This window comes from Micromonospora sp. DT63, assembly GCF_049841615.1.
Classification (GTDB): domain Bacteria; phylum Actinomycetota; class Actinomycetes; order Mycobacteriales; family Micromonosporaceae; genus Micromonospora.
Genome location: NZ_JBNCKQ010000007.1, coordinates 1 through 55,384 on the forward strand (window position 1 = coordinate 1; position 55,384 = coordinate 55,384).

A 55,384-nucleotide genomic window follows, 5' to 3' on the forward strand; every position below is an offset into this window, starting at 1 on the left:
GAACACCACACACACCACCAGCGGGGGTCGGTGACGTGGGGTGTGAGCACCTCGTCCGGCGCTGCACAAAACAAGGGCAAAGTTTGGGGGCCTGCGAGCCGGGGGCTCGCGGCGCGGCGACCTTGCGAGCGGGGCTCGCGGCGCCGGGACCGTGTGTAACGACCCGCGATCCGCGGTCATTCCCGGCGGCCCGCAAGCGGGGCTCGCGGCGTCCGGACCGTGTGTAACGGCCGGCCATCCGGGGTCATTCCCGGGCCCTCACCGGGGCCTAGGGGGCGGGGCCACGGGTTGTTCGGGGGTCTGCAACGACCCGGCCGCGTCGGCCATTCCCAGCCCGGTCGAGCGGGCGGGGGTGGCCGTGGCCCTGCGATCGTCAGGGTATGTAACGACCCCCGGCCCGCCACGATTCCGGCCCACGGGTGCGACCGGTCACCACCCAACGACCGCCCAGAAACGGACATCCCGCCCAGTCGGGCACAGCGACGCGGGCGGTTGGGAAGGGCCAGGGGATGATCCACTCGGGTTACGTGAAACCGGGGTATTCGGACTCGGCTGATACCCCGGTTTCCATGAAGTCGAGTGGATCATGGAGGTCGGATGGCGTCAGCCTTCCAGGCGAGAGCGGACCTTTTCCGCACAGGCCCCCACAACGGTCTGCGCGTCGAGCCCGAGGCTCTCGATGGCTACGAGCGCGGTGAACACCACGTCGGCCAACTCGGCCGCCACGTCCTCGCGGGTGTGGGTGACACCCTTGCGCGGATTCTGCCCGAGCAGACCGATCCAGGCGGCTGACGCCTCCCCCGCCTCCTCGGTGAGCTTCAGGATGCGGCAGGTCAGTTCCGTCTGCCCGGTGCCGTTCGCCGCGTCCAGCCAGCTCCGCGCAGACCGGGCCGCCGCCCAGATCGAGTCGTCCACGGCGACCAGTCAACCCGACCGCCCGGGCCGGTCACACACCCGGGCCACACGGTCGGGGCGCACCCGGGGGCACGGTAAGGGCGCAGCCCGCACGGTCGGGACGCGCGGGCCGCACCGGCTGTCTGACTGGTCGGTCAGTTCAGCCATTGACTCCGGTCGACGGCAGTCCTAGGTTCAGGGCGCTACCGGCCGGTAGGCAACCGTCCCGCCTGGTCGCCCCCGCAGGCGACATCCGTCCGATGGGGAGCATCGATGCTGTCCGTACCCGTTCGCAGGCTCCGCCCCCTGATCGCCGCCACCGCGACACTGACCCTGGCCGTCGGGCTGCTCGGCGCCGCACCCAGCACCGCCGCCGCAGCCAGCACCGCCGCCGCACCCAACACCACCGGCGCCGCGCCCAGCACCGCCGGCCACGACCCCTCCGGCGACCAGCCGCTGCCCGGCTACACCTTCCAGAATCCGCCGCTGGCGCCGCTGGTGGTGGCCGGCAAGCCGACGACGGTACGCCAGGGCGTGCACCGGCACGCCGCGTACATCATCGAGGTTCCCGCCCGGTGGAACGGTGACCTGGTGGTGTGGGCGCACGGCTACCGCGGCCAGGGCACGGTGCTCTCGCCGGAGCCGCCGGCCTTCGAGCTGCGCCAGCGGCTGCTGGCCCAGGGATACGCGTGGGCGTCGTCGTCGTACGACCGCAACGGTTTCGACATCCGCTCCGGCGTGCTGAGCACGAGGGACCTCGCCGACCACTTCGGACGGACGGTGCGCAGACCTCACCGCACCTACCTGGCGGGGGTGTCGATGGGCGGGTACGTGATCGGGCGCTCGTTGGAGCAGTATCCGGGCTACTACGACGGGGCGCTGCCCATGTGCGGCGTGCTCGGTGACCAGACTCTGCTGGACTTCTATCTGGACTACAACCTGGTCGCGCAGACCCTCGCCGGTGTGCCGGCCTACCCGACGCCGGCCGACTACCTGGGCAACGCGGTGCCCCGCATCCAGGTGGCGCTCGGGCTGGCGGGTCTCACGCCGACCGGGCCGGACACCACCAACGATCGGGGCAAGCAGTTGCGGGCCATCACCGTGAACCGTTCGGGCGGGCCACGGCCCGGCGCGGAGGCGGCCTTCGCGGTCTGGAAGGACTTCCTCTTCTCCATCGCGGTGACCGACGGCGGCGACTCCCCCGCCCAGCGGCCCAGCCAGATCTCCACCAACCTGCTGACCCGCTACAGCCCGAACATCCCGGTCGACGTCAACTCGTCGGTGCAGCGGGTGGCTCCGGAGAACGTCGTGCAGCGACTCCTGCCGACGCTGACCGAGGTGCCGAAGATCGCCGGGCGGCCGAGCGCGCCAGTGGTCAGCCTGCACGACCTGGGCGACATGTTCGTGCCGTTCAGCATGGAGCAGGCGTACGCCACCGACGTGGCACGGCACGGTCGTGGCCGGCTGGTGGTGCAGCGGGCCATCCGGGCCGCGCAGCACTGCGAGTTCAGCCCGGCCGAGGCCGGCGCCGCCTGGGACGACCTGGTGTCCTGGGTACGCACCGGCAAGCGCCCGGCCGGCGACACGGTGACCGATCCGGCGGTGGTGGCCCGACCCGACTACGGCTGCCGGTTCAGCGACCGGGCCGCGTACGCCGCAGGGGTCGGCACCCGCCGCCTGTACGCGCCCTGCTGAGGCAGCGCCGTCCGGACAGCGCCGACACGACGACGCCGGCCGGCTCCCGAGATGGGGGCCGGCCGGCGTGTGTGTGCGTGTCGTGTCACCAGAGCTGCTGGACGACGTCCGCCGCCTGCTCCTCCCACTGCGCGTACGCGTACGGGAAGGCGGAGACCTGCACGGTCTGCGCGGCGGCGGTCAGCGGCAGGTCCTGCCAGCCGCCCACGTTCTTCAGCGCGCTGAAGAACGCCGTGGCCGCGTACTCCGGGTCGGTGATCTGGTCGGGCGTGCCCCAACCGGACGACGGGCGCTGCTGGAACAGGCCCTGCGAGTCGTGGTCGTTGTACGCGCCGAGGTGGCCGAGGTTGTAGAGCTTCGACTCCTGCAACGAGGTGGCGACGCCGATGACCGCGCCACGGTCGCCGACGCCTGTCTTCTTGGCCGCGTCCACGATCGCCCGGGCGTTGGCGAGCTGCGCGTCGTCGAGCGGGATGCGCGACTGGGCGCCCTCGATGCCGTGCGGGATCAACTCGTCGCGGCTCGGCTTGCCGGCCGGCGGCTTGCCGGTGGCGGAGCCGGTGGTCAGCCCGGACTCGACCGGCTGGTCCTTCTGCTGCTTGGCCGAGGTGGCGGCCTTGCCGGTGGCGAGGTCGATGGCGGCGACAGCGCCCTGGTGCGGCCCGCTGGTGACCGGGGCGGCGGTCGCGGTCGGCGCGAGGGCCAGACCGCCGAGGGCAGCCACACCCACCACGCTCAGCGCGGTCTTGCGGTACGAGTCCTTAGCGATGGCGGGGAGCCATCGAGTGAAGTCGACCTTCACGATGGTTCCTTTCGATCGTGCGGAGCGCTCCGGGGTGAACGCTCCTCGGGAGGATGACCGCGGAAAGGGGTTTGGGCTCCGGCGGTACGGGGGACACAACCGGGTTGACGTGTCGGTCATTCCGGAAATGCCCGAGGCGTGGGCGCCTGCGGTCCCGGTCACTCCGAGAATCGGATGGCAGACCCTTCGGACGGCGAAAATGGGACGATCCACCCGGCCGGGTCAACCGCGGTGGGCCGTGCCGAACCGGACGAGAACGTGCCAGAGCTGCTTGAGGTGCTGCAGGGTGTCAGCGATCGGGCCCCGGTCCGCCCACCGCTGCGGCTCGGTGACCACCGACACGGCGCCCCGACCGATCAGCTCCGCGTCCACCGGCGTGCCCGGGCGGGCGAACTCCCGGTGCAGGCGTGCGGCGAGCACCGGGATCGCGGGCCCCCGGAACTCGGCGTCAACCCGGTCGACGGCCAGCGCGAAACCGCTGTGCCAGCGCAGCGGAAAACCGTACCGCCGGGCGGTTGATTCCAGCGCCGCCCCGGTCGGGGTGCCGGCGAACGACGGATCCACCACCAGTTCCTCGACATCGTGCGCGAGGTCGAGCGGGCCGTGGATCTGGGCCTCCACGTAGTCGTCGAGCGCGCGCCCGAGGGTGGCCGGCGTGCTCGGCGCCTCCAGCAGCGTCCGGGCCAGGGAGGCGACGTCCATCCCGGCCCGTCCCAGGCACTCGCCGGTGCCGGCGACGCCGGCCAGCAGCCCGGCGAACACCGCCTCGAAGGCGTCCGCCGTGCCCACCACGTCCGGACCGAGGTGGCTGTCGCCGAGGCAGAAGGTCGCCCGGCCCCACACCGCCGGACGCAGCCGCAGGTGACAGGAGCCGAAGCGGGGACAGGCGCCGTCCGCGTGGTCGAGCAGGTTGATCCCGCCGTACGTGGGTCGCTCCGCCGGGGCCACCCCGGGCCGCTGGTACGCGCCGCCGAACATCCGGTGCTCCCACCGGTCCCGATCGCCACCGGGATACGCGGTGAGGCCGCCGTTGGAGATCCCGGTGACGAACTGACTGCGGTACACCCCGTCCTCGGCCAGCGCCGCCGCGACGGCACGCCCGTCGGCGCACAGGCGATCGGGGTGGAAGTTGACGGTCAGCCGACCACGGTGGGCAGCCGCGGCGAGCAGCAGGTCCGGCCGGTGGCCGACATCGGCCGCGACGATGTGCCGCTCGATCGCGGCGAGCGCCGCGGGACGCTCGACCACCGCCGACGACCGCACGTACGCGAGGGCAGCCGCCTGCGCCGGGGTGAGTGCGGCGCGGAGCCGTCGCTCAGACGTCGCCGTCATGTCCGGGGTCCACGGCGCGCTCCGGCGGTGCGCCCAGCTCCTCGAAGACGGTGATCTGCAGGTCCGCCGGGGCGTCCAGGCGCGAGTTCAGCGACTGCCAGGGCGTACGCGTCGGCGGCGCGATCTCGCTCGCCCCGGCGGCGACCAGCCGGGCGGTGGTCGCCCGCGTGTCGTCGACCTCGAAGGCCACCCGGATGCGCGGCGCGACCTGCCGGCCCACCTCGACCTCGTCGATCATGCGCTTCTGCGCCGGGTTGGCGATCTCCAGGGTGGCCCGACCGGCGTCCAGGATCACCACGCGGGCGTCGCCGTCACCGGTGAACGCCGCCTCCTCGGGCAGACCGAGGGCGTCCCGGTAGAACGCCACCGCGGCCTCGTGGTCGGCCGCCTCCACCACGAGGCGCAGCTGACGGACGACGGGAACCTGGTGCTCGGCGGCCATGCGCCGGATCCTAACAACGCCCTAGGCTGAACACCGTCCGGAAGGGAGCGACGATGGTCGAGACGGATGGCGACGACGCGTACGTGGTGCGTCCGGTCGGTCGGGTGGCCTCGCCGCTGACCGACGCGGCGAGCGCGCCCCGGCAGGGCGATGAGGGTGCGCCCACCGCGTGGCTGATCTTCGACCCGCAGGTCGAGCAGGCTCTGGCCGACCTGTCGGCCGGCGCGGAGCTGCTGGTGCTGACCTGGTTGGACCGCGCCCGGCGCGACGTGCTGACCGTGCACCCGCGCGGCGACGAGACCCGTGCGCGCACCGGCGTGTTCAGCACCCGCTCCCCGCACCGGCCCAACCCGATCGGCCTGCACCGGGTGCGGGTGCTGGCGGTGGACGGGTTGCGCGTCGAGGTGGCCGACCTGGAGGCCCTCGACGGCACCCCCGTCCTGGACGTCAAGCCGGTGCTCGGCCCACCCGACGAACGCTGAGCCGCCGTCAGTGACCGCGGGCCAGCCACTCCGGCAGGTGCGGGGCCTCCGCGCCGATCGTGGTGTCGTCGCCGTGCCCGGTGTGCACGACAGTCTCCGCGGGCAGGGTCAGCAACCGGGTGCGGATCGACTCGATGATGGTGTCGAAGTCGCTGTACGAGCGCCCGGTCGCGCCCGGTCCTGAATGAAACAGGGTGTCGCCGGTGAACACCGCCCCCAGCTCCGGGGCGTAGAAGCTGCACGCACCGGGGCTGTGCCCGGGGGTGTGCAGCACCCACAGCGGGGTGCCGGCCACCTCGATGCTCTGCCCGTCCCGCACCTCGCCGTGCGGCGGCAACTGGGGGTGGACCAGGTCCCAGAGCACCCGGTCGGCGTCGTGCAGCAGCACCGGAGCGCCGGTGGCCTCGGCCAGTTCGGGCGCCACCCGTACGTGGTCGTCGTGCCCGTGGGTGGCCAGGATCGCCCGGACCCGGCGACCGCCCACCAGCGCGAGGATCGTTGGCACGTCGTGCGGCGCGTCGATGATGACGCACTCGTCGTCGTCGCCGATCACCCAGACGTTGTTGTCCACCTCGAACGTCTGCCCGTCGAGCGAGAACGTGCCGGAGGTGACCGCGTGGTCAACCCGGACGGCCATCAGAACACCACCACCGAGCGGAGCACGTCGCCGTGGTGCATCCGGTCGAACGCGTTCTCGACCTGGTCCAGAGCGATCTCCTCGGTGACGAAGGCGTCCAGGTCGAGACGGCCCTGCAGGTACAGCTCGGTGAGCATCGGGAAGTCCCGGCTGGGCAGGCAGTCGCCGTACCAGCTGGACTTGAGCGCGCCGCCGCGGCCGAAGACGTCCAGCAGCGGCAGCTCGATGCGCATCTGCGGGGTCGGAACGCCGACCAGCACGACCGTGCCGGCCAGGTCCCGGGCGTAGAAGGCCTGCTTCCAGGTCTCCGGTCGCCCCACCGCGTCGATCACCACGTCGGCCCCGAAGCCGCCGGTGGCGGCGCGGATGGCCTCGACCGGGTCGGTCTCGGAGGCGTTCACGGTGTGCGTCGCGCCGAACTGTCGGGCCCAGTCCAGCTTGCGGCTGTCGGTGTCCACCGCGACGATCGTGGTGGCGCCGGCGAGGGCCGCGCCGGCGACCGCGGCGTCCCCGACGCCGCCGCAGCCGATCACCGCCACCGAGTCGCCGCGGGTCACGTTGCCGGTGTTCATCGCCGCGCCCAGCCCGGCCATCACGCCGCAGCCGAGCAGGCCCACCGCTGCCGGCCGCGCGGCCGGGTCCACCTTCGTGCACTGACCGGCGTGCACCAGCGTCTTCTCGGCGAACGCGCCGATGCCCAGCGCCGGGGTGAGTTCCGTGCCGTCGGTGAGCGTCATCCGCTGCGCGGCGTTGTGGGTGTTGAAGCAGTACCAGGGCCGGCCCCGACGGCAGGCCCGGCAGACGCCGCAGACGGCCCGCCAGTTGAGCACCACGAAGTCGCCCGGGGCGACGTCGGTGACGCCGTCGCCCACCTGCTCGACGACGCCCGCCGCCTCGTGCCCGAGCAGGAACGGGTAGTCGTCGTTGATGCCGCCCTCGCGGTAGTGCAGGTCGGTGTGGCAGACCCCGCAGGACTGGATCCGGACGATCGCCTCACCGGGGCCGGGATCGGGCACCACGATGGTGGTGACCTCGACCGGTGCGCCCTTGCTGCGGGAGATGACTCCCCGGACTTGCTGGCTCACTTCGCCTCCTGCTGGTGGTGTGCGGCGGGGCCGGACACCGGGCGGGCGGATGAACCGGGCTCGGCGGTGGGCCCCTGGCGAACCTACCCCGATCACCACTGTCGGCCCAGTCGGCCGGGCGGTGCGGTTATCAGCTGTCACGCCGGGTACGCGGGCCACAATTCGGACCACGACCACCGGGAGTGATCATGAAACTCGCGCACCTGCCGCTGCGCGTCACCATCGGGGCGTACTTCCTCAACTCGGGTCTGGGCAAGCGGAACCTGGAGGGCGAGGCCGCGCAGGCCATGCACGGCATGGCGGTGGCGGCGATGCCGCAGCTCGGTCAGTTGGAGCCGCCACGGTTCGCCAAGCTGCTGTCGTACTCCGAGATCGCCCTGGGGGCCGCGCTGCTCGCGCCGTTCGTCCCGGCGCCCCTGGTGGGGCTCGGCCTGACCGCGTTCGGCGCGGGCCTCGTGCAGCTGTACCTGAAGACGCCCGGGATGCGCGAGCCGGGCAGCGTACGGCCGACACAGCAGGGCGCGGGGCTGGCCAAGGACGTCTGGTTGGTCGGGGCCGGCCTGACCCTGGTGCTGGAGGGGTTGACCCACGGCCGCCGGCGCGGCTGACCTGGGCGAATCGCGCCGCCGCCACCCGTTATCGTGTGGGCGACCCGGCGGTCGGTCTGAGGAGCTGCGGTGACCCACAGTCGTTCGGTGCGACCGTTCTACCGACCGATGAGGCCCCGCCGCCGCGACGAGCCGCACCGCGCGGCCACCCCGCTGGAGCTCTTCTTCGACCTGTGTTTCGTGGTGGCCGTGGCGCAGGCGGCGACCAGCCTGCACCACGACGTCGCCGAGGGTCACCTCGCCCACGCGCTGACCAGCTACCTGATGGTGTTCTTCGCGATCTGGTGGTCGTGGATGAACTTCACCTGGTTCGCCTCGGCGTACGACACCGACGACGACGTCTACCGGATCACGACGCTGGTGCAGATCACCGGGGCGTTGATCCTGGCGGCCGGGGTGCCCCGGGCCTTCACCGACGGCGACTTCACCGTCATCACCTACGGGTACGTGGTGATGCGGCTGGCCGCTGTCACACAGTGGATCCGGGCAGCCGCCGGCGATCCGGCGCACCGGGCGGCGGCACGCCGCTACGCGATAGGCGTGACAGTCGTGCAGCTCGGCTGGCTGCTGCGGCTGGCGCTGCCCGACGGTTGGGGCATCGGGGCGTTCGTGCTGCTGGCGCTCGCCGATCTGCTGGTGCCGGCGGTGGCCGAGCGTCCGGGGATGACGCCGTGGCACCCGGGGCACATCGGCGAGCGGTACGGACTGTTCACGCTGATCGTGCTCGGCGAGGCGGTGCTGGCGATCTCGGTGGCGATCCAGACCGGGCTCGACGCGGGCGACCACGGTCTCTGGGCGCTCGCGGCGGCGGGCGCGCTCATCGTGTTCGCGCTCTGGTGGCTCTACTTCGACCGTCCGGTGGACGCGCCGGACCGGTTGCCGTACTCGCTCATCTGGGGTTACGGCCACTATCTGATCTTCGGGGCGATCGCCGCGGTCGGAGCGGGGCTGCCCGTGGTGGTGGACCACGAGCGGCACCTCGCGCACGTCTCCGGCACGGCCGCCGCGTACGCGGTGGCCGTGCCGACAGCCGTCTACCTGCTGACCGTCTGGGTGCTGCTCGTGCGCCGCCAGCAGCACGGCGCGGTGGTCGTCGCCTATCCGGTCGTCGCACTGCTGGCGCTGCTCGTGCCGCTGGGCCCGGCCCCGGTGCAGGTGCTCGCGGTGTTGCTCGTCGCCCTCGTGACCCTGACGGTGCTGCTGCGCGAACGCGACAGCGGGGCGCCTGCGACGCGCCGGGCCTGATTCCGATCTGGATCAGAGGTCGGCCACCCGGCCTGCCGGCGCGCGGGACGGCCCGGAAGTCGGCAGAATTGCGGCATGCCTCGCCGCCGATGGTTGCTGGCCGACCAACTCGGGCCACATTTCCTCGACGACCCCGATCAACCGGTCCTCCTGGTGGAGGTCCGGGAGCTGTTTCGCCGTCGGCCGATGCACCGGCAGAAGGCGCACCTGATCCTCTCCGCAGTGCGCCACCGTGCCGCCGAGCTGGGCGACCGGGCGCTGCTGCTGCGTACCGGCACGTTCCGCGAGGCCCTGGCCCAGGTCGCCGAGCCGGTGGAGGTGTGCCATCCGCACTCCCGGGCCGCGCTGGAGTTCGCCCGCTCGGCGCCCGGGTTGACCGTGCTGCCGCCGCGCGGCTTCATCACCAGCCAGGCCGACTTCGCGGCATGGGCGGACCGCACCCGCCGGGGTCCGCTGCGGATGGCTGACTTCTACCGGCAGGCCCGTCGCTGGCACGACGTGCTGACCGGCTCGGCCCGGGGCACCGGCGGGTCCGGTGGCACCCCGGCGCCGCGCCGACCCCGCTCGGAGGCCCCGGCCGTGCCGGCTACGCCGCCGCCTCCACCGCCGATCGTCGAGGACGACATCGACGCGCAGGTCCGCCGCGACCTGGACCGGTGGGCCGCCGACGGGGTGCGGTTCGTCGGCCGCGACGGCCCCCGGCAGCACCCGGCCACGCACGCCGAGGCGCAGGCCCGGCTGGCGCACTTCCTGACGTACCGGCTGCCCGGGTTCGGCCGCTACGCCGACGTGATGAGCGCGGACGATCCGCTGTTCGCGCACTCGGCGCTGTCGTCGTCGTTCAACCTGGGATTGCTGCACCCTGAGCCGGCCGTCCGCGCCGCCGAGCAGGCGTGGCGGTCCGGCGCCGCGCCGCGTACGGCGGTGGAGCCGTTCATCCGCGGGCTGCTCGGCTGGCGGGAGTTCCTCTGGCAGCTGTACTGGTACCACGAGCCACGCTTTCGGGGCGCGAACTGGCTGGCCGCGACTGAGCCGGTGCCGCAGTGGTTCGCCGAGCTGGACGCCGACGCGGTGGAGGCGCGCTGCCTGGCCGACGTGCTCGCCGCCGTCCGGGACCGGGCGTGGACGCACCACAGCCCCCGGCTGCTGGTGCTCGGCAACTACGCGTTGCAGCGGGGTTGGCGTCCCACCGAGGTGGCGGACTGGTTCCAGCGCTGCTTCGTCGACGGCACCGACTGGGTGATGAACGCGACCGTCATCGGCATGAGCCAGTACGCCGACCTGGCCCGGGTGGACACCCGCCCGTACGCGGTGGACGGCACCGACATCGACGAGATCAGCGACTACTGCGCCGGCTGCCGTTACACCCCCGAGCGGGCGCTCGGCGAGCTGGCCTGCCCGTACACCGGGGGTTTCGAGAGCTTTTTGCACCGCAACCGGGAGCGGCTGGTGGCCGACCCGCGGCTCGCCGCGGAGCTGGCCCGCCGAGACGAGCCGGAGCACCGCGAGGCGGTGCTGGCGCAGGAGGAGAAGCGGGGCAGCAGCCCTCCATGATCAGGTGGGGTCCGCGACGGGCGGCGGGATCGGCACCTGCCGGTCGACGCCCCGGTTCAGTCCGACGACCAGCAACCGGTTGTACGACGCCGGCAGGATCCGGGCCAGCAGGTCGGGGAGTTTCGCCGACCAGCCGATCAGCACCCGGCCCCGGCGCCGCTCGACGCCGCGCAGGATCACCTCGGCGGCCCGCTCCGGGGCGATGGTGAGCAGCTTCTCGAACTGGGCCCGGCCGGCGGTGTACTCCTCGATCGACACGCCGCTGCCGACCCGGGCGTTCTCGGTGATCCGGGTGCGGATCCCGCCGGGGTGCACCGACGTGACACCGATGCCGTCGTCGACGAGTTCGTGTCGCAGCGCCTCGGTGAGGCCGCGGACGGCGAACTTGCTCGCCGCGTACGCGGTCTGCCCGGCCGGCGCGATCAGCCCGAACAGGCTGGAGATGTTGACCAGGTGCGCGCCCGGCTCGGCCTTGAGGGCGGGCAGCAGCGCGTGGGTCAGCTGCGCCACGGCCCGGAAGTTGATGTCGATCACCCAGCTGAACTCGTCGAACGTCACCTGGTCGAACCGCCCGCCGAGGCCGACACCGGCGTTGTTGACCAGCAGGCGGACGCGTGGGTGCCGCTGGCCGATCTCGACCGCGACCCGGGCGGTGGCGGCCGCGTCGGCGAGGTCCACCCGGTACGTGTGCACCTGCCGGTCCGGGTGCGCGGCGTGGATGGCGGCGACGACGGCGTCCAACCGCTCGGCGTCGCGGTCCAGCAGCACCAGGTCACTGCCCCGAGCGGCCAGGCCGTGCGCCAACGCGGCGCCGATGCCGCTGGCCGCGCCGGTCACGACGGCAGTCGCGCCGGCGAACTCAAACCTCCGCACGAGCGGTGCTCCTTCCCTGCCGGGTGCGGCGGGTGAACCGCACACCCTCGTCGGTGAGCCGGCCGTGCCGCATCAGCAGCACGTCACGGGCGTAGTTCTGGTACAGCCGCCAGGGCGCCCGCGCGCCCTGCCTGGGCAGCGCGTCGACGCTGCGCAGCACGTAGCCCGAGCGCAGGTCGATGAGCGGCACCCGCCGCGCGTCGGGCGGTGGGAGCGGGGTGACGACCTGCTGGCCGGTGCGGTCCAGGTGGCGCAGCAGCCGGCAGACGTAACCGGCGACCAGGTCGGCCTTGAGGGTCCACGACGCGTTGGTGTAGCCGATGGTCAGCGCGAAGTTCGGCACGCCGGAGAGCATCATGCCCTTGTAGGCCACGGTCCCGGGAAGGTCGACGTCGACGCCGTCCACCCGCAGTGTCAGGCCACCGAGCGCGAGCAGGTTGAGCCCGGTCGCGGTCACCACGATGTCGGCGCTCAGCTCGTCGCCCGAGGCCAGCCGGACCCCGTGCGCGGTGAACGCGTCGATCGTGTCGGTCACCACCGACGCCCGCCCCTGCCGCACCGCGGTGAACAGGTCACCGTCGGGCACCACGCAGAGCCGCTGGTCCCACGGGTCGTAGCGGGGCGAGAAGTGCCTGTCGACGTCGTACCCGACCGGCAGCTGGCGCTTCGCGCCGCGCCGGAGCAGCCGCTTGACCAGGGCTGGCGCGCGCCGGCTGAGCTGGAAGTTGACAGTGGAGAGCAGCACGTTCTTCCACCGCACCACCCGGTACGCGGCGCTCGCCGGCAGCCGGCGCCGCAACGCGCCGGCCAGCCGGTCGCGCGAGGGCAGGGCGATGACGTACGTGGGTGAGCGTTGCAGCATCGTCACGTGCGCGGCCCGCTGCGCCAGGGCCGGCACCAGGGTCACGGCTGTCGCGCCGCTGCCGATCACCACCACCCGCTGGCCGGTGTGATCCAGGTCGTCGGGCCAGTGCTGCGGGTGCACCAGCCGCCCGGCGTACGCGTCCACGCCGGGCAGGGTCGGCGTGTAGCCCTCGTCGTAGCGGTAGTAGCCGGTGCAGGCGAACAGGAACGAGCAGGTCAGCACCACGGTCTCGGCGGTGTCGGTGCGCTCGGCGTGCACCGTCCAGCGGGCGGTTCCGCTGTCCCACTCGGCGCGCGTCACCCGGTGGGAGAAGCGGATGTGGCGCTGCACGTCGTACTCCCGGGCGGTGTCGCGCACGTACTCCCGGATGGCCGCGCCGTCGGCGATGGCCGTCGCGTCGGTCCACGGCCGGAACGAGTAGCCGAGGGTGAACATGTCCGAGTCGGACCGGATACCGGGGTAGCGGAACAGGTCCCAGGTGCCACCGATCGCGTCCCGTGCCTCCAGCACCGCGTACGTCTTGTCGGGGCAGTCGCGGCGCAGATGGCAGGCGGCGCCGATGCCGGACAGGCCGGCGCCGATGATGAGCACGTCGACGTGGTCGGAGGGCATCGCGTTCCTCCCGTCCGGGGCGGTGGACGGACACTAACACCGCCCCGGACGCCGGGCACCTAGCCCGAGACCACCGCCGGGCCGCCGAACTGACCGTGACGGTGGGAGGCGCGCTCGGCGTCGAGCCGGGCGAGCATCCGCGCGAAGTCGTCGGCCGAGAGCACCGGGCCGTTGTTCTTGCGCAGGCTCGCCATCCTGGAACGCCGCTGCACCGCCGACTCGAACGCCCCGTTGGTCGTCAGCACCCAGCAGGCGTCACGCGCGGTGGGCCCGCCGAGGAGCAGCGCGGGACGGGCCTCGAACCCGGTCACCTCCGGCCAGGGCAGGGTCCGCGTGCGGAACACGTGCCGCAGCCGTACGCCCCGGTCGTTGACGTAGATCCCGGCGAGGTACATCCGCAGGACGCCGGTCAGCCACAGTCCGAGGAACAGCAACGCGCCGGTCAGACCGAGGGCCGCCGATGCATCGATCCTGCCGTCGGCGGGTCCACGGCTGGCGGCGACCACCACGGCGACGGCCATCGTCGACCCGACCAGCAGCGTGAGTCCGGTGACCGCCTGCGCCGCGCCCCAGGGGCTGATCCGCCGCCATCTGCGCATGGTCCGCAGGCTAGTCGGTGGACGCTCGCGTGGATTCCATGATCCAGTTCGTCTCCCAGGTGCGTTCGCCGTCGACCGAGAACGCCTGCTCCCAGCGGGCCGTGGTCGCGGTGATCCCCGACCAGATGAACCGGCACCGGACCGGCCGCCCCTCGTGCTGGTCGTCGGCGTAGAAGCGGCCCACCCCGTCGACGAAACGCCCCACCATCGGCGGCTGCTCCAACTCCCCCCGACCGCTGTTCATCCAGTAGATCGACCACTGCCCGCTCGCCGGGTCGAAGATCCTGATCGTCGCGCCGGAGAAACCCTTGGTCGGAAAGGTGATCTCGTCGAAGTTGCCGCCGCCGCCGAAGAAGCTGTGCGCGACCGACACCCCGGGAAATTCCTCCCACTCGTCGCAGCCGGTCAGCCGCTCGCGCAGCCGACGGTTGACCACGTTCCAGGTGCCCACGTAGAAGTCGAAGTCGCCCATCAGCGGCCCACCGGCCCTTCCGCTCGCGTGTCATCCAGATAGCCGGTCAGGTCGGGAGCCTCGGGCACCAGCATGTGCCGGACCCAGGCGGCCCGCTCGTGCTCCAGCACCGCCAGCTCCCACACGCAGCCGACCTCGCGCCGACCCAGCTCGACGAAGTGGGTCGGGTCGACGTCCGGGCAGTCCAGCGCGGGCTGCCCGGCCACCGCGATGTGCACTTGCAGCGCGTTGTCCCACACCCAGGTGTACGCCAGCAGGTAGGCGCCGGTGTCCGCGCCCCGGTGCAGCACCACCCAGCCGGCGGCCGGGGTGCCGTCGCTCACCGCGCGGGCTAGCAGCGCTGGCAGCAGGTCGTACGCGGCCTTGCGCACCTCCGGCTCGATAGGCCGCTCCGGCTGGTCGATGTGGTAGCGCTTGAGCTGCCAGCCGTCCACGGTGACTGGTCCCGGCGTTCGTAGATCCTTGTCGCGAAAAGCCATGCCGGGACGGTAGGACCACTCCCCTGACAGCTAGTGTCAGTGAAGTGCGGGCCAGTCGACTTCTCTCCGTCCTGCTGCTGCTCCAGTCGCACGGCCGGCTGACCGCCGCGCAGCTCGCCGAGCGGCTGTCGGTCTCCCCGCGCACCATCTACCGGGACGTGGAGTCGCTGCACGCCGCCGGCATCCCGCTCTACGGCGAGGCCGGGCACGCCGGCGGCTACCAACTCGTCGGCGGCTGGCGGACCCGGCTGACCGGCCTGACCGCCGAGGAGGCCGACCGCCTCTTCCTGGCCGGGCTGCCCGGCCCCGCCGACGAGCTGGGCTACGGCGACGTGGTGGCCGCCCTGCAACTCAAGCTGCACGCCGCGCTGCCCGCCCCCCTGCGCGACCGGGCCACCCAGCTGCAACAACGCTTCCACCTGGACACACCCGGTTGGTACGCCGACGGCGACGCCTCCCCCGAGCTGGCCCGCACGGCCGAGGCCGTCTGGCGGCAGCAGCGCATCGAGGTGCGCTACCGCGGTTGGCGCGGCGAGGTGACCCGGGTGCTGGAGCCGTACGGCCTGGTGCTCAAGGGCGGCCGGTGGTACGTGGTGGCCACCCGGCCGGGCCGCGCCGAGCCGGCGACCTACCGGGTCAACCAGATCCTCGCGCTGACCCCGCTGGCGCAGGAGTTCGACCGACCTGCCGACTTCGACCTGCCGGCCTGGTGGCGGGAGCACGTGCTCCGGTTCCGGGAACGGCTGCACCGCGACGAGGCCACCGTACGGCTGTCGCCCGCCGGCCGGGAACGGCTGCGGGAGATCGGCAGCGACCCGGTGGTGTCCGCGGTGGACGCCAGCGCCGGGCCACCCGACGCGCACGGCTGGGTGACCGCCGTCCTGCCGATCGAGTCGCTCACCCACGCCCACGGTGACCTGCTGCGCCTCGGCGCCGACGTGGAGGTGCTCACCCCGCTCGCGCTCCGCGACCGCCTGGCCGCCACCGCCGCCGGGCTGGCCGCCCTCTACGCCCCAGCCGGCCCGCCGACCCGATAGCCACCGCCGCTTCCACAGTGGAAGATCGGCGGGACATCGACTGTCGGCAGGGTGTGCCACCCTGGGACGGGCACCAGCGGTCACCGGAGGTGAGGGCCACGCTACGACTACGCGCACTGGTCGCCGTCCCCGGCACCGGGCCGGTGACCCTCGACGTCCCGTCCGGTGAAACGGTCGCCCTGGTCGCGCCGCAGCGGGTCGGCACCGCCGTGGCCCGGGTGCTGGCCGGGCTCGCCGCCCCGGTCACCGGGCGGATCCTGGTCGGTGACCGGGACGTCACGGCCCTCGCGCCGCCGCGCCGGCAGATCGGCTACGTGCCCGCCGGCGGGGCGCTGCTGCCGCAGCTCACCGTGCGCCGCAACATCGAGTACGGCCAGCGCAAACGCGAGCGGGTGCACGAGGTGGCCGACGACTGGACGGCCACCGTGGTGGACCGGCTGGAGCTGGCGCCGACGCTGGATCTGCTGCCCCACCTGCTCTCCGACGCCCAGCGCTTCCGGGTGGCACTGGCCCGCGCGGCGGTCTGCCTGCCCGAGGTGCTCGTGGTCGACCTGCCCGTCGACCCGTCCGGCGGTAGCCGCCTCGCCGACCTGCTGCCCCGACTGGCGCCTCCGGACGCGCCGGGGGTGGCCGTGCTCGTCTGCACCGCCGACCCGGCCACGCTCGCCGAGATCCCCCGCCACCACGAGCTGGTCACCGAGCCCGACGAGGCGCTGCGGTGACGCCGGCCGGCCGCCTCACCCGGCGTACGCTGCTGCGCGCCGCCGCGGCCGGCGCGGCGGCGACCGCGGCCGGGTGTGCCGGCGGCAGCCCCTCGGTGCAGGTGGCAGTGGTGTGGAGCGGCAGCGAGCTGGACCGCTTCCGGGAGGTCGTGGCCACCTATCCGCACCCGGTGCGCGTGGTCAGCGCCGGCAACGACATCGACGCGTTCCTGCGCGCCCGTCACCTCGCGGGCACCTCGCCGGACGTGGCGATCCTGTCGCGCCCCGGCCTGGTGACGGAGTACGCCGCGCGGGGCTGGCTACGCCCGGTGCGACCCTCGACCGAGTACGCGGTGCCCATCGGGCTCAGCGACCTGTTGATGGCCGGCGGGCAGCGCTACGGCGTCTGGGTCAAGGCCGCGCACAAGTCACTGGTCTGGCACCTGCCCTCGATGCTGCCCGAGCAGCCGACCAGCTGGGACGGGCTGGTCTCGCTGACCCGCCGCCTCGGCGCGCTCGCCCGGCGCGGCGCCGGCCCGGCGCCGCTGGCGATCGGCGCGGCGGACGGCTGGGTGCTCACCGACTGGTTCGAGAACGTGCTGGCCGACCTCGCGCCGACCGCCTACGACGCCCTGGCCGGGCCGGACGCCGACTGGCAGGGCCGGCCGGTGCGCGACACCCTGGACCGGCTCGCCGAGCTGTGGAGCATCGACGGCGCCTTCCCCGGCGGCGGCCGACGCGCGCTGCTCACCCAGTACGAGGAGTCGGTGATCCAGGTGGTGCGCTCCCGACGCGCGGTGATGGTCTTCGAGGCCGACTTCACCGCCGAGGTGGTCGGCCGGTTCCGGCGCGGCCCGGAGGAGCCCGTCACGTTCCGGTTTCCGAGCGCCGGCACGGGCGGCGGCGCGCTGATCGTGGGCGGGGACGTGGCGGTCGTGTTCGCCGACGCCCGTGGTGGGGTGGAGCTGGTCGAGTGGCTGACCCGGGCCGACTCGTTCCAGCCCTGGCTGCGCGCCGGCGGCTACCTGTCACCGAACACCACAATCGCGCTCACCGACTACGCCGACCCGGTCCGTCGCCAGCTGGCCCGCGAGATGCGCGGCCCCGACACCCTGCACTTCGACCTCTCCGACCAACTGCCCGGTCCGTTCACCGGCTCCGACGGGGTGGGCATCTGGCGGATAATGCAGGACTTCTTCGCCGACGTCACCGACGGTGTCTCCGCCGGTGAGGCGGTTCGCCGGGCCACCGGGCAGCTCGCGGCGGCGGCCCGCGACGCGGGCGGCGGCCGATGAGCCAGGTCAAGGTGCTCGGCGAGCTGGCGGTGCTCGACGACGTGGGCCCGCCCCGGCGTGGCCGGGCCTACCCGGCGGCCGGGGCGACCTCCGCGCTGCTGCTGCCGGCCGCGCTGCTGCTCGGCGCGCTGGTGCTGTGGCCGGTGCTGCGCACGCTGCACGCCAGCGTCACCACCGACGGTCGCTGGGTCGGCGCGGAGCACTTCCGCGCGGCGCTCGCCGCGCCCGGCACCGGCGCGGTGGTCGGCCGGACGGTGCTGTGGGCGGTGCTGGTGCCGGCGGTGGTGACGGCGCTGGGCTACCTGTTCGCCGTGGCGTCCCGCCGCTGGAAGGAGGGCGGGCTGGTCCGCCTGATCCTGCTGGTGCCGGTGGCGTTGCCGCTTGTCGTCACCGGGGTGACCTTCCGCCTCATGTACGACCCCGACCCGACCCGCGGCCTGGCCACCCTGCTCGCGGCACGGCTGACCGGCCGCGCCGACGACAACGCGCCGCAACTGCTCGGGCCGGGCCTGGTCACGGTGGCGCTGATGTCGGCGTTCGTCTGGGCCTGGGTGGGTCTGGCCGTGCTGGTCTTCCGGGCCGCACTGGACCGGCTGCCACCGAGCCTCGCCGACGCGGTCCGCGCCTACGGCGGCGGTCGACGACACGTCCTGTGGGACGCGCAGTGGCGACCGCTGCTGCTGCGTACCGTCGCGGTGGTCTTCGCGCTGGTGGCGCTCGGCACCAGCCGGACCTTCGACCTGATCCTCGTCATGACGCCCGGGTCGGTCCGCGACGACGCGGCGGTGCTCGCGTTGCGGGTCTGGCAGACCTCGGGCGGCACCACCACCGGGCAGGGCGCCGCGCTCGGCGTCGTCTGGCTCGTGGCGGTGGCCGCCGGGATGCTGGTGGCGGCGTTCTTCGTCCGCCAGGCGTGGCCGCCACCCCGCGTCGAGGCGACACCCGGGCCCGCACCGACGACCCCGCCGCCGCGACGACTGTTCCGGCTGCTCGCCGCGGGCGGCGCGGTGGCCTGGCTGATCCCGCTCGTCGTGCTCGTGGCGACCTCCGCGCACGGGCAGGTGGACGCCGCCGCGCGCGGCTGGTGGTCGGCTCCGCCCGGGACGGGCTCCTACGCGGCGCTGCTCGGTGGCGGCGAGCTGTGGCGGGCGCTGGGCTTCACGCTGCTGTTGGCGACCGTCGTGACCGCCACGGTGCTGGTCGTCGCGCTGCTGGCCGCGTACCCGCTGGCGTGGCTGACCGGGCCGGCCGCGCAGGCGACCGGGCTGCTGCTGATGGCCGCCACCGTCGTCCCGGTGCAGGTGATCGCCGGGCCGGTCAACGAGGTGCTGGGCGTGGTGCTCTCCTCCGGCACCGCCCGCGGGCTGGCTCTGGTGCACGTGGCGCTGGGGGTGCCGTTCGCGGTGCTGGTGCTGCGCAACGCGTTCGCCGACCTGCCGGCCGAGCAGGTGCGGGGCGCCCGGCTGGGCGGTCGGCGCTGGTGGGGCACCCTGCACCGGCTGGCCCGGCACAACCTGCCGGCCGTGATCGCCGTCTCCGTGCTGGAGTTCGTCCAGGTCTGGAACGACCTGGCGGTGGGCCTGCTGTTCAGCGGGCCGGAGGCCACCCCGCTCGGGCTGTTCCTGGCCGGGCAGAGCCGCGGCTTCGTGTCCAACAGCGGCGTCCTGGCCGCCGGGTCGGTGCTGGCCTCGGTGCTTCCGGTGGTGCTGATGGTGCTCGCCCGACGGCAGCTCGTCGCCGGGCTGGTCTCCGGGGGCGTCCGGTGACCGGCCCCACCGGTCCCGGCCGGGCGCCGCGCTGGCCGGTGCTCGTGACGATCGGCACGCTGCTCAGCGGGGTGTTCGGCAACCTGGCCAGCAACCTGCTGTCCGAGTTCGCGGCAAGTGTGCTCGGCCCGGCCAGCATCGTGGTGGCGGTCGTGGGCGGCGTCGGTTTCGTGGTGTTCGAGCTGCGCCGACGACGTGCCGTCCGCCAGACCGGCCCGGAGCCCACCGACGTCGTCACCACACCGCCTACCGACGTGCCCACCCTGCCGTACACGGCCGGGTTCGCGGGCCGGGAGGAGCACGTCCAGGCGGTGCTCGACCTGCTCGCCCGCGAGCACGCGGTGGCGGTGCTGGGCCGGCGGGCGGTGGGCACGTCCGCCTGCGCCGTCCAGGCGGCGAACCTGTGCCGGGAGGACTTCCCGGACGGGCAGTACCATTTCGACCTGCGCCGTGGCGGTCGTCCCCGCTCCGCACGGCAGGTGCTCACCGCGCTGGCGGGCGTCCTGGGCACCGCCCCACCGACGTCGGGCCGCCCGGACGCCCTCGCGGCCGCCGCCGCCGCGCTGCGCCGCAAGCTCGACGGTCGCAAGATCCTGCTGGTGCTGGACAACGTCGACCGTCCCGAGCAGGTCCGCGCGCTGCTGCCGCCGACCGCCCGCACCTGCCGGCTGCTGCTGGCCGGCGGCCCCGCGCTCAGCGGCCTGGGCGGCGTGGTGGAGCACTGGATCGCCGAGCCGGGCCCGGACGAGGCGGTCGAGCTGTTCGCGGCGGCCGGTGGGGCCGCGCCCGCCGCCCGGATCCGCCGCGCCGACCCACGCACCGACCCGGCGGTACGCGAGATCGTCGACCTGTGCGGACGGCAGCCCCGCACCGTGCGGGCGCTCGGCTACCGCACCGCCCAGCACGGCTGGCGGCACTCCGACGTTCTGGACGCGCTGCGCCGGGCGGTGCGCACCCCGCCGCACCAGCGCGTCGCCGTGTCGCCGGCGGCCCAACTCGTCACCGAACGGGACACCGCCTACCGGGCGTTGACCCGCGAGGCGCGTCGGCTGTACCGGCTGATGTCGCTGACCCCCGCCCCGGTGGACCGGCCGACCATCGCCGCGCTGGCCCGCCGCCACCCCGAGCGGGTGACCGGGCTTCTCGACCAGTTGGCCGCCGCCGCGTTCGTGGTCGGCGCGAGCGGCGACCGGTACGAGGTCCGCCCGCTGCTCGCCGCGAACGCCCGGCTGCACCTGCGCGACGCCGAGCCGGCCCGCTCCCGGGTCGCCGCGCAGGCCCGACTGACCCGGCACCTGGCCCGCCGGGCCGAACGACACGCGGCCAACCTGGCCGTGCTCGGCTCCCCGCCGGACCGGGAGTGGTCGCTGCCGCTCGACGACGACCCGTACGGCTGGTTCGACCTGCACCAGGAGCTGCTGCTGGCGGTGGTCCGGGTGCCGGCCGGAGCGGCCGAGACGCTGCCCCGTCGGGTCCGCCGGTGGTGGTTCCGGTTGGCCGTGGCGCTGTGCGGATGGCTCGCGCACGTCGAGCGACTCGACGAGTGGGAGCAGGTCTGCCGCACGGTCCTGGCCACTCCGACCGCCGACGACCGGCCGGAGATCGCCGGGTGGGCGCACAACGAGCTGGGGGTGCTGCGCCGGCGCCGGCACGACCCGCAGGGCGCGGCTGCCGCGCTCACCCTCGCCGTGGCCGAGCGCGGCCGGCGGGGCACCGCCCAGGCACGGATGAACCTGGGCCTGGCCCTGCTCGATCTGGGGCAGCTCGACGACGCGGTGGAGCACCTGGAGCTGTCCCGCCGGCACCGCTCGTCGGCGGACCGCTCCGGGCATGCCCTCACCGACCTGGGCCTGGGCGCGGCGCAACTGGCCCGGGGTGAGTTGGACACCGCGCACCACCACCTGGTCAGGGCGGCGAACACGTTCCGGTCGGTGGGTGACGCGCGCGGCTACGCCGCGGCGCTGACCAACCTGGTGCTGGTGCACGCGACCCTCGGCGAGCACCTGGACGCGGCGCAGGCGTGGCGGGCCGCGCTGCGCGAATACGAGTCCGTCAACGACCCGACCAGCCGCGCCGCGGCGCTGCTCAACGCCGGGGCGACGCTGCTGACCAGCACGCCGGGGCAGGCGCGGGCGGCGTACGAGCTGCTGGCCGAGAGCCGGCGGCTGCGGGCGGAGACCCGGCCGACGGCGGGGCTGGGCCGCACCCTGCTGTACCTGGGCGACGCCGCCGCCGCGCTGGGCGACGGGGCCGAGGCGCGGCGGCTCTGGGCGGACGCGGCGACGGTGGCCGAGGAGGTCGACGACGACCGGGCGCTGGCCGCCGCGGACGGCCGCCTGGAGCAGGACGTCGACGTGACGCAAGCCGGCTCCTGAGCGGCTCGTCCCGCCGCGCCGACGTGATGTCCATCGCTCGCGTTGGTCGGTGGCACGGGTCTGGGAGAGTGTGTGACCGTGGACGCTCTCTCGGTGCGGGGACTCAGCCGCAACTTCGGCAACCTGGTCGTGCTCGACGACGTGAGCTTCACGGTGGCGCCGGGTCGGATCGCGGTGGTGCTGGGCCCCAACGGCAGCGGCAAGACCACCCTGCTGCGGTGTGTGGTGGGCGCCGACCGGCCGGACGCGGGTGAAGTGCGGGTGCACGGGTACCGGGCCGACGAGACCGACCCGCAGGTGCGTGCCCTGGTCGCGGCCGCCCTGGACGACATCGACTTCTTTCCCGACCTGTCGGTTGTCGAGCACCTGGAGCTGGTCGCGTACGCCCACGGGGGCAGCGCCGAGCCGGTCGAGGAGGTGCTCGCCGAGCTGGGCCTGGAACCGGCCCGCGACCAGCTGCCGGTGACCCTGTCCAGTGGGCAGCGCCGCCGGCTGGCGCTGGCGTCGTGCTTCGTGCGCCCCCGCCGGGTGCTGATCCTGGACGAGCCGGAGCAGCGGTTGGACGTGCGCGGCCGGCAGTGGCTGGCCGATCGGCTGCGCCGGGAACGGGACGCCGGCACCGCAGTGCTGCTGGCCTCGCACGACCCGGAGCTGATCGACGCGGTGGTCGACGAGCGGATCGAGATCGGTCGGTGAGCGCCCCGCCGGCCACGCTCGCCCAGACACCCGCCGGGCTGCCCACCGCCCGACAGGTGCGTACGCACCTGCGCCGGGCCCGCCGCCGCCACCACGAGCACTCGCTCGGCGACGTGCTGGGCGACGCGTACGTCATCGTGCTCTTCGTGGGCATGTACGGCTGGTTCGCGGTCAGCGCCAGCCGCGACGTGCTGGTCTCCCCCACCGTGGGCCGGGCCGACGCGGGGGTGCGCTGGTGGCTGGCGGTCGCCGCGCTGCTGGCCGGCGCGGGGCTCGCCTGGCGGGGTCTGCGCGCGCTCGGCCCGTTGCTGGTCACCCCGGCCACCCAGAGCTGGGTGACCAGCGCTCCGGTGGACCGGCGGGCCTGGCTGGCGCCGCGCCTGGGCGTCCTGCTGGCGGGAGCGGCGGCCGGCACGGCGCTGCTCGCGGTGGCCGTGGCCGTGCTGGGCGGTGTCACCCAGCTGGGTGCGGTGGGCTGGGCCGCGGCGGCCGGCGCCGGGTGGGGCGCCGCCGCGCTCGCCCTGAGCGTCGTCGCCCAGAGCAGTCGGGCCGGCCGCCGCTGGCCGACGGTGGTCGGGGCGACGCCGATGGTGACGGCCGCCGTCGTCGCCACTCTCGTGGTGATCGCCGGTCGCCTCGGCGACGAACTGCCCCGGCCGGCGGCGCTGCCGACCGGCGCGCTTGTCGCTGTCGGGGTGCCCCTCGCGGTCCTGGGCACGGTTCTCGCCGTACGCGCGCTGCCCCGGGTGGACCGGGCCACGCTGACGACCGGCGCGCAGTTCGCCAACGCCGCCGCGACGGCCACGATCCTGCTCGACCCGAGCATGCTCACCAGCCTGGTGGAGAGCCGGCGGTGGCGGCGCATCGGCCGGGTCCGCAGCCGCCGTTTCCTGCCCGGCCCGGCCTGGTGGGCGCTGCTGCAGGCCGACGTACGCCGACTGCGGCGCCACCCCAGCGCCCTGCTGATCTGGGCCGGGCTGATCGGCGTCCAGTACGCTGCCGCGCTCGCCCTGCCCGGGCTCGCCGGCGCCACCCAGGTGGTGTTCGCCTACTTCGCCACCGACCGGCTCACCGGGGGCCTGCGCGCGGTCAGTCGGTCACCCGGGCTGCGCCGGGCGCTCGGTGGCAGCGACGCGGCGCTGCGCGGTATCCACGTGGTGGTGCCGGCGGTCGGCGCGGGCCTGTGGTGGCTGCTGACCCTGCCGAGTCTGCCGACCCTCGACGCCGGCCCGGCCTGGCTGGCGCCGACGCTTGCGGTCGGGGTGGTGGCCGCCGCCTGGCGGGCCGGCACCCGCCCGCCGATCAACTACGGCGGCGCGACTGTCAACACGCCGTTCGGGATGGTCCCGGTCGACCTGCTGCGCCAGGGCTCACGCGGGCCGGCGCTGCTGGCCGTGCTCGTGCTCGTGCAGCTCTTCCTGGGCTGAGCGAGCCGGCCGATTCGTCGGCGCCAGCGCGGCGGCGACGGCGGCGACGCCCTCGTCGATCTCCGTCGCCGTCCGGGCCGCGTAGCCGAGCACGAGGCCGGGCCGGTGGGGCCGTTGGCAGTGCCACGACAGGGGCTGCACCTTCACCCCGCGCGCCAGTGTCGCCGCCGCCAGTTCCGTGTCCGCCACGGCGGCGTCGTCCAGGGTGATCGTCAGGTGCAGTCCGGCCGCGGCGCCGTGCACGGTGGCGGTGGGCAGGTGCCGGGCCAGGGCGGTGATCATCGCGTCCCGGCGGCGGGTGTGCCGGCGGCGCAGCAGCCGCAGGTGCCGTTCCAGCGCGCCGGAGGTCATCAGCTCCGCCAGGACCAGCTGCGGCAGCACCGCGTTGCCCAGGTCGGCGTTGCGTTTGGCGGCCACCACCGCGGCGCGCAGTCGCTGCGGCACGAGCAGCCAGCCGACCCGCAGCGCCGGGGCGAGCAGTTTGGACACGCTTCCGGCGTAGCAGACCTGCTCGGGCAGCAGCCCCCGCAGCGCCGGCACCGGGGGCCGGTCGTAGCGGTGCTCGGCGTCGTAGTCGTCCTCGATGATCAGACCGCCGGCCCGTGCCCAGTCCAGGAGTTGGCGACGCCGGTCACCGTCGAGCACCACGCCGGTCGGAAACTGGTGCGCGGGCGTGAGCAACACCGCGGGCAGGCCGCTGGCGACCAGCTCGTCGACCCGCAGCCCGGCGTCGTCCACGCGGACCGGCGGGGTGACGACCTGCCAGTTGTTCAGGTGCTGCCGTACGCCGAGCGAACCGGGCTCCTCGACCGCGATGTGATCGATGCCGGCCGGGCGGAGCGCCTGGGCCAGGAGCCCGACCGCCTGCGACACCCCGGCCACGATGATCACGTCGACGGGGTCGACGGTGATGCCCCGGTTGCGGGCCAGCCAGGCGGCGACGGCCCCGCGCAGCGCGGGCGCCCCGCACGGGTCGCCGTACCCGAGGTCCGCCGCGGCGACACGGCCGAGCACGGCGCGTTCCGACCGCAGCCAGTCCGCGCGGGGAAAGGCGGTCAGGTCGGGTACGCCGGGGGTCAGGTCGATCGTCGCGCGGGCCGCGCGTACCGCGTCGAAGATGTCGCTGCCGGGCGTCGGCGGGAAGAGCGCAGCCGGTTCCGCCGGCGCGGCCGGGGCGGGGGGCGGCGCGGGCGGCGCTCCCGGGGCGCCGACGACCAACGTTCCGGCCCGGCCCCGGCCGGCGAGGTGCCCCTCCTCGGTGAGCCGCTGGTATGCCTCGGTGACCACGCCCCGGGAGACGCCGAGGTCGGCGGCGAGCACCCGGGTGGCGGGGAGCCGGGCGCCGATCGGCACCCGCCCCTCGGCGATCGCCTGGCGCAGCCGGCCGGCGAGCCAGTCGGCACGCCCTCCGGGGGGCGCGTCGGCGACGGTGAGGTGCAGAAAATCCGAGCCGGCCGTTATGGACCTCTCGGAGTCGTTCGGTTTGGCCCTGCTCACCGGTCCATCTTGGCAGGAGAGTGGGTCGCAGACACCCCGCCCGACTCCACCGGAGGACGACCGTGAGCATCCCCTTTCTGATCACCGCCCTGATCGTGGTGATCACCCCCGGCACCGGGGTGTTCTTCACCCTCTCCGCCGGACTGTCCCGGGGCGCCCGGGCGGGCGTGCTGGCCGCGTTCGCCTGCACGCTGGGCGTGGTGCCGCACCTGGTGGCGGCGTTGACCGGGCTGGCGGCACTGTTGCAGGCGAGCGCCACGGCGTTCGAGGCCGTCCGTTACCTGGGCGTCGGCTACCTGCTCTACCTGGGCTGGTCGACGATCCGCGACCGCAGCGCCTTCGCGGCGACGAGCGAGCGCCCACCCCGCTCGGCGGCCCGGGTGATCGTCTCCGGTGTGCTGGTCAACCTGCTCAACCCGAAGCCGACGCTGTTCTTCGTCGCGTTCCTGCCGCAGTTCGTGGACACCACCGCCCCGGGCTCGGCCCGGGCGATGCTCGCCTGCGGCGTGGTGTTCATGCTGCTCACCTTCGTGGTGTTCAGCGGCTACGGCGTCTTCGCCGCCCGCCTGCGGGACCGGGTGCTGAGCCGCCCCCGCGTCACCGACTGGCTGCGCCGGTCCGTCGCCGGCACGTTCGTCGCGCTCGGCGTGACGCTCGCCCTCACCGAACGATAGGGAGTCCCATGCAGTTCGAGCACTCGGCGCAGCTTCGCGCCGCACATCCCGACCTGATCGCCGGTGTGGTGCACGTCGCCGACGGGATCACCGCCGACGCCGACCGGACGGGGAGCACGGCCGACCACCTCGCCGAGGCCCGACGGCGGTTGACCGCTGACGGCAGCGAGAGCGGGTTCCCGGAGATCCAGGCGTGGCGGCGAGCGTACGCGGCCATGGGCTTACGACCTACCAGGTACCGGTGCGCGGCCGAAGCCCTGCTGCGCCGGCTACGTCTGGACGGCGAACTGCCCCGCGTGCACCCGCTGGTCGATCTCTGCAACGCCGTCTCGGCGGCCTACGCCATCCCCGTTGCCGTTCTCGACCTGGACCGGGTCGACGGCGACCTGGTGGTCCGGCCGGCGCACGGCGACGAGACGTACCTGAGTTTCGCCGGCGACACCGAGCACCCCGACCCGGGCGAGGTCACCTTCGTCGACTCGGTCGGGCGGGCGCACGCCCGGCGATGGACGAACCGGCAGAGCGGATGGTCCGCCGTACGGGCGGGCACCTCGTCGGTGCTGATCGTCGCCGAGGCGCTGCACCAGGGCGCCGAGCCGGCCGTGACCCGGCTGGTCGACACCCTGGTGGCGGAGCTGACCGACGGGTGGTCCGTCCCGGCGACAGCCGCGGTGCTCACCGCCGCCGCGCCCCGCTTCTGCGCCCCGGCGGCCACCACCCTCAGCCGTCCAGCCGGCGGACCATGTTCATGATGGACTCCACCTGCGCGCCGCCCTTGATCGGGAAGTTGGTCGCGCCCAGGTAGCCCCACCAGTCCCAGCAGCCGTTCGGGTTGCTCAGGGCCGTGCCCGCCTGCGGGTAGAGCACGACCAGGTTGTTGGTGTCCGCGTACTGGTTGAGGTTGGCCCGGTCGACGAACGCCGTGCCCACCGACCCGTACCCCTGGGCGCAGCCGTGCAGGGCGACAAGCAGCCGGCACGACTGCCCGGCGGCGCAGGCCGACGGGACGTAGGCGAAGCCGTTGGCATCCATGCTCAGCCCGTTGGCCCAGCCGTTGACCGCGAAGGTGTTCTGGTCGAAGCGCACGAGCCGGCCACCGAGAGCCGCGGGATTTGGCGCGTTCACCCCGCCGAGCAGCTTGCGCAGCAGGGCGTTCTGGGGGTCGGTGCCGCAGTCGTTGAGGAACGGCGAGGCGGTGGCCGTACACCCGGACGTGCCGTACGGCGTGACCCACGAGTGACCGGCGGCCGAGCCGCTGTCGTACTGCACGCTGGCCCCGAAGTGCTGGTAGTAGCGGACCAGGTCGTCGGTGACGGACTTCTTGACGGAGGTGTCGTTGGCGCCGTGAAACACGTACACCGGGTCGCCGGAGAGGTTGCCGACCGGGTCGACCCAGCCGTACGTCGCCCAGGTCCTGGTGTACGTCTGCAGGGCGGACACGTTCGTCGGGTACAGGTTGTCACCGCAGCCGTAGAGCGCCTGGGCGACGGTGTTCTGCGAGCAGTAGTACGGGCCCGCCGCGAAGACGGCAGCGCCCCGGATCCGGGACGAGTAGGCGACGTGCAGCTGGGTCGCCATGTAGCCACCGGAGGACACGCCGGCGACGTACACCCCGGAGATGTTGTAGGTGCCCAACGACCCGGAGACGGGCGATGTGGTGGCGGGGGTGGCGGCCTGGGCGGGGGCCGCGATGGTCAGGATCAGCAGCAGGACGGCGGTCACGGCGGTGGCGGTTCGGCGCGGTGGGGTCATGAACGTTCTCCTCGGCAGCGCCGTCGGGGGCGTCGGCGTGCGCCGAAGCTACCGTGACGCAGGCCACACCCGACATGAGCCCGACCGACACGCTCGTCGATGTCGGTGTGTGCCCCGACCACCCACGACGGTCCCGGTGACGCGCCCGACGAGGTTCCCACTGCTGCGACGACGCCGTCGCTCAGGCGGTGTCGCCCGGGGCGAGGTGGCGGTAGCCGGGGATGGTCTCGGCGAACCAGCCGGCGACGCTGGCCAGACCACGGTGGTTGAGCTGCGCGTCGTGGATCGGGTACGCGGCGGCGGCGTCCACCGCGCGGGCGAAGCGGATCGCCTCGTCCAGGCGCAGCCACGACCCCTGGGCGGGAACGAGCAGAGTGTGCACCGGCTCGTCCGGCACGTGCACCGAGTCGCCCGGGTGGTAGAGCCCGTCGCCGATCAGGTAGCCGAGGTTGGGGCAGTCCGGCTGGCCCTCGTGGATGGCGGCGTGCCGGCCACCGTGCGCGCTGACGGTGATGCCGGCGGCGGTGAAGCGTTGCCCCGCGCGTACCCGCGTCACCGGCAGCGGGGCGAGGTCGGGCAGCCGGGCGCCCTCCGGGGCGTACACCGGGACGCCCAGCCCGGCCAGGCGCAGCACGTCCACGTGGTCGGTGTGTTCGTGGGTGACCAGGACGGCGTCCGCGCCGGCGAGCGCGCCCGGCTCGCTCCAGGTGCCCGGGTCGACGACCAGCACGCCGCCGTCGTGCTCGACGCGGACGCAGGAGTGTGTGTATCGGGTGATCCGCATCCGGCGACGGTACGCCGCGCCCGGTCGGGGTACTGCGCAGCAATGCCCCAGCGATACGACAACTACCCGAGGATCGCCGTGGTCACCGGCGCGGACTCCGGCATCGGCAAGGCCAGCGCGGTCGCCCTGGCCGAGGCCGGCTTCGACATCGGCATCACCTGGTACGGCGACCCCGACGGCGCCGAACGGACCGCGACCGAGGTCCGCGCCACCGGGCGGCGGTGCGAGGTCGCCGAGGTGGACTTCACCCGCCTGCCGGACGCGGCGGCGGTGATCGACGAGTTGGCCGACCGGCTCGGCGGCATCGGGGTGCTGGTCAACAACGCCGGCACTGGCGCTTCGACGCCGTTCGTCGACACCGGCTGGGACCAGTGGCGCGAGGTGCTCGCCGTGGACCTCGACGCGCCCTTTCTGTGCGCGCAGCGGGCCGCGCGACGGATGCGGGCCGTCGGCGCCGGCGGACGGATCATCAACATCACCAGCGTGCACGAGCACGCGCCGCGGGTGGGTTCCGCCGCGTACTGCGCCGCGAAGGGCGGCCTGGGGCTGCTGACCCGGGTGATGGCCCAGGAGTTGGCCGCCGACGGGATCACCGTCAACGCGGTAGCGCCGGGCGAGATCGCCACGCCGATGACCGGTCAGGAGGACGTCGACCCGTTCAGCCAGGACCGGCCCGGCGTGCCGGTGGGACGGCCCGGCGACGCCCGGGAGGTGGCGGCAGTGGTCGCACTGCTGGCCTCGCCTGCCGCCAGCTACGTCACCGGGGCGTCCTGGCCCGTCGATGGTGGCATGCTGCTGATGGGTCCGCAGGCCAACGCGCTCGCCAGCGACGACTGGCGTCGGGTCTGAGTGCCCTCAGGCCGTGCGTCCCGCCGACGTCCAAAGGATGTACGCGAACTGGGCCGCGAACGCCGCCAGCGCGACCGCCACCCCCGCGACGACCATCAGCCAGTGCCAGCGCCCGACCATGCCGAGCAGCAGGGCGACGCCCGACCCGACGAGCGCCGCGTTGACCGCGCCCACGAGCGCCGCCGTGGTGAGCAGGAACTCCCAGCGCCCCGGCCGGGTGCCCACCATCGTCCAAGCCGCCTGCGCAGTGTCCTCGGAGACCACCGCGTCGGCGAAGAAGTCGTGCTCGCTGGCCAGACGATGGTGGTAGTAGGCGCGGATGCGCTGAATCCGCTTCAGGTCCAGCGAGTTCTCCACGGTGGTCTCCACCAGCCGCAGGAAGGTCAGGATCCCGATGATCACCAGGATGGGCAACACCGCGCCCAGGTAGGGCCGGACCACCTTGTCGTTGCCGGCGGCGAAGCCGAGGCCGATCAGGGCCGCCGACAGCACGGACAGGAAGATGGTGGCGCGTCCGGTGGCCTCGTCGATCGTGCCGGAGCGAGACGTCTGTAGGGCGTAGTGCTCGGTGCTGAGGACGCTCAGCAGCGCCTTCTCGCGTTCCGCGTCGTCCACACCGTCACCTTCCGCGCTCGCCCGACCCCGTTACCGTCACCTTAAGAGCGGTTCGGGCGGCCGGGTCGGCGAACGCGTCGGTCGCGAAGAGGACAGCGAGCGGCAAAGCCGGCACGTATCCTCCGCATCTCGATGATCGGTGGGCCAGGACGGAAAGGGGACCGGATGCCCGAGTGGGCTGGTCGGGGTAACCGTGGCGGCCGGCAACGACGTGCGTTCGGCGTCGGCGGCGCGCTACTCGGGATCGCCCTCGTGATGCTGCTGGCCGCCTGGCGCAGCAGCGGCTTCCTCAGCGACCTGCTGCTCAACATCGGCTCCAGCGTGGTGCTCGCGGCCATCTCGTACGTCATCTTCGACCCGCTGTTCGAGGAGGCCCGCAGGGCGCGTGTGCAGGAGCACCTGAGCTTCGACCAGCACGCCTTCGTGGCCCGGCTGTACCGCTCCGGACGCCGGGTGCGGATCCTGGACACCTGGACGATCCTGCTGGAGGACACGCAGCGCGAGGAGGCGCTGCGGGGGATGCGGGCGGCGCTCGCCAACGGCGCGCAGGTGCAGTTGCTCCTGCTGGACCCGGACTGCACGGCCGCGCAGCAGCGCTCGGAGGAGTTGGAACGGCAGCGGGTGGACGTGCCGCGCCAGATCCGCACCAACCTGCGCCACCTGGCGCTGTTCCAGGACTCGCTCGACGCCCGACTGCGGCACCGGTTGCAGGTTCGGCTCTACGACGCGTCCCCGTCCATCCAGCTCTACCAGTGGGACAGCCGGGCGCTGATCTCGTTCTTCCCGATCGGGAAGCTGTCGTTCAACGTGCCCCAGCTCGAGGTGGACATGGACAGCCCCTGGGGCGGGTTCGTGCACGCCCGGTTCGAGGAGCTGTGGGAGCACGAGCAGGCAACCGTCAACCTGGAGCGGTACTGGTCGGTCGCCGTCACGCTGCGCCACGACGACTCCGACGTGGTCGAGGTGCAGGTGCCCTACGTGAGCGTGGACGGGCAGCACTACGTCGACTGCGGAGTGTTCAAGGTGACCGGGCCGCTGACCGTGCGGGCCGTGCTGCCACCACGCGCGCCGGGCGGCGCCCCGGGCGTGTTCGCCCTGGCCGAGCCGGTCGACGGGGACCGGACGCCGGCCGCCACCGTACGCCGGCACTTCGACCAGAAGTACGGCGGCGGCGACGGGCAGCGGGAGATCCGCCGGCTGGTGCCGCCGCCGGATGGTTCGCGTACCCCCGCTCCCCGCTCCGCGGCGGCCGGCGACGCGCACGGACGGTGACCCCCGACCCGCTGGGTCGGGCCGAGGCGCGGGACAATGGGGTCACCGCCTCGATCGCCAGGAGGACCGTTCCCCCGTGTCGACAGATCCCGCGCCGCCGTCGCCGCCGTCGCATCTGCGTGCCGACTGCGCGCGCTGTTTCGGGTTGTGCTGCGTGGTTCCCGCCTTCGCCGCGTCGGCCGACTTCGCCATCGACAAGCCGGCCGGACGCGCCTGCCCGAACCTGCGCCCGGATCACCGCTGCGGCATCCACACCGAGCTGCGGGAGCGGGGGTTCGCCGGCTGTACGGTCTTCGACTGCTTCGGGGCCGGGCAGCAGGTCGCCCAGGTCACCTTCGGTGGACGGGACTGGCGCGACGCCCCGGAGACACTGCCCGCGATGGCCGAGGCGTTCACGGTGCTGCGTCCGCTGCACGAACTGCTCTGGTATCTCGGCGAGGCGGTGTCGCTGCGCCCACCGGTCGCGCTGCGCGCCGAGTTGGATCGCGCCCGCGCCGAGATCGCCGCGCTCGCCGACGGTGACCCGGCGCGGCTGCGCGGCGTTGACGTCGACGCGCACCGGGCCCGCGTCAACCCGCTCCTGTCGCGGGCCAGCGACGCGGCCCGCTCCCCCGGCGGGCTCGATCGGCGGGGCGCGCAGCTCCTCGGTGCGGACCTGCGCCGGACGGACCTGCGCCGGGCCAACCTGCGCGGCGCGCTGCTGGTCGGCGCCGACCTGCGCGGCGTCGACCTGAGTCTGGCCGACGTCACGGGCGCCGACCTGCGCGGGGCCGACCTGCGCGGCGCGGACCTGCGCGCCACCCTGTTCCTGCACCAGGCCCAGCTGGACGCCGCCCGGGGTGACGTCCGCACCGCAGTGCCGGCAACGCTGACCCGGCCGGCGCACTGGACGGCGCTGGCGCTCACGCCGGTGCGCCGCCCCGCACGGGCCGCCGCCCCGACCCGCCGGGGCCGCCGCCGCTGACGGCGGGTGCGGCGAGCCGCGCGTACGCGGGCACCGCCACCTCCGGCCGGCCCCTCACCCGCCGGCGGTCCCTCACCCGTCGGCGGTCCCTGCGCCCGCCGGAACCGCTCGCCGGGAGGGAGCCGCTCGCCGGGCGAGGTTTCGGGGTGATGACGCCGGGTAGCCACGGCCGACTCGGACCGGTATCGACGGGGGGGGCACGGCGTGGGCTTCCGAAAGCGCGACGGCGAGCTGCCGGGCGACCCGCAGCACAGCGAGGACGAGGCCGGCCAGGTACCGTTGGTGCAGGTCGAGGCGGACACCGAAGTCCCGCCGCCGGCCGATACCGACGTGCCACCGGACATCGTCACCGAGGACAACAGCTCGGGGATGACCGGCGGCTCCTCCGGCAGCAGCGGCGGCGGGTCGAGCATGCCGGGCCACCCCGACGCGACCCGCCGATCCGGGCGGACGACCTAGCGGCTCGCCAGCGCCGCCCGCGCCTCGGTCATGCCCTTGTTGGCCAGACCGTCGGCGCGCTCGTTCTCCGGGTGACCGTTGTGCCCCTTCACCCACAGCCAGGTGACCTCGTGCCGCTCGCAGGCCGCCTCCAGCCGCTGCCACAGGTCGGCGTTCTTGACCGGCTGCTTCGCGGCCGTGCGCCAGCCGTTGCGCTTCCACGACGCCAGCCAGCTCGTGATGCCGTTGCGCACGTAGGTGCTGTCGGTGTGCAGCTCGACGGTGACCGGCCGGTTCAGGCTCTCCAGGGCCTGGATGGCCGCCATCAGCTCCATCCGGTTGTTGGTCGTCGGGGTGGCCTCGCCGCCGCACAGCTCCCGCTCGTGGTCGCCGTAGCGCAGCAGCGCGCCCCAGCCGCCCGGTCCGGGATTGCCGCTGCACGCCCCGTCGGTCCAGATCTGCACGCCCCTGCCGGCCGCCGCGTCCACCATGGCAGGCAACCTACCCGGCGGCGACCTCGCGCCGACCCGTCGGGGGCCGCCACGCCGGGCCGGAGGCGCTAGGGTCGGGCCGATGGACCGGCATGTCGCGTTCGATCGTCTGCACAACTTCCGCGACCTCGGTAGTCACCGCACCGACGACGGTCGAACGGTCCGCTGGGGCCTGCTCTACCGCTCGGACTCGCTGGGCAAGCTGGCGGGCGCCGACCTGGACCGGTTCCGCGCCCTCGGTGTCGGCACGGTGATCGACCTGCGGTATCCGTGGGAGATCGCCGCGCGGGGCCGGGCGCCGCAGATCGACGGGCTGACCTGGCACAACCTGAGCGTCGAGCACCGCCCCTACGACCAGGCGACGATCGACCCGACGGTCGACCCGTGGCGCTATCTGGCCGACCGGTACGCAGAGGTCGCCGAGGACGGCGTCGCCGAGCTGCGTGAGGCGTTGGAGGTGATCGCCGCCACCGACTCGCCGCTGGTCTTCCACTGCGCGTCCGGCAAGGACCGCACCGGCCTGCTGGCCGCGCTGCTGCTGGCCCTGCTGGGCGTCGACGAGGAGCAGATCGCCGCCGACTTCGCGCGTACCGAGCTGGCCACCGAGCGCCTCATCGCTGACTGGCGGGCCCTGAACCCCGACCGTGAGCTGATCTGGCCCGGTTACGGTCGCGCCCCCGAGGCCGTCATCCGGCACTTCCTGGCCGACCTGACCGCAGCGTACGGGTCGGTGGTCAGCTACGCCACCGACCGGCTCGGCGTGGACGAGTCGTTGACCGCTCGGCTGCGGGGGAGGCTGCTCACCGACTGAGGGCGCCGCGGAGGACTCGCCGCTGGCTGATAATCCTGCGCGCGATCGCCACCTGGTCTGCCAGAGTCGACGACCGTGGACGGGAACTGGGACGGCCTGCGGGCCGACGTACGGCAGATGATCGACGAGCTGATCGCCAGCGGACGGGAATCCGGGGTGCAGGTCGCCGCGTATCTCGACGGCGGACCGATCGTGACGGTGCAGGCCGGGGTCGCCGACCGGGACACCGGCCGGGAGCTGGGGGCCGACACCCCGATCTGGAGCGCGTCGACCGGCAAGGTCCTCACCTCGACAGTGGTGCACGTGCTGGCCGAGCGCGGCGAACTGGACTACGACCTGCGGATCGCCGACGTGTGGCCGGAGTTCGCCCGGCACGGCAAGGATCGGGTCACCCTGCGGCACGCGCTCACCCACACCGCCGGCGTGCCGGCCCTGCCCGCCGACGTGACGCCGGAGGACTTCACCGACTGGGACCGGATGTGCGCCCTCCTGGCCGACGCGGAGCCGATCGCGCCGGCCGGTGAGGTGAAGGCGTACCACGCGTGGACCTTCGGTTGGCTGGTCGGCGAGGTGGTCCGCCGGGTGACCGGCCGGCGCATCTCCCAGGTGCTCGCCGACGACGTGGCCGGGCCGCTCGGCGTGGCCGACGAGCTGTACCTCGGGGTTCCGGCGGCCGAGCTGGGCCGGCTGGCCCGTGTCGAGGACCGCAACATGGCGGCGCTGTTCGACTACGCGAGCGCCAACCTGCCGAACTTCGACCGGGTCGCCCCGTCCGGCGTGCGGCCGGGTGCGCAGGTCGGCAGCCGCGCCGACGTCCTGGCGGCCGACGTGCCGGCCACCGGCACCATGACCGCTCGGGCGGCGGCGCGGATGCTCGCGGCGCTGATCGGCGAGGTGGACGGCGTCCGGTTGATCTCGCCGGCCCGGATGCGGGAGGCGGCGACGCTCGACGGGCCGCCCGGACCGGAGTGGGTGTTCGGGCAGGAGACGACCTGGGGCCTCGGGTACGCGGTGGACGGCGACGGTTCGTTCGGCGCGGCCGGCAGCGGCGGCAGCCTCGCGTACGCGTATCCGGAGCTGGGGTTGACGATCGCGGCGACGAAGACGCTGCTGGCCGCCGGTGACGGTGACCCGATGGAGGACGTGCGCGTGCTGATCCGCGACCGGGTGGCCGCGAGTCGCTGACCGCCCCGGTCAGGTTTGCGAGTCGCTGACGGGCCGGAGCGGCCCGCCCACCACGGCCGCCGGGATGGCCGGCGCGGGCCGGGCGGGCCGCAGCCGGTCGCGTACGCGGTGCGCCGCGTCGCCGGCCGTGGCGGCGATCATCGGCAGCAGTCGGGTGGAGTTCATGATCGCGATCTCCTCGGCAGGGGTGGTGACCCCGTCGAGGAAGCGCAGGACCCGCTCGGGCGGGTTGCGGTCGAAGAGCCGGTCGAAGAACTCGGGGCCGCCGACGCCGCCCCGGTCCAGCGCGCGCAGCGCCACCGCGTCCATCCAGCGGTGCCGGGCCGGGTACGCGGGCCTGGGCACCGGCGGCTGACCGGCGGCGAGCGCGCGGGCCACCTGGTCGGCCTGGCGGTACATGGCGGAGAAGGTGAAGCCGGTGGAGGGGCGGGTCGCGCCGCCGGCCGTGCCGAGGCGGACGATGCGGGCCGACGGTCGGGCGGCAAACGGCGCGTCGGTCATCGGGATCACCCCGTTCTCCACCTCGCGCACACGCAGCCCCGCCGGGTCGAGCCCCAGTAGGTCGCGGTAGTCGGCCAGCGCCCTGTCGTACCCGGCGTCGGTGAGCAGACCGGGTGAGAACTCGGTGTACTCGACCAGGGCGTAGCGGTCGCTGACCGGCAGCACGTAGCCGAAGGAGACGCCCCGGGCGGGCTGCGGGGTGCGAAAGTCCATGAGCACCGCCCGCCGCGGGTCGAACGCCGGGCGCTCGGACTCCAGCCACCAGCCGCGGAAATGTTGCAACCAGGTCGTCCGCCCCGCTCGCGCGGGTGGGCGGGGGCGGGAGTCGAGCACCCAGCCGGCCCGTACGACGCGGCCGTCGCCGGTGCGCACGACCACCCGGGCGCCGTCGTCGGTCACCGCCTCGGCCGGCGCGACGATCCGGATGGCGTCCAGCCGACGCTCGGCCTCGGCAGCCCGGTCGTAGACCGGGCCGGAGCGCAGCATGGCGTACCGCAGCGGGGTCAGGTCCAGGACGCGGCGCCGCGCGGGCGTCGCCACCTCGACCTGCCGCCAGCTCGCGCTCAGCAGCGGGTCGAGGTCGGCGCTCGGGTCGCCCCAGAACGCCCAGGTGCGGTCCTGGCCGCGCCGGCGCACCGGGTCCACGACGGCGATCCGCAGGTCGCGGACGCCGTGCCGGTCCAGCGCGGCGAGCAGCAGCGAGGCGGCGCCCCCGCCGCCGAGCAGCGCGAGGTCGACGTCGAGCGGGGCGGAATCGGTCACCGCCCCACGCTGCCACACCGCCCCGGCCTCCGCACAAAGCGCTCCGGCCTTGCAACCCGGAGCGGCACGGGCTTGACAAGCAACCATTCGGTTGCCTAACTTTTCAGGCAACCGAATGGTTGCGCTTTCCGGGAGGGCGAATGGACGAGGCGTTCCGGGCGCTGGCCGATCCCAGCCGGCGGCGGCTGCTCGACCAGCTCAACGCACGCAACGGCCAGACCCTGCGAGAGCTCTGCGACGGGTTGCCGACGACCCGGCAGGCGGTCAGCAAGCACCTGTCGGTGCTGGAGGCAGCCGGCCTGGTGACGACCGTCCGGCGGGGCCGGGAAAAGGTGCACCACCTCAATGCCGCCCCGATCAACGCCATCGCCGACCGGTGGCTGAGCCGCTACGACCGGCAGCGGGCGGCCGCGCTCGCCGACCTGAGCACAGCATTGGAGGAACAGCCCATGGCAGGCCCCACGTTCGTCTACACGACATACGTCACCACCACCCCGCAGCGACTGTGGGCCGCGCTCACGGAGCCCGCGTTCACCCGCCGCTACTGGGGTGGGGTCGCACTGGTGTCCGACTGGCAGGTCGGGTCACCGGTGCTGTGGCAGGACGCGCCGGAGGGCGAGCCGCGCGATCTCGGCCAGCGGGTGCTGGTCGCCGAGCCGTACCGCCGCCTCTCCTACAGCTGGCACGGCTTTCAACCCGAGCACGCCGAGCACTTCGGCTGGTCCGCCGAGGAGCTGGCCGCTCGGCTCGGCGAGCGCCGCTCGACGGTGACCTTCGAGATCGAGCCGCACGGCCCCTCGGCCGTCCGGTTGACAGTCATCCACGACGACTTCTCCCCGGACAGCGAGATGCACCGGGCGATCAGCGGTCAACTCGACGGCAGCGGCGGCTGGCCGGAGCTGCTGGCCAGCCTCAAGACCCTCCTGGAGACCGGCGATCCCATGCCCGAACCGGCCCCGGCCGAGCGGGCCGGCTGAGCCGGCCGGCGGGCATTTCCTCCGTCGCCGGCCATACCTCGCCATCGGCTCAGCGACGACAGCCCGGCCCGAGCGGACATCGACCGGAGCACCGGCACCCCTGAAGGCCGTCGGGGCCTAAGCGCTGCTCTCCCCCGCCTTCGGGTGGACACGTGACGGCAACGAAGGTTTCTCATTTTCACCTGATCGAGGTCCCAACCAACCTAGTGTTGGGCACACCGGTGCTAGTCACGGAGTTGGCCACCCGAACGACGTCCCACGCAGTCAGCGGACGAAAAGTGAGGGAAGACGCGTATGAAGGTCTCAACAGCACTCTGCTCTGCGGCGCTCGGCGTGGGCCTCGGCACGCTCCTGCTGCCGGGCGCCGCACTGGCCGACACCGTCGTGTCACCGGCCACCACCCCGGTCGGGGGAACCGTCGTACTCACCGCGACGACCTGCAACCCGAAGTCGGGTGACGTCATCTTCCGGGTCACCGGACCCAACCGCGACCAGAACGTCCGATCCACCACCGCCGCCGCCGGCGGCGGGCTCAGCGCCGAACTGTTCACCGCCGGGTTCACCCTCGGCACGTACACGGTGGCCGCTACCTGCGGCGACGGCAGTTCGGCGGGCAGCGCCACGTTCACCGTCACCCCGATCGGGGGCGCACCGGCCGGCTCGGGCGGCGACAACCGCGACGGCCGCGACGCGGGCGCCCTCGCCGCCGGAGGCACCCTGCTCGGCACCGCCGCCGCGGGCGCGGTGGTCCTGTTCCGCCGGCGTCGTCCGGTGTCCACCGTCGCCTGACCGGCGACGCGCTCCATCCCTGAGGACGGATGCCCGTGCCGGTGACACCGGCACGGGCATCCGACGATCCCTACGGAGGTCGGCACGTGTGGAGGCGACGGACCCTGCCGGCGGTGGTCGCCCTGCTCGGCGTGTCCGGGCTGGGGCTGATCACCGTCGGCCTCACCGCCGAGCCGGCGCGGCCCCCACGCCCGCCGGCGAACGCACCGACACACACCCGGCCCGCGCCGGACCTGGCGCCGCTCTCCCGCGCCGCGCCCGTCCGGGTCCAGATTCCGGCCATCGGTGTACGCGCGGAGATCGTCCCCGTCGGCGTGGACGCCGCCGGGGTGCTGGAAGTCCCCCCGCTGGACAAGCCGACCCTCGCCGGCTGGTACCGGCACGGGGTCAGCCCCGGAGAGACCGGCAACGCCGTCCTGGTGGGACACGTCGACTCCCCGGCCGGCCCGGCGGTCTTCTTCGACCTGGGTCGACTGCGCGCCGGCCAGGAGATCCAGGTCACCCGCGCCGACGCGCGGGTCACCACGTTCACAGTGGACAACGTCCACGCGTACCCCAAGGATCGCTTCCCCAGCGGCCTGGTCTACGGCCCGTCGGACGCCGCCGGGCTGCGCCTGATCACCTGCGGCGGCCGGTTCGACGCCGGGACCGGCAACTACGTGGACAACATCGTCGTCTTCGCCACCCGCACCGCCTGACGCGGTCCAAATAGGTCTAGGAGGCATCATGCCCGACAGCTCCGACTACGCCCGCGCCCTCGACACAGCGGAGAAGATGCTGGGGTTCCGGCTCGAGCAGTTCCTCACCGCAGGCGAGGGCGAGCCGTCGAACGCCGCCGACTTCAAGCAGATCGCCACCGAGCACGCGTTCGGTGACGCCTGGCCACGCAGCGAAATCCTGGACACCCGTATGCGGGCTCTGGTGTCCGTCACTATCACAGCCTCGCTAGGGATCCTCGAGCCGCTACGTGGCCAGCTGCGCATCGCCCTCAACAACGGGGTAACGCCCGAGGAGATCGTCGAGGCGTTCATTCAGATCGCCGTCTATGCGGGCGTGGCTCGTGCCTTCGACAGCTACACGATCGCCGCCCAGGTGTTCGCGGAGCGGGCACAGTCCCGGGTCGGAGATGCGGCACACGGCCGGTGACGACGGTTGCGACCTGCCCGGCCACCGGCAGGAGAAAGGGCCAGGGCATCTGATGTCGCCGCAAGAAGCGGAAGCCGCACCGCGCATCGGTTGGATACCCGCTCAGGAGTAACACGTGACGGAGTGCTTCAACCACCACCTCGTCGGTTCACCGGCGACCGTCAAGGCAGGATTGGAGGATCTCGCCGAGCGCCAACCCACCCCGCTGTCGGGGGCGGGACTCCGCTGGGCAGAATCCGGTGGCACCATCCCCTGCGAGCACCGTGGCCGCGACGGTGCGCGGGAGGGGGCGCGTCGTGGATCAGCGAGCGGTACGGGACCGGGCCGGTCGGGGCGTACGCGCCCTGGCCCGCCGACTGCTCGGCCGCCCTGGCGGAGAGGTTCCCTCGCCCCGCCGGTCCAATCCGGACGCCGTTGTCGACTGCGCCGTCTACGTCAAGGGCCGACGGGAGCCGGGCCGGCCGCACTACGACGACGCGTACGCCCGTGCCCGGCGGGGCCGCGACGCCTTCGTCTGGCTCGGGCTGCACGAACCGGGGCCGGCGGTGCTCGCCGCCGTGGGCCGTACCTTCGGCCTCGACGAGCTGACCGTCGAGCAGGCGCTCGCCGACGGGCACCGGCCCACTGTGCAGCGGCACGGACCGGTCACCCTGCTGGTGCTGCGCACCGCCGGGTACGTGGAGCACGCCGAGCTGACCGACACCTCCGAGGTGATCGACACCGGCGACGTGATGGTGCTGCTCGGTGAGCGGTTCGCCGTCACCGTGCGGCACGGTGCCGCCGGGGCGCTGCGCGACGTCCGCGCCGACATCGAGCGCCGACCGGAGCTGCTGGCCGCCGGCCCCTGGGCGGTGGCGTACGCGGTCTGTGCCCGCATGGTCGACACGTACCTGGAGGTGGCCGGGCACGTGGAGCGGGACCTGGAGCGGGTCGAGGAGGCGGTGTTCGCCCGCGACCGCTCGGTCGACATCCAGCACGTCTACCAGCTCAAGCGGGAGGTGGTGGAGTTCAAGCGGGCCGTGCTGCCGCTGCAGACGCCCGTGCGGATGCTGCTCGACCCGTCGGCCGACGGGCCGCCGCGCGCCCTGCACCGCTGGTTCGTGGACGTGGACGGTCGCCTGGCCCGGGCGGTGGACCGGGTGGCCGCATACGACGATCTACTCACCTCGATCGTCCAGTCCCGCCTGGCGCAGCTCGCCGTCGAGCAGAACAACGACATGCGCAAGATCGCCGCGTGGGCGGCCATCGCGGCCGCCCAGACCGGCATCGCCGGCCTCTACGGCATGAACTTCGACCACATGCCCGAGCTGGCCTGGCGCTACGGGTACGCCGGCGCGCTGGCCCTGATGGCGGCAGCGGCCCTCGCCCTGTACCGCCTGTTCCGCCGCTCCGGCTGGCTCTGACCCCTTCCCCCGCGATCTTGCACTTTCTGTCGCCGATACGCACCCTTTGCCGGCAATGCGGGGACAGTAAGTGCAAGATCGGCGCCCGGGTCGGGAGGGCGCGGAGCCTCTCCCGTCGGCCACCGTTCGGGCGGGGGCTAACCTCGCCCGCGTGATGTGGCAGCGGTACGTGGCGATCGGCGACAGCACCACCGAAGGGCTCGACGATCCGGACGACGACGGCGGCTACCGGGGCTGGGCCGACCGGTTCGCCCTGGCGGTGGCGCGCGCCCAGGGCGGGCTGGAGTACGCGAACCTGGCCATCCGTGGCCGGACCACCGCCCGGATCCGCGCCGAACAGCTCCAGCCGGCCCTCGATCTCGCGCCCGACCTGGCCACCGTGGTCGCCGGCATGAACGACGTGCTGCGCCCCTCCTTCGACGCGGACCAGGTCGCCGAGGACGTCGCGGCGATGCAGCGGGCGCTCGTCGGGCAGGGTGCCACAGTCCTGACCTTCACCATGCCGGACCCGGCGCCGGTGATGCCGCTGGCCCGGCCGCTGCGGGGCCGGATGCTGGCGCTCAACGCGGCCCTGCGCGCGGCCACCGCGCAGACCGGGGCCACGCTGCTGGACCTGGGGGCCCATCCCGTCGCCTCGGATCCGCGGCTGTGGAGCGACGACCGGCTGCACGCCAACAGCGCCGGGCACGCGCGGATCGCCGCCGCGCTGGCGTACACCGCGGGGCTGCCCGGGTTCGACGAATCCTGGACGGCGCCGCTGCCGCCGGCGCCGCTGCGACGCCGCGCCGAGGTGCTCGGCGCCGAGTTGGCCTGGGCCCGCCGGCACCTGCTGCCCTGGGTGGCCCGGCACCTGCGCGGCCGGTCGTCCGGGGACGACCGGGTCGCGAAACGGCCGGTGCCCCTGCCGGTGGCGCTGGACCGCTGACGGCCGGGCGCTCGGGTCGCCCGCCCGGCGGTGCGGCAGGATGGCGGGATGGGCAAGGGCAGGGGCGGCCAGCGGGCGAACGTGACGAGCGGACGGCTCTGCCCGTGCGGCTCCGGCCAGGCGTACGCCGACTGCTGCTCGCCGGTCCACGGCGGCACCGCCCAGGCGCCGACGGCCGAGGCGCTGATGCGTTCCCGGTTCAGCGCCTTCGCCCTCGGCGACGCCGACTACCTGTTGCGCAGTTGGCACTCGTCGACCCGACCCGCCCGGCTGGAGCTGACCCCGGGGCAGCGGTGGACCCGCCTGGAGATCGTCGAGACCGAACGCGGGGGCCTGCTCGACGCCACCGGCACTGTGACGTTCCACGCCCACTACCGCGAGGCGGGCCGACCGGGCACGCTTACCGAACACAGCCGGTTCGTCCGCGAGGACGGCCGGTGGGTCTACCTCGACGGCGACCAGCCCTGACGGCTGCGCGGACGGCCGGTCGGGGCGTACGATGACGGCGGCGTGGTCCTGCGCCGCACCTCCCTCCCGGCGCTCACGCCGCCGGCCACGCGGAGGCAAAGGGGGCCCTGGAGCCCTCGGGACGTGGTGCCACATGCCCCACTCCGGCGGGGTCGGCGGGAGCGTGGGTCCCGGTGACCGTGCCGTTGACCGGGAGCATGTGATGACCGACCAGCGATCGTTCAAGACCCGGGTCCGCGCCCGGATGGCAAAGACCGGCGAAAGCTACACCACGGCCCGCCGGCACCTGATCAGCCGGGCCGCCGCGCCGGCGTCCACCGCCGCACAGACCGAACGGCCCGCCGGCGCGTCCTCGGCACCAGCCGCCGCCGCGCAGACCGAGCGGATCGCCGATGATCTCCTGCGCGACCGGACCGGCCGGGGCTGGGCGGACTGGTTCGCCGTGCTCGACGCCGCGTCCGCCGCCGAGCGGACACACACCGAGATCGCCCGTCACCTGACGGCCGGGCACGAGGTGCCGGGCTGGTGGGCGCAGACCATCACCGTCGGGTACGAGCAGGCACGCGGCCTGCGCTCGCCAGGCCAACGACGCGACGGCGGCTTCGAGGCCAGCGCCAGCCGGACGGTGGCGGCGCCGGCGGCGCGGTTGTTCGAGGCCGTCGCCGACGAGACGGTACGCGCCCGTTGGCTGCCCGGCGTCGAGGTGCGGGTCCGCACCGCCACCGCGCCGCGCCGCTTCCGGGCCGACTGGGCCGGCGGTCCCACCCGCATCGTCGTCGGCTTCGACCCGGTCGGCGAGTCGAAGACGCGGGTCACCGTCCTGCACGAGAAGTTGATCGGAGCCGAGCAGGCCGCCGAGTTCAAGGCGTACTGGCGGGAACGGCTCACCGCGTTGAAGGTGCTGCTCGAGTCGAATGGAGACACCCGATGACCATGACCTTCGTCAACCTGCCGGTGCGTGACCTGACCGTCGCGACCGAGTTCTACCGGGCGCTCGGCTTCACCAGCGACCAGGCCACACCGGACGGGGACAGCATGATGATCACCGTCTCCGACACCACCCGGCTGATGCTGCACGTCCGCTCGGCCTTCGAGGGGTACACGCGGGTGCCCGTCACGGACCCGACGACCAGCCGGGAGGTCATCGTGGGCTTGTCGGCCGAGAGCCGCGAGCGGGTCGACGAGTTGGTCGACCGGGCGGTGGTGGCCGGCGGCGAGTCGCTCGGGGCGGGGATCACCAACGGGCCGATGTACATGCGCGGATTCCGTGACCTCGACGGCCACCAGTGGTCGTTCCTGCACCTCGCCGGCTGAGCGGGTCCCCGGCGGTGGCCACTGCGCCCGCCGCCGGGAACCCCGCCGTCACGGTGTCGGTCCGGGGTGTCGCCGGCGGGCCAGCAGCGCCAGCGCCACGACGACGTACGCCCCGGCCACCGCCGCGAACGCCACCGCGTTGCCGGCCGCCGTGGCGACGAGACCGTAACCGGCGTACGTCCCGATGATCAGCACGTCGGTGGCCATCCCGGCCAGTGAGGTGACGGTGGCCCGGCTGGTGCCGGTGATCCGGGCCTGCAACCGCGCGTCGGCCAGCACGGTGGCCAGCTGCGCGGCGCCGAACGCCACCGCGAGCAGCGTGAAGCCGGCCGGGTGCCGGACCAGCGCGCCCCCGGCCAGCGCGACGGCGACCAGGCCGAGCAGCGCGGCGTAACCCCGGCGGCCCAGCCGCTCCCCCGCCGGGGCGAGCAGCCCACCGACGGTCACGCCGGCCCACAGCAGCAGGAGCAGCAGCGGCACGGCCTGCGCGCCGACGCCGGTGTCCACGGCCAGCAGCGGCGTGTACTCGTCCAGCGCGCCCCAGTCGGCGGCCACCACAGCGACCAGCAGCACGGCCGCCCGCACGGGGGGCCGCGTGCGGACCTGCGTCACACCGGCCCGCAGCGTGCCCCACCAGGTCAGGTCGCCGTCGTCGTCAGGTGTCGCCGGATCGGGCGCGTGGCCGCCGGGCAGCACGGCGACGGGCAGCAGGGCGTCGGGCGCGTGGCCGCCGGGCGGCACGGCGTCGGGCGACATGGCGACCGGCGGCACGGCGACGGGCAGCACGGCGACGGGCGGCACGGCCGGCGGCGGGTCGTGCGCGGGGTGCGACGGTGCCGGGCCGGGCGGCGGGCGGTGCTCGGGGAACCGGGCCGCGACGGCGGCGGCGAGCAGGCAGGCGAGCACGCTGGCCGCGCCGACCGCCGGGTACCCGCCGACGGCGAGCACCGGGCCGGCGAGCACCCCGGTGACCACCACGCCCAGCACACCCGCCGTCCGGGCCCGACCGAGCACCCGGGCGTACCGACCGACGGCGCCGAGCCGGTCCAGTTCGGTCCAGACCAGCGCCTCCAGGGCGCCGGACACCAGCGCCCCGCCAGCGCCCCACAACAGGAACCCGACCGCGAATGCCGGGTACGACGGGAGCAGCACCCACAGCGCGTAGCCGGCCGCGGTCACCAGCGGGGCGAGGCACAGCAGCAGCCGGCGCGACACCACGTCGGCCCACGCGCCGGACGGCACCTCGAACAGGATGCCGGCGGCCGACCAGATGACGAACAGGGACGAGATCTGCCCCACCGACAGGCCGGTGTCGGCGAAGAGCACCACGTACAGCGGGTAGAGCAGGACGAGGTCACTGAGGAACGCGTACGCGTAGAGGGTCACCGACAGCCGGCGGATCGCCGGGTCGGGCACGCGCGAGGCGAGGTAAATCATGGGGCCTTCCCGTGGGAGTGGAGACGGACACCGGACGTACGGTGCCCGTGGCGGTCCACGGGTGCGGCCGAAGGCGTTGGATCAATGTCGCCAGGTCATGCCGGCGATGGTAGACCGGCGTGACGGTGCCGGCCAGTGCTTTCGGCGTGCCGGCGCGCGACGTGAGCGGGGCGGGATCCGCGTGGATCCCGCCCCGTCGTCCCGCCGAGGGTCAGCGCCGGTGGGGATCCACCGGCGGGATGACCGTCGTGGTCTCGCTGTCGTCGCTGGTGCGCTGGCCCGGAACCCCGCCGCTGATCACCTGGGTCGTGTCGGCGTCGCGGTGGGGATCCACGACCTGCGTGGTGTCCGGGTCGCTCGGGCGGGCGACCACCTGCGTGGTGTCGTCGGTCGACGGCCGCACCACCTGCGTCGCGTCCGCGTCCGTGTCGGCGGGACGGGTCACCACCTGCGTGGCCTCCGGGTCGGACGGCCGCGTCGTCACCTGGGTCGCGTCCGCGTCCACGTCGGCGGGACGGGTCACCACCTGCGTGGCCTCCGGGTCGGACGGCCGCGTCGTCACCTGGGTGGTGTCTGCGTCGGCGCGGGCGGCCGTCGCACGGGCCAGTTCGGCCTCGGCGTCGCGGCGACTGGCCCGGTAGGCGCGGGTGTGCGTGGCGATCAGCTGCGACTCCTGCTCGGCGCGGGTCAGCCACGCCTCCCAGCGACTCTGCATCGGACGGATCAGGCCGCCACCGACGCCGACGACGAGGATGCCGCCCACAGTGGCCAGCACCGCGATCAGCACCGGGGTGGTGACCGCGGTGGCCACGCCGATCTGGTTCAGCGCCGCGATGACGCCCAGGCCGAGGATGAACACCGAGGCGGTACCGGCCAGCACCCGACCGTACGAGAGCCCGCCCAGCGCCCCGCTGATGATGTCCTTGACGGCGTTGGCGATGGCGGCGGCGACTACGACGATGACGATCGCGACGAAGGCGCGGGGCAACCACGCGACCACGGCCGTGATCAGGTCGGAGATCGGGTTGGGCCCCCAGATGCCGAAGGCGAGTTGCAGGGTGAGCAGCAGCACCGCGTAGTAGACGAGCTTCGCGACGATGTCGCTGGCGTCGTACCGGGAGCGGCTCAGGGCCCGGCGGATGCCGCCGCGCTCGACGGCGCGGTCGAAGCCCACGCGTTCGAGGACCTTCTCCACGATTTTCAGTACGGCCTTGGCGATCAGCCAACCGGCCACCAGGATCGCCAGGAAGGCGACGGCCTTGGGCAGGAAGAGCATCACCGAGCGAAGGGCGTCGCCCACCGCGTCGCTGACGTTGTCACTCATAGGGTCGTTCCTCCATGCGGAGCAGCCGGGATGGTAGGTCCCCGACCTACCCCCACCAGCGGTCGGGGAAACGCCGCTCCCGCTGCGCAGGGTCTAGCGCACGGACGAGTCTTGGCAATATTCTCCGGAGTACGTGCGGCCATTGGAGCTACTTTTCATCCCCCCGCCGTCGGCCGCAGGAGGAGATGTCATGCACGTCGACCATTCCGAAGTGGACCGCCGAACGCTGCTGCGTGCCGGTCTCGGCGCGGCCACGGTCGCCGTCGTCGGAAGCGAACTCGCCTTTTCGGGCGCGGCGCAGGCCGCTCCCGGCACCGACCTGGACTGGATCATCAGCTGCGACGAGTGGGCTGCCCGCCCGCCGAAGGACCCGCTGTCGGTCAGCGCCATCCCCACCAACAAGATCATCGTGCATCACATGGCGTTCCCGAACGTCACCGACTACTCCCGCGAGCAGGCGGTCAAGCTGGCCCACGACTGCCAGGACCTGCACATGGACGGCAACGGCTGGTCGGACACCGGCCAGCACTTCACGGTGAGCCGCGGCGGCTACGTGCTGGAGGGCCGCCGGGGCAGCCTGGAACGCCTCGAAGCGGGCGACCGCCAGATGATCTCGGCGCACTGCCCGGGCGAGAACGGCCGGGCCATCGGCATCGAGAACGAGGGCACCTACGTCACCGAAACCCCGCCGGAGGCGCTGACCGACTCGCTGGTCAAGCTCTGCGTCGCGATCTGCCGGCAGTACGGGCTGCACGCGTTCGACATCTTCGGCCACTGGGACTTCCGCACCACCGAGTGCCCGGGCGCGGCGTTCTACCGGCAGTTCCCGGACCTGCGGCGGCGGGTCCACGCGGCCCTCGGCACCAAGCTGGGCGACGTGCCGGCCCGCCGCTGGCCGGACCTGTGGCGGTTCGTCAACTCGCCGTCGGTCCGGGTGGTGCAGCACCTGCTGGCGTACCGCGGCTACGCCGTGACGGTCAGCGGCACGTTCGACGCCGCGACCGTGGCCGCCGTGCAGGACTGGCAGGCCCGCAATGGCATCGCCGTGGACGTGGACGCCACGCTCACCACGCCGACCTGGGAGACCCTCGCGCCGGAGCTGGACCAGCACGCCGCCGGAGCGCCGGTCACGGCCGTGCAGGAGATCCTCGCGACCAAGGGGTACGCGGTCACCGTCACCGGGGCGTACGACCACGCCACCCGCGGGGCCGTGCAGGACCTGCAGGCGCTGCACGGCCTGCCCCGCAACGGCAAGCTCAGCACGAGCACGTGGTGCGCGATCGTCGGCGGCACGGTCCGTCAGTCGTTCATGCACCTCTGACCCTGGGTTGGAGGCGGCACCTGGTGATCCCCGTGCCGCCTCCACCGCGGGGCGCACGCTGGCCACCAGCGCGCACCCGGGGCCTGAGCAGCGCATTGTCGGCGACGTGCCGGTTTGGCTCAGGGCTCAGGCGGAAAGGTTGCCCGGCATGACTTGGGCCCGTCGAGCCGTACCCGCCGTAGCCGCCGCCGTCGCGGCGCTCGCCGCGCGGGATCTGATCCAGCGTGACCACGCGCTGCTGCGCAACTTCCCGGTGCTCGGCCGAGCCCGGTACCTGCTGGAGGCCATCGGGCCGGAGCTTCGGCAGTACATCGTGGCTGGCAACAACGAGGAACGCCCGTTCACCCGCGACCAGCGTCGCTGGGTGTACGCGTCGGCGAAGCAGGAGAACAACTACTTCGGCTTCGGCACGGACAACGACATCGAGCACACGCCCGGCTACCCGATCATCAAGCACCGCACGTTCGGCCGGGCCGTGCCGCCGTCGTCGCCGACAGCCGGGCACGACGTCCAGCTGCCGTGCGCGAAGGTGCTGGGCGCGGCGCGGGACCGGGCACGCGCGTTCCGACCGGAGTCGGTGGTCAACATCTCCGGGATGAGCTTCGGCTCGCTTTCGGGCAACGCCATCACCGCCCTGAACAAGGGGGCCGCTCTCGCCGGGTGCCTGCAGAACACCGGCGAGGGTGGCCTGTCGCCGTACCACCGCAACGGTGGGGAGCTGGTCTTCCAACTCGGCACGGCGTACTTCGGCTGCCGCGACGAGCACGGCCGCTTCAGCCTCGACCGGTTGAAGGACCTGGTCGCCGGCGCCCCCGTCCGGGCGTTGGAGATCAAGCTGAGCCAGGGCGCCAAGCCGAGCCTCGGCGGCCTGCTGCCGGGGGCGAAGGTGTCCGCCGAGATCGCCGCCACCCGGGGCATCCCGGCCGGGCAGGACTGCGTGAGCCCGTCGCGGCACGCCGAGTTCTCCGACTGTGACAGCCTGCTCGACTGGGTGGAGCTGCTGGCCGCCGAGACCGGCCTGCCCGTCGGCATCAAGTCGGCGGTCGGCGACCTCACCTTCTGGGAGGAACTGGCCAGCCTGATGCGGGACACCGGTCGGGGCGTCGACTTCGTCACTGTCGACGGCGGCGAGGGCGGCACCGGTGCCGCGCCGCTGATCTTCACCGACTCGGTGTCGCTCCCGTTCCAGCACGGCTTCTCCCGGGTGTACAAGGTCTTCGCCGAACACGACCTGCACGAGCAGGTGGTGTTCATCGGCAGCGGCAAGCTCGGCCTTCCGGACAACGCCATCGTGGCGTTCGCGCTCGGCTGCGACATGGTCAACGTGGGTCGGGAGGCGATGCTGTCGATCGGCTGCATCCAGGCGCAGAAGTGCCACACCGACACCTGCCCCACCGGGGTGGCGACGCAGAACGCGTGGCTGGCCCGGGGCCTCGACCCGACGCTCAAGTCCGTCCGGGCGGCCAACTACCTGCGGACCCTGCGCCGGGACCTGACCAAGGTCGCCGAGGCGTGCGGCGTCGAACACCCCGGCCTGATCGGCACGGACGCCGTGGAGATCCTGGACGGCCGCACCGGCTCGGCCCCACTGCACGAGGTGTACGGCTACCAACCGCACTGGGGCATGCCCTCGCCGGCCGACCAGAAGGAGATCATCCGGCTGATGACCCCGGAGTCGCCCCGGGGTGGCAGCGCCCCTCCGTCGGCGACCGCCATGGGCTGAGGGCGGCGGCCCTGGACGACGGCTCTGGATGGCGGCTCAGGACGGCGGCTCAGGGCGACGGGCCGTGGGCGACGGGCCGTGGGCTACGGGTCAGGGCGACGGAGCAGACGCGGCCTCTGCTCTGGGCGGCCATGACTCCGACGAGCGGCATTCCTGTGCGTCATATTTATGACTCACAGGAATACCGCTCTTCCGCATCATGTCGACCGGCCGCCGTGACGAGCCGCGCGGCGTCGCGCGCGGCGCCTCACGAGCCGGGCGGAGCGGGGCCGCGCAGGTCGCGTGCCTCGCCCCCGGAGCGGAGCGAGGCGGGGCCGCGCGCGTCGCCCCCGGAGCGGGAGGCGGCGGGGCCGCGGGGGCCGCCTCGGAACGGGACGCGGCGGGGTGCGGCGGGGCGTGCGGTGCGGGGGCGATGTCGCGTCGGCTGGCACGACGGTCGCGGGGCCGGGCAGGTCCGGCATCGACGGGTCGGGGCATCCGTCATCGGCGGTCGTCGACCGATAACTCCTGGAGCCGCTGCCGGCGACACCCGTATCGTGGCGCGGTGCTGATCAGACGTGAAACCCCCACCGACGTCGACGCCATCCGCGCGGTGCATGCCGCCGCCTTCGCCAAGACCACGAACGACACACCCCAAGTGGACGCGACGCCAGTCGAGGCACCGAAGGTCGACGCATCGAAGGTCGACACACCGCCGGTCGACACACCGCCGGTCGAGGCGACGCTTGTCGACGCGCTGCGGACCGACGAGGGCTGGCTGCCCGCGTACTCCCTGGTGGCGGTCGATTCGGACGGCCTGGTGGTGGGGCACGTGGTGGCCACCCGCGGGCGGGTGGCCGGTGAGCCGGTCGCGTTGGGCCTGGGGCCGCTCGGCGTGCTTCCCGCGTGGCAGCGTCGCGGCGTCGGCACGGCGTTGATGCACGCGGTGCTCGGCGCGGCCGACGCCCGAGACGAACCGCTCGTGGTGCTGCTCGGGCATCCCGGCTACTACCCACGGTTCGGCTTCCGGCCGGCCGTCGAGCTGGGCGTCACACCGCCACAGCCGTGGGGTCCGCAGTACTTCATGGCTCGGCCGCTGACCGCCTGGCGCGAGACCATCCGGGGCGAGTTCCGCTACGCCAGCCCCTTCGACGACCTGTGAACCCACCGCGCATCCGCCGCCGGCGAGCCGCCGACCTCGACGGCTGCGTCGCGGCGCTCGCCGACGTCCACCGGGTCGACAGCTATCCGCTGAACTGGCCGGCCGACCCGCACCGCTGGCTGCGCGAGCCGCACCCGGCGCGCGCCTGGGTCGCCGTCGACGCCGCTGGAACGATCGTCGGACACGTCGCGGTGCACCGCCTGCCCGACCCGGCGGACGAGCCGCACCCCGAGCCGGCGGCCGAGGTGGCCCGCCTGTTCGTGGCGCCGGCCGCCCGCGGGCTGGCGCTGGGCAGCGCTCTGCTGGCCCGGGCCCGGCGCTGGGCGGACGCGCGCGGGGTGCGTCTGGTGCTCGACGTGGTCGCCGACGGCGCCGCGGCCGTCGCCCTCTACGAGCGCACCGGCTGGCGGTGCACGGGCACGAGCACGGCATCGTGGGCCGCCCCGGACGGCAGCCCGGTGTCGTTGCGGCGTTACACGGTGGGCTCCGACGCCGGCCCGGCCAGCGCCGCCAGGCGGCGGGCGAGCCGGGCGGCGGCCTCGCGCAGTTCGACGGGCTCCAGCACCTCCACCTCGTAACTCAGGCGGGCGATGTGCGCGGCGAGCCAGTCCAGGCTGTCGCCGCCGACGACGAGCACGCACCACCCGTCGCGGTCGGCCTCCACGCGCCCCACCTGCGGCGGCACCACCTCCCGCACGCGTTCGGGCGGAGCGTGCACCCGCACCCGGGCGAGATGCCGGTAGGGCGCGTCGGTCACCGACCGCTGCACGAAGGCGATCGGATCCGGATGTTCGCGCGCCGCAAAGCGCCAGGTCGTCGCCACAGTGGCCCGCATCCGGTCCAGGCGGAACGTCCGCCAGTCGTCACGATCGACGTCCCAGGCCATCAGATACCAACGACGGCCGGTGGTGACCATCCGGACCGGCTCGACCGTCCGCTCCCGTTCACCGCCGTCGCGGCCGGCGTAGCGGAACCGCACCCGCACGGCGTCCCGACAGGCCCGGGCGAGGGTCACCAGCAGCTCCGCGTCGATCTCGACCACCGGGCCGATGAGCGTCTCCGTCCAGCCGTGCACCGCCCGCACCTCGGCGCGCAGCCGCGCCGGCATCACCTGGTCCAGTTTCGTGAGTGCCCGCAGGGCCGCCTCGCCCGCCCCGGCGACAGTGCCTCCCGACGCCAGTCGCAGGGAGACCGCCGTGGCGATCGCCTCCTCGTCGTCCAGGAGCAGCGGCGGCAGCCGGGTGCCCGCGCCGAGCCGGTAGCCGCCGCCGACGCCAAACGAAGCCTGGACGGGATACCCGAGGGCGCGCAGGCGTTGCACGTCGCGGCGCACACAGCGGTCGGTGACACCCAGCTCGGCGGCGAGCTCGGTGGCCGTCCACGACGGCCGCCGCTGCAACAGGGCCAGCGTCCGCAGCACCCGCTCCGTCGTCGCCTCCACAGTCACCCGCCGATCGTTGCACGAATAGCGGAACGACCCTGTCCGCCATCAGCGAGAGGGTGGCAGCATGACCAGCCAGACCAGGAAAGAGGGAGCTGTCATGGCCCGCGAGGTGCAGATAACGTTCGACGCCGCCGACCCGGCCAGCCTGGCGGCGTTCTGGGCCGCGGCCCTCGACTACGAGTTGCAGGGACCGCCCGGCGACTTCGACTCGTGGGACGCCGCACTGGACGCGATGGGTGTGCCGCCGGAGCGACGCAACGACGCGTCGGCGGTGGTCGATCCCAAGGGCGCGGGGCCGCGCCTGTTCTTCCAGCGCGTGCCGGAGGGCAAGCAGGCCAAGAATCGCGTACACCTCGATGTGCGGGCCGCCCCCGGGCTCACGGGTGACGAGCGGATGGCGGCCCTGGAGGCGGAGGCCGAACGGCTCGTCGCCCGCGGCGCCACCCGCCTCGAACGGCACGAACCCGCTCCCCCGCTCGGCGCCGGTCACCTCGTGCTCGCCGACCCCGAGGGCAACGAGTTCTGCCTCGACTGATCGCGCGTTCCCCCAGCTCACCGCCGCGATCACCGGACGTCGTGCGAACATGTGTACGTGTCGAGCGGCGCCCACATCCTGCACGCCGACCTGGACGCCTTCTACGCGTCGGTCGAGCAGCGCGACGACCCGCGCCTGCGAGGGCGGCCGGTGATCGTCGGCGGTGGTGTGGTGCTCGCCGCCAGCTACGAGGCGAAGGCGCGGGGCGTCCGCAGCGCGATGGGTGGCCAGCAGGCCCGCAGGCTGTGCCCGGACGCGATAGTGGTGCCGCCCCGGATGGCGGCGTACACGCAGGCCAGCCGGGCGGTGTTCGAGATCTTCCGGCAGACCACCCCGCTGGTCGAAGGGCTCTCCATCGACGAGGCGTTCCTGGACGTGGGCGGTCTGCGGCGGCTCGTCGGCGCACCGGCCGACATCGCCGAGCGGCTGCGCCGGGAGGTCCGCGACCGGGTCCACCTGCCGATCACGGTGGGCGTGGCCCGGACGAAGTTCCTGGCGAAGGTGGCCAGCGGGGTGGCGAAACCGGACGGGCTGCTGGTCGTCGCGCCCGACGCCGAGGTGGAGTTCCTGCACCCGCTGCCGGTGGAACGGCTGTGGGGCGTCGGCCCGGTCACGGCGGCGAAACTGCGGGAGCGCCGGATCCGTACCGTCGGGGAGGTGGCCCGGCTCGGCGAGGCCGCGCTGGTGTCCCTGCTCGGGGCGGGCGCCGGCCGGCACCTGCACGCCCTGGCCCACAACCGGGACCCCCGGTCGGTGCAGGTGGGCCGCCGCCGGGGCTCGATGGGCGCGCAGCACGCGTTGAGTCGTACGCCGCACGCCCCCGCCGAGCTGGACGCCATCCTGGCGGGCCTGGTCGACCGGGTCAGCCGGCGGATGCGGGCGGCCGGGCGGTCCGGGCGCACGGTGGTGCTGCGGCTGCGCTTCGGCGACTACACCCGGGCCACCCGCTCGCACACCGTCGGCAAGGCGACCGCGGACACCACGGCGCTGCTGGGCGCCGCGCGGGCGTTGCTGCGGGCCGCGCTGCCGGAGATCGAGCGCCGCGGAGCCACCCTGATCGGCGTCTCGGTCGGCAACCTCGACGACAACCCGGTGCAGCCGGAGCTGCCCTTCGACGTCGACACCGGGGCCGACCTGGACGCCGCGGTGGACGCGGTACGCGACCGGTTCGGCTCGGCGGCACTCACCCGGGCGGTGCTCCTCGGCCGGGACCCGGGTGTCGAGATGCCGCTAGTGCCGGACTGAGCCCCGTGTGGGGGGCCGGCCAGCTGCGACCGGAGACACATCACAGCAGGTCGACGGTTTAGCCGGCGGCTCACGGGTGACCCTTGGGGGGGAACAGCCTGACGAGGGGGGCCACCATGTCCGACGACACCAGCAACCGACCGAGCCGGCACGCCGAACGCCCGCACGACGTGACCGACCCCCTGCTCTGGCAGTTGGCGGTCGACGTGCTGAGTGCCCACGAGCCCGACGAGGAGGGCCACTGCCGCAACCTCCAGTGCGCCGGCCAGTCCTGGCCGTGCTCGGCCCGCGCGGGTGCCGAGCAGTCGCTCCGGCTGGCCCGCAGGACTCCCGGCGCGGTCGAAATGACCATCGGCGGTGACGACGCCGGCACGGGCTGGCCCGGCGAGGCCGCGGCACCCGCCGGCCGGTGGGACCGCAGCGCCAACGCGGTGGCGTCGCGCCGGGAGTCGAGGGCCTCCGCCCCCGCGGCGTAGCCGCGACGACACCCGTTGCTCAGAGGCGATCAGCGCCCGACGAACGACCGAACGCTCGGCCGGTGACCCGGCCGAGCGTTCGTGTGTCGTACGTCAGAGGGCGAGCCGCTGACCCGGGAAGATCAGGCCGGCGTCGGCGCCGATCAGCTGCCGGTTGCGCTCGTACAGGGCCTCCCAGCCGCCCGCCTGGTGGTGGCTGTCGGCGATCTCCGACAGGGTGTCCCCCGGCTTGACGACGTACGTGTCGCCGCCGGCCGCGGGGGCGGTGCGCTCGTGGTTGCGGGTCGCCGGCCGGTCGCCGCGCGACGACCGCTCCTTCGGCGCGGTGGACCGGTCCTTCGGCGCGGTGGACCGGTCCTTCGGCGCGGTGGACCGGTCCTTCCCGGCGGTGGACTTCGAGGACTTCGCGGCGGAGCCCGACGAGCCACCCTTGCGGCCACAGGTCGGCCACGCGCCGATGCCCTGCCCGTCGAGCACCTTCTCGGCGATGGCGATCTGCTCGCCGCGGCTGGCCAGGTCGGCGCGGGCGGCGTACTTCTTGCCGCCGTAGCCGGCCCAGGTGCCCTGGGAGAACTGCAGGCCGCCGTAGTAGCCGTTACCGGTGTTGATCTTCCAGTTGCCGCCGGACTCGCACTGGGCGATCGCGTCCCAGTTGACACCGGCCTGGGCCGGGGCCGCGGGCCCGAAGAGGGCGACGGCGCCGGTGACCGCGCCGACGGCCAGGGTGCCGACGGCGACGCGGCGGGTGGTGACCCGTCGATGACGGGGCGTGTAGACAGACGTCATGTGTGGTTCCTCCACGCCGGCGAGGTGAGCTGTCGGGTTCGGGCCGAGGAGCCCGGCCGCACGGTGGCGGCTTCACCCCGAGGTGACATGCACCGAGGAACGTGGGTCCCCCGCTCCTGCCCGGGGTTCTGGTATCCGACGACCGGGGGCAGGATTTGGCGTTGCCGGTCGTGGTGTCCACGGTGGTGGACTCGACCGACGGTAGGCACGGTCGGTGACCCTCGCCCAACGCTTGTGAACTTGTTCACCGGTGCACGCGGGGCGCCTCTGCCAGCGGTTGCGGACGACGCGCGGCTGTGCACCGACCATGATGGACCGATTCCGATCAGGCCCGGATGTCACCGTCCGTACGCAGCCCGGAG

At 73.8% G+C, this 55,384-nt stretch carries 55 protein-coding genes, 2 pseudogenes and 1 riboswitch; of the genes and pseudogenes, 36 read left to right on the forward strand and 21 right to left on the reverse strand.

Annotated features, from left to right (window positions below):
- Positions 1–603 precede the first annotated feature (603 nt).
- On the reverse strand, positions 604–915 hold the full coding sequence (locus ACLQ27_RS23970; RefSeq protein ID WP_357489993.1) for a MazG-like family protein: 312 nt from the start codon (positions 913–915) through the stop codon (positions 604–606).
- Between the two features lie 252 nt (positions 916–1,167).
- On the opposite strand from ACLQ27_RS23970, the gene ACLQ27_RS23975 reads away from it, so the two are divergent.
- Entirely contained in the window at positions 1,168–2,589 is a 1,422-nt protein-coding gene (locus tag ACLQ27_RS23975; RefSeq protein WP_425868719.1) for a hypothetical protein, read from the forward strand.
- 85 nt (positions 2,590–2,674) lie between these two features.
- On the opposite strand, the pseudogene ACLQ27_RS23980 reads toward ACLQ27_RS23975, so the two are convergent.
- The 3 genes and pseudogenes from ACLQ27_RS23980 to ACLQ27_RS23990 all read right to left on the reverse strand — a co-directional run.
- A pseudogene (locus ACLQ27_RS23980) lies at positions 2,675–3,115 on the reverse strand (hypothetical protein); the annotation flags it as partial.
- Positions 3,116–3,613: 498 nt separating this feature from the next.
- Positions 3,614–4,723 (reverse strand): DUF3626 domain-containing protein, encoded by a 1,110-nt coding sequence (locus ACLQ27_RS23985; protein WP_425868721.1) that lies wholly within the window; start codon positions 4,721–4,723, stop codon positions 3,614–3,616.
- Positions 4,707–5,165: a VOC family protein gene (locus ACLQ27_RS23990; protein WP_357489987.1), complete on the reverse strand. Its 459-nt coding sequence runs from the start codon at positions 5,163–5,165 to the stop codon at positions 4,707–4,709. The genes ACLQ27_RS23985 and ACLQ27_RS23990 overlap by 17 nt, the downstream gene beginning before the upstream one ends.
- A 53-nt stretch (positions 5,166–5,218) precedes the next feature.
- Here ACLQ27_RS23990 and tsaA point away from each other — a divergent pair, with 53 nt between their 5' ends.
- On the forward strand, positions 5,219–5,647 hold the full coding sequence (gene tsaA, locus ACLQ27_RS23995) for a tRNA (N6-threonylcarbamoyladenosine(37)-N6)-methyltransferase TrmO (RefSeq protein WP_425868722.1): 429 nt from the start codon (positions 5,219–5,221) through the stop codon (positions 5,645–5,647).
- A 7-nt stretch (positions 5,648–5,654) separates the two neighbouring features.
- On the opposite strand, the gene ACLQ27_RS24000 is transcribed toward tsaA, so the two are convergent.
- Positions 5,655–6,284 carry an MBL fold metallo-hydrolase gene (locus ACLQ27_RS24000; protein ID WP_357489983.1) on the reverse strand — a complete coding sequence of 210 codons (630 nt, stop codon included), beginning with the start codon at positions 6,282–6,284 and terminating at the stop codon, positions 5,655–5,657.
- Entirely contained in the window at positions 6,284–7,369 is a 1,086-nt protein-coding gene (locus tag ACLQ27_RS24005) for an S-(hydroxymethyl)mycothiol dehydrogenase (RefSeq protein WP_357489981.1), read from the reverse strand. The genes ACLQ27_RS24000 and ACLQ27_RS24005 overlap by 1 nt, the downstream gene beginning before the upstream one ends.
- A gap of 188 nt (positions 7,370–7,557) precedes the next feature.
- On the opposite strand from ACLQ27_RS24005, the gene ACLQ27_RS24010 reads away from it, so the two are divergent.
- The 3 genes from ACLQ27_RS24010 to ACLQ27_RS24020 all read left to right on the forward strand — a co-directional run bounded on the left by ACLQ27_RS24010 (position 7,558) and on the right by ACLQ27_RS24020 (position 10,776).
- On the forward strand, positions 7,558–7,977 hold the full coding sequence (locus ACLQ27_RS24010) for a hypothetical protein (RefSeq protein WP_357489979.1): 420 nt from the start codon (positions 7,558–7,560) through the stop codon (positions 7,975–7,977).
- A 69-nt stretch (positions 7,978–8,046) separates the two neighbouring features.
- Positions 8,047–9,222, forward strand: coding sequence for a low temperature requirement protein A (locus ACLQ27_RS24015; protein ID WP_357489977.1), 1,176 nt, complete (start codon positions 8,047–8,049; stop codon positions 9,220–9,222).
- Positions 9,223–9,297: 75 nt separating this feature from the next.
- Positions 9,298–10,776 carry a cryptochrome/photolyase family protein gene (locus tag ACLQ27_RS24020; protein WP_357489975.1) on the forward strand — a complete coding sequence of 493 codons (1,479 nt, stop codon included), beginning with the start codon at positions 9,298–9,300 and terminating at the stop codon, positions 10,774–10,776.
- Here the strand turns inward: ACLQ27_RS24020 and ACLQ27_RS24025 are convergent, their stop codons facing one another.
- Genes ACLQ27_RS24025 through ACLQ27_RS24045 form a run of 5 tightly spaced genes read right to left on the reverse strand, consistent with a single transcriptional unit; the run spans position 10,777 to position 14,676 of the window.
- A complete protein-coding gene (locus ACLQ27_RS24025) occupies positions 10,777–11,649 on the reverse strand; it encodes an SDR family NAD(P)-dependent oxidoreductase (RefSeq protein WP_425868724.1) in 873 nt (290 codons plus the stop codon).
- Positions 11,636–13,126, reverse strand: coding sequence for a flavin-containing monooxygenase (locus ACLQ27_RS24030; protein WP_425868726.1), 1,491 nt, complete (start codon positions 13,124–13,126; stop codon positions 11,636–11,638). The genes ACLQ27_RS24025 and ACLQ27_RS24030 overlap by 14 nt, the downstream gene beginning before the upstream one ends.
- A gap of 59 nt (positions 13,127–13,185) precedes the next feature.
- Positions 13,186–13,725, reverse strand: coding sequence for a PH domain-containing protein (locus ACLQ27_RS24035; RefSeq protein ID WP_425868728.1), 540 nt, complete (start codon positions 13,723–13,725; stop codon positions 13,186–13,188).
- Between the two features lie 10 nt (positions 13,726–13,735).
- Positions 13,736–14,197, reverse strand: a complete 462-nt coding sequence (locus ACLQ27_RS24040; RefSeq protein WP_234589955.1) for a hypothetical protein — start codon at positions 14,195–14,197, stop codon at positions 13,736–13,738.
- Entirely contained in the window at positions 14,197–14,676 is a 480-nt protein-coding gene (locus ACLQ27_RS24045; protein ID WP_425868730.1) for a hypothetical protein, read from the reverse strand. The genes ACLQ27_RS24040 and ACLQ27_RS24045 overlap by 1 nt, the downstream gene beginning before the upstream one ends.
- Positions 14,677–14,720: 44 nt before the next feature.
- Here ACLQ27_RS24045 and ACLQ27_RS24050 point away from each other — a divergent pair, with 44 nt between their 5' ends.
- The 7 genes from ACLQ27_RS24050 to ACLQ27_RS24080 all read left to right on the forward strand — a co-directional run bounded on the left by ACLQ27_RS24050 (position 14,721) and on the right by ACLQ27_RS24080 (position 23,973).
- The gene (locus ACLQ27_RS24050) at positions 14,721–15,713 is read left to right on the forward strand and encodes a helix-turn-helix transcriptional regulator (RefSeq protein ID WP_425868731.1); all 993 of its coding nucleotides are present in this window, start codon (positions 14,721–14,723) and stop codon (positions 15,711–15,713) included.
- An 89-nt stretch (positions 15,714–15,802) separates the two neighbouring features.
- A complete protein-coding gene (locus ACLQ27_RS24055; RefSeq protein WP_425868733.1) occupies positions 15,803–16,435 on the forward strand; it encodes an ATP-binding cassette domain-containing protein in 633 nt (210 codons plus the stop codon).
- Positions 16,432–17,709: a hypothetical protein gene (locus tag ACLQ27_RS24060; protein WP_425868735.1), complete on the forward strand. Its 1,278-nt coding sequence runs from the start codon at positions 16,432–16,434 to the stop codon at positions 17,707–17,709. Before ACLQ27_RS24055 ends, ACLQ27_RS24060 begins: the two co-directional genes overlap by 4 nt.
- Positions 17,706–19,475 (forward strand): ABC transporter permease subunit, encoded by a 1,770-nt coding sequence (locus tag ACLQ27_RS24065; RefSeq protein WP_357489958.1) that lies wholly within the window; start codon positions 17,706–17,708, stop codon positions 19,473–19,475. The genes ACLQ27_RS24060 and ACLQ27_RS24065 overlap by 4 nt, the downstream gene beginning before the upstream one ends.
- Entirely contained in the window at positions 19,472–21,850 is a 2,379-nt protein-coding gene (locus tag ACLQ27_RS24070; protein WP_357575280.1) for a tetratricopeptide repeat protein, read from the forward strand. The genes ACLQ27_RS24065 and ACLQ27_RS24070 overlap by 4 nt, the downstream gene beginning before the upstream one ends.
- A gap of 72 nt (positions 21,851–21,922) precedes the next feature.
- Entirely contained in the window at positions 21,923–22,546 is a 624-nt protein-coding gene (locus ACLQ27_RS24075; RefSeq protein ID WP_357575279.1) for an ABC transporter ATP-binding protein, read from the forward strand.
- On the forward strand, positions 22,543–23,973 hold the full coding sequence (locus tag ACLQ27_RS24080) for a DUF6297 family protein (protein ID WP_357575278.1): 1,431 nt from the start codon (positions 22,543–22,545) through the stop codon (positions 23,971–23,973). The genes ACLQ27_RS24075 and ACLQ27_RS24080 overlap by 4 nt, the downstream gene beginning before the upstream one ends.
- Here ACLQ27_RS24080 and ACLQ27_RS24085 read toward each other — a convergent pair.
- A complete protein-coding gene (locus ACLQ27_RS24085) occupies positions 23,917–25,470 on the reverse strand; it encodes a PLP-dependent aminotransferase family protein (RefSeq protein ID WP_425868737.1) in 1,554 nt (517 codons plus the stop codon). The genes ACLQ27_RS24080 and ACLQ27_RS24085 overlap by 57 nt on opposite strands.
- A gap of 62 nt (positions 25,471–25,532) precedes the next feature.
- Between ACLQ27_RS24085 and ACLQ27_RS24090 the strand changes: the two genes are divergently transcribed.
- On the forward strand, positions 25,533–26,144 hold the full coding sequence (locus ACLQ27_RS24090) for a LysE family translocator (protein WP_357489948.1): 612 nt from the start codon (positions 25,533–25,535) through the stop codon (positions 26,142–26,144).
- An 8-nt stretch (positions 26,145–26,152) separates the two neighbouring features.
- A complete protein-coding gene (locus ACLQ27_RS24095; protein WP_425868740.1) occupies positions 26,153–26,896 on the forward strand; it encodes a B3/B4 domain-containing protein in 744 nt (247 codons plus the stop codon).
- On the opposite strand, the gene ACLQ27_RS24100 is transcribed toward ACLQ27_RS24095, so the two are convergent.
- The gene (locus tag ACLQ27_RS24100) at positions 26,865–27,896 is read right to left on the reverse strand and encodes an extracellular catalytic domain type 2 short-chain-length polyhydroxyalkanoate depolymerase (protein ID WP_234591504.1); all 1,032 of its coding nucleotides are present in this window, start codon (positions 27,894–27,896) and stop codon (positions 26,865–26,867) included. The two genes, ACLQ27_RS24095 and ACLQ27_RS24100, sit on opposite strands and share 32 nt — an antisense overlap.
- A 181-nt stretch (positions 27,897–28,077) precedes the next feature.
- The gene (locus ACLQ27_RS24105) at positions 28,078–28,680 is read right to left on the reverse strand and encodes an MBL fold metallo-hydrolase (protein ID WP_425868742.1); all 603 of its coding nucleotides are present in this window, start codon (positions 28,678–28,680) and stop codon (positions 28,078–28,080) included.
- A 42-nt stretch (positions 28,681–28,722) separates the two neighbouring features.
- Between ACLQ27_RS24105 and ACLQ27_RS24110 the strand changes: the two genes are divergently transcribed.
- Positions 28,723–29,529, forward strand: coding sequence for an SDR family oxidoreductase (locus ACLQ27_RS24110; protein WP_425868743.1), 807 nt, complete (start codon positions 28,723–28,725; stop codon positions 29,527–29,529).
- Positions 29,530–29,535: 6 nt separating this feature from the next.
- On the opposite strand, the gene ACLQ27_RS24115 is transcribed toward ACLQ27_RS24110, so the two are convergent.
- Entirely contained in the window at positions 29,536–30,144 is a 609-nt protein-coding gene (locus ACLQ27_RS24115) for a hypothetical protein (RefSeq protein ID WP_357489938.1), read from the reverse strand.
- 165 nt (positions 30,145–30,309) lie between these two features.
- Here ACLQ27_RS24115 and ACLQ27_RS24120 point away from each other — a divergent pair, with 165 nt between their 5' ends.
- From ACLQ27_RS24120 to ACLQ27_RS24130, 3 genes are all read left to right on the forward strand, one after another.
- Complete coding sequence (locus ACLQ27_RS24120) at positions 30,310–31,416, forward strand: DUF5919 domain-containing protein (protein ID WP_357489936.1); 1,107 nt, start codon at positions 30,310–30,312, stop codon at positions 31,414–31,416.
- Between the two features lie 76 nt (positions 31,417–31,492).
- Positions 31,493–32,380: a pentapeptide repeat-containing protein gene (locus tag ACLQ27_RS24125; RefSeq protein WP_425868745.1), complete on the forward strand. Its 888-nt coding sequence runs from the start codon at positions 31,493–31,495 to the stop codon at positions 32,378–32,380.
- 204 nt (positions 32,381–32,584) lie between these two features.
- A complete protein-coding gene (locus tag ACLQ27_RS24130; RefSeq protein ID WP_234591488.1) occupies positions 32,585–32,839 on the forward strand; it encodes a preprotein translocase YidC in 255 nt (84 codons plus the stop codon).
- Here ACLQ27_RS24130 and rnhA read toward each other — a convergent pair.
- A complete protein-coding gene (rnhA, locus tag ACLQ27_RS24135; RefSeq protein WP_007459445.1) occupies positions 32,836–33,309 on the reverse strand; it encodes a ribonuclease HI in 474 nt (157 codons plus the stop codon). The genes ACLQ27_RS24130 and rnhA overlap by 4 nt on opposite strands.
- Positions 33,310–33,391: 82 nt before the next feature.
- Here rnhA and ACLQ27_RS24140 point away from each other — a divergent pair, with 82 nt between their 5' ends.
- Together ACLQ27_RS24140 and ACLQ27_RS24145 are read left to right on the forward strand one after the other, a co-directional pair.
- The gene (locus ACLQ27_RS24140) at positions 33,392–34,120 is read left to right on the forward strand and encodes a tyrosine-protein phosphatase (RefSeq protein ID WP_425868747.1); all 729 of its coding nucleotides are present in this window, start codon (positions 33,392–33,394) and stop codon (positions 34,118–34,120) included.
- 75 nt (positions 34,121–34,195) lie between these two features.
- Complete coding sequence (locus tag ACLQ27_RS24145; RefSeq protein WP_425868749.1) at positions 34,196–35,305, forward strand: serine hydrolase domain-containing protein; 1,110 nt, start codon at positions 34,196–34,198, stop codon at positions 35,303–35,305.
- A gap of 9 nt (positions 35,306–35,314) precedes the next feature.
- Here ACLQ27_RS24145 and ACLQ27_RS24150 read toward each other — a convergent pair whose 3' ends face one another.
- Entirely contained in the window at positions 35,315–36,586 is a 1,272-nt protein-coding gene (locus ACLQ27_RS24150; protein ID WP_425868751.1) for a lycopene cyclase family protein, read from the reverse strand.
- Positions 36,587–36,708: 122 nt separating this feature from the next.
- Here ACLQ27_RS24150 and ACLQ27_RS24155 point away from each other — a divergent pair, with 122 nt between their 5' ends.
- From ACLQ27_RS24155 to ACLQ27_RS24195, 9 genes are all read left to right on the forward strand, one after another.
- Positions 36,709–37,545 (forward strand): ArsR/SmtB family transcription factor, encoded by an 837-nt coding sequence (locus tag ACLQ27_RS24155; protein ID WP_357575271.1) that lies wholly within the window; start codon positions 36,709–36,711, stop codon positions 37,543–37,545.
- Between the two features lie 294 nt (positions 37,546–37,839).
- Entirely contained in the window at positions 37,840–38,334 is a 495-nt protein-coding gene (locus ACLQ27_RS24160) for a hypothetical protein (RefSeq protein ID WP_234591483.1), read from the forward strand.
- 86 nt (positions 38,335–38,420) lie between these two features.
- On the forward strand, positions 38,421–39,032 hold the full coding sequence (locus ACLQ27_RS24165) for a class F sortase (protein WP_357489922.1): 612 nt from the start codon (positions 38,421–38,423) through the stop codon (positions 39,030–39,032).
- Between the two features lie 28 nt (positions 39,033–39,060).
- The gene (locus ACLQ27_RS24170; protein ID WP_357489920.1) at positions 39,061–39,480 is read left to right on the forward strand and encodes a carboxymuconolactone decarboxylase family protein; all 420 of its coding nucleotides are present in this window, start codon (positions 39,061–39,063) and stop codon (positions 39,478–39,480) included.
- A gap of 296 nt (positions 39,481–39,776) precedes the next feature.
- Positions 39,777–40,883: a magnesium and cobalt transport protein CorA gene (locus tag ACLQ27_RS24175; protein WP_425868754.1), complete on the forward strand. Its 1,107-nt coding sequence runs from the start codon at positions 39,777–39,779 to the stop codon at positions 40,881–40,883.
- A 154-nt stretch (positions 40,884–41,037) separates the two neighbouring features.
- Positions 41,038–41,808, forward strand: coding sequence for an SGNH/GDSL hydrolase family protein (locus ACLQ27_RS24180; protein WP_425869095.1), 771 nt, complete (start codon positions 41,038–41,040; stop codon positions 41,806–41,808).
- Positions 41,809–41,856: 48 nt separating this feature from the next.
- Entirely contained in the window at positions 41,857–42,276 is a 420-nt protein-coding gene (locus ACLQ27_RS24185) for a YchJ family protein (RefSeq protein WP_425868756.1), read from the forward strand.
- Between the two features lie 202 nt (positions 42,277–42,478).
- A complete protein-coding gene (locus ACLQ27_RS24190; protein WP_425868757.1) occupies positions 42,479–43,207 on the forward strand; it encodes an SRPBCC domain-containing protein in 729 nt (242 codons plus the stop codon).
- Entirely contained in the window at positions 43,204–43,590 is a 387-nt protein-coding gene (locus tag ACLQ27_RS24195) for a VOC family protein (protein ID WP_234591605.1), read from the forward strand. Before ACLQ27_RS24190 ends, ACLQ27_RS24195 begins: the two co-directional genes overlap by 4 nt.
- A gap of 48 nt (positions 43,591–43,638) precedes the next feature.
- Here ACLQ27_RS24195 and ACLQ27_RS24200 read toward each other — a convergent pair whose 3' ends face one another.
- Together ACLQ27_RS24200 and ACLQ27_RS24205 are read right to left on the reverse strand one after the other, a co-directional pair.
- A complete protein-coding gene (locus tag ACLQ27_RS24200) occupies positions 43,639–45,027 on the reverse strand; it encodes an MFS transporter (protein WP_425868759.1) in 1,389 nt (462 codons plus the stop codon).
- Between the two features lie 544 nt (positions 45,028–45,571).
- Positions 45,572–46,351 (reverse strand): annotated as a pseudogene (locus tag ACLQ27_RS24205) (mechanosensitive ion channel family protein); the annotation flags it as partial.
- Between the two features lie 211 nt (positions 46,352–46,562).
- Between ACLQ27_RS24205 and ACLQ27_RS24210 the strand changes: the two are divergent.
- The 4 genes from ACLQ27_RS24210 to ACLQ27_RS24225 all read left to right on the forward strand — a co-directional run bounded on the left by ACLQ27_RS24210 (position 46,563) and on the right by ACLQ27_RS24225 (position 51,114).
- Positions 46,563–47,672 (forward strand): peptidoglycan recognition protein family protein, encoded by a 1,110-nt coding sequence (locus ACLQ27_RS24210; protein ID WP_425868761.1) that lies wholly within the window; start codon positions 46,563–46,565, stop codon positions 47,670–47,672.
- A 148-nt stretch (positions 47,673–47,820) separates the two neighbouring features.
- Positions 47,821–49,395 (forward strand): FMN-binding glutamate synthase family protein, encoded by a 1,575-nt coding sequence (locus ACLQ27_RS24215; protein ID WP_425868763.1) that lies wholly within the window; start codon positions 47,821–47,823, stop codon positions 49,393–49,395.
- A gap of 544 nt (positions 49,396–49,939) precedes the next feature.
- Positions 49,940–50,536, forward strand: a complete 597-nt coding sequence (locus ACLQ27_RS24220; protein WP_425868765.1) for a GNAT family N-acetyltransferase — start codon at positions 49,940–49,942, stop codon at positions 50,534–50,536.
- On the forward strand, positions 50,533–51,114 hold the full coding sequence (locus ACLQ27_RS24225; RefSeq protein WP_425868767.1) for a GNAT family N-acetyltransferase: 582 nt from the start codon (positions 50,533–50,535) through the stop codon (positions 51,112–51,114). Before ACLQ27_RS24220 ends, ACLQ27_RS24225 begins: the two co-directional genes overlap by 4 nt.
- On the opposite strand, the gene ACLQ27_RS24230 is transcribed toward ACLQ27_RS24225, so the two are convergent.
- On the reverse strand, positions 51,009–51,983 hold the full coding sequence (locus ACLQ27_RS24230; RefSeq protein ID WP_357489899.1) for a helix-turn-helix transcriptional regulator: 975 nt from the start codon (positions 51,981–51,983) through the stop codon (positions 51,009–51,011). The two genes, ACLQ27_RS24225 and ACLQ27_RS24230, sit on opposite strands and share 106 nt — an antisense overlap.
- A 94-nt stretch (positions 51,984–52,077) precedes the next feature.
- Between ACLQ27_RS24230 and ACLQ27_RS24235 the strand changes: the two genes are divergently transcribed.
- The 3 genes from ACLQ27_RS24235 to ACLQ27_RS24245 all read left to right on the forward strand — a co-directional run bounded on the left by ACLQ27_RS24235 (position 52,078) and on the right by ACLQ27_RS24245 (position 54,236).
- A complete protein-coding gene (locus tag ACLQ27_RS24235; protein ID WP_425869096.1) occupies positions 52,078–52,515 on the forward strand; it encodes a VOC family protein in 438 nt (145 codons plus the stop codon).
- A 57-nt stretch (positions 52,516–52,572) separates the two neighbouring features.
- The gene (gene dinB / locus ACLQ27_RS24240; RefSeq protein WP_425868769.1) at positions 52,573–53,760 is read left to right on the forward strand and encodes a DNA polymerase IV; all 1,188 of its coding nucleotides are present in this window, start codon (positions 52,573–52,575) and stop codon (positions 53,758–53,760) included.
- A gap of 116 nt (positions 53,761–53,876) precedes the next feature.
- Positions 53,877–54,236 (forward strand): hypothetical protein, encoded by a 360-nt coding sequence (locus ACLQ27_RS24245; RefSeq protein WP_425868771.1) that lies wholly within the window; start codon positions 53,877–53,879, stop codon positions 54,234–54,236.
- 93 nt (positions 54,237–54,329) lie between these two features.
- Here ACLQ27_RS24245 and ACLQ27_RS24250 read toward each other — a convergent pair whose 3' ends face one another.
- Positions 54,330–55,022 (reverse strand): transglycosylase family protein, encoded by a 693-nt coding sequence (locus ACLQ27_RS24250; protein WP_425868772.1) that lies wholly within the window; start codon positions 55,020–55,022, stop codon positions 54,330–54,332.
- A riboswitch (cyclic di-AMP (ydaO/yuaA leader) is annotated at positions 55,022–55,166 on the reverse strand. (Overlaps the previous gene by 1 nt.)
- Positions 55,167–55,384: the final 218 nt, after the last annotated feature.

Bases quoted from the DNA above. Each gene is read 5' to 3' on its own strand.
- ACLQ27_RS24000 (WP_357489983.1), bottom strand. From the start codon at position 6,284: ATGGCCGTCCGGGTTGACCACGCGGTCACCTCCGGCACGTTCTCGCTC.
- ACLQ27_RS24155 (WP_357575271.1), top strand. From the start codon at position 36,709: ATGGACGAGGCGTTCCGGGCGCTGGCCGATCCCAGCCGGCGGCGGCTG.
- ACLQ27_RS24035 (WP_425868728.1), bottom strand. From the start codon at position 13,725: ATGCGCAGATGGCGGCGGATCAGCCCCTGGGGCGCGGCGCAGGCGGTC.
- ACLQ27_RS24200 (WP_425868759.1), bottom strand. From the start codon at position 45,027: ATGATTTACCTCGCCTCGCGCGTGCCCGACCCGGCGATCCGCCGGCTG.
- ACLQ27_RS24160 (WP_234591483.1), top strand. From the start codon at position 37,840: ATGAAGGTCTCAACAGCACTCTGCTCTGCGGCGCTCGGCGTGGGCCTC.
- ACLQ27_RS24110 (WP_425868743.1), top strand. From the start codon at position 28,723: ATGCCCCAGCGATACGACAACTACCCGAGGATCGCCGTGGTCACCGGC.
- ACLQ27_RS24045 (WP_425868730.1), bottom strand. From the start codon at position 14,676: ATGGCTTTTCGCGACAAGGATCTACGAACGCCGGGACCAGTCACCGTG.
- ACLQ27_RS24095 (WP_425868740.1), top strand. From the start codon at position 26,153: ATGCAGTTCGAGCACTCGGCGCAGCTTCGCGCCGCACATCCCGACCTG.
- ACLQ27_RS24010 (WP_357489979.1), top strand. From the start codon at position 7,558: ATGAAACTCGCGCACCTGCCGCTGCGCGTCACCATCGGGGCGTACTTC.
- ACLQ27_RS24250 (WP_425868772.1), bottom strand. From the start codon at position 55,022: ATGACGTCTGTCTACACGCCCCGTCATCGACGGGTCACCACCCGCCGC.
- ACLQ27_RS24235 (WP_425869096.1), top strand. From the start codon at position 52,078: ATGGCCCGCGAGGTGCAGATAACGTTCGACGCCGCCGACCCGGCCAGC.
- ACLQ27_RS24185 (WP_425868756.1), top strand. From the start codon at position 41,857: ATGGGCAAGGGCAGGGGCGGCCAGCGGGCGAACGTGACGAGCGGACGG.
- tsaA (WP_425868722.1), top strand. From the start codon at position 5,219: ATGGTCGAGACGGATGGCGACGACGCGTACGTGGTGCGTCCGGTCGGT.
- ACLQ27_RS23975 (WP_425868719.1), top strand. From the start codon at position 1,168: ATGCTGTCCGTACCCGTTCGCAGGCTCCGCCCCCTGATCGCCGCCACC.
- ACLQ27_RS24215 (WP_425868763.1), top strand. From the start codon at position 47,821: ATGACTTGGGCCCGTCGAGCCGTACCCGCCGTAGCCGCCGCCGTCGCG.
- rnhA (WP_007459445.1), bottom strand. From the start codon at position 33,309: ATGGTGGACGCGGCGGCCGGCAGGGGCGTGCAGATCTGGACCGACGGG.
- ACLQ27_RS24100 (WP_234591504.1), bottom strand. From the start codon at position 27,896: ATGACCCCACCGCGCCGAACCGCCACCGCCGTGACCGCCGTCCTGCTG.
- ACLQ27_RS24190 (WP_425868757.1), top strand. From the start codon at position 42,479: ATGACCGACCAGCGATCGTTCAAGACCCGGGTCCGCGCCCGGATGGCA.
- ACLQ27_RS24140 (WP_425868747.1), top strand. From the start codon at position 33,392: ATGGACCGGCATGTCGCGTTCGATCGTCTGCACAACTTCCGCGACCTC.
- ACLQ27_RS23990 (WP_357489987.1), bottom strand. From the start codon at position 5,165: ATGGCCGCCGAGCACCAGGTTCCCGTCGTCCGTCAGCTGCGCCTCGTG.
- ACLQ27_RS24030 (WP_425868726.1), bottom strand. From the start codon at position 13,126: ATGCCCTCCGACCACGTCGACGTGCTCATCATCGGCGCCGGCCTGTCC.
- ACLQ27_RS24195 (WP_234591605.1), top strand. From the start codon at position 43,204: ATGACCATGACCTTCGTCAACCTGCCGGTGCGTGACCTGACCGTCGCG.
- ACLQ27_RS24040 (WP_234589955.1), bottom strand. From the start codon at position 14,197: ATGGGCGACTTCGACTTCTACGTGGGCACCTGGAACGTGGTCAACCGT.
- ACLQ27_RS24245 (WP_425868771.1), top strand. From the start codon at position 53,877: ATGTCCGACGACACCAGCAACCGACCGAGCCGGCACGCCGAACGCCCG.
- ACLQ27_RS24020 (WP_357489975.1), top strand. From the start codon at position 9,298: ATGCCTCGCCGCCGATGGTTGCTGGCCGACCAACTCGGGCCACATTTC.
- ACLQ27_RS24180 (WP_425869095.1), top strand. From the start codon at position 41,038: ATGTGGCAGCGGTACGTGGCGATCGGCGACAGCACCACCGAAGGGCTC.
- ACLQ27_RS24170 (WP_357489920.1), top strand. From the start codon at position 39,061: ATGCCCGACAGCTCCGACTACGCCCGCGCCCTCGACACAGCGGAGAAG.
- ACLQ27_RS23985 (WP_425868721.1), bottom strand. From the start codon at position 4,723: ATGACGGCGACGTCTGAGCGACGGCTCCGCGCCGCACTCACCCCGGCG.
- ACLQ27_RS24065 (WP_357489958.1), top strand. From the start codon at position 17,706: ATGAGCCAGGTCAAGGTGCTCGGCGAGCTGGCGGTGCTCGACGACGTG.
- ACLQ27_RS24120 (WP_357489936.1), top strand. From the start codon at position 30,310: ATGCCCGAGTGGGCTGGTCGGGGTAACCGTGGCGGCCGGCAACGACGT.
- ACLQ27_RS24105 (WP_425868742.1), bottom strand. From the start codon at position 28,680: ATGCGGATCACCCGATACACACACTCCTGCGTCCGCGTCGAGCACGAC.